Raw genomic sequence first — 56707 nt, forward strand, 5'->3', positions numbered from 1 at the left:
ACGCGGGGCTGGCCGCACCGGCCGCCATCGCCCTGGCCGCCGCCGTCGTGGGAGCGGCCGCGCGGGACGAGGCCGCGCTCACCACCGCGCCCGTGCCCACCGGCGCCGCCCCCGCGGTCCCGCTCGGCCTTCCGGAACCGCAGGACGGCCCACCGACCCTGAGCGCACCCGCACTGAACGAACCCGCACTGAACGAACCCGCACTGAACGAACCCACACTCAACGCACCCGCACTTGACGCACCCACGCTTGACTACGTGCACCCGCGCCGGCGCCGCAGCACCACCGAGCCGCCCGAACCGGCGCCGCAGTCCGCCGAGCCCGCGCAGCCCGGCCGGCCCCCCGCCCCGGTCGCGGGCGACGCGAGCGGCTGGTCCCTGGACGAACGGCTCTACAACCAGGTCTGGGGCATGTTCGAGGACCTGGCCCGGTCGGTGGCCGCCTACCGCAGCGCCTGTGACTTCGCCGAGTCCCGGATGGACCGAGAGCTCGACGAGGCGCTGTCCGACCCCCGCCACCGCCTCGCGGGCTCCGGCAACGCCGCCCGCGACGCGGCCCGCGCCCGCCACGACGAGCTCGTCGCCCAGGCCAAGGCCGTGCTCGACCGGGACCTCACGCAGCTGATCGCCGAGTCCGAGGTGGTCGAGCCCGCGCTGCCGGCCCCGTACGCCCGCTGGGCCAACCCCGTCTGGCACGGGCACGGGGCTCCCGAGGAGGCCCCGATGGCCCTGCGCCTCGGCGACCTGCACCTGCCCGAGCGGCCCGACCTGCGCATCCCCATGCTGGTGCGGGCCCCGCTGGAGCGCGGGCTGTGGATCGACAACGGCCGCACCGGCTCCGAGGCCGCGATGACCATGGACACCGACCGGCTGCGCCGGGCCGCCATGGACATGGCCGTCGCCCACGCGGTCCGGCTGCTCGCGGTCCACCCCGGCGACCGGTTCTCCGTGCACGTCATCGACGCGGCCGGGGCGGGGGCCGCCTCGCTGGCGCCGCTCGTCGCGGCCGGGGTGCTGGCCGGGCCGCCCGCCGCCGGGGCCTCCGGGGTCACCCGGACCCTGGAGGCGCTGACCCGCCGGGTGGACCTCGTACAGATGGCCGTCCGGGCCGGGGCCCCCGAGGACCTGCCGCCCGATGTGGACCTCGCCGATCAGCTGCTGATCGTGCACGACTTCCCGCACGGGTTCGACGACCGGGCCGTCACCCGGTTGCGCTACCTGGCCGACGAGGGTCCGGCGGTCGGCGTACACCTGCTGATGGTGGCGGACCGTGACGAGGCCTCGGCGTACGGGCCGCTGCTGGATCCGCTGTGGCGCTCGCTGATGCGGCTGTCGCCGGTGCCGGACAACCACCTCGCCGATCCGTGGGTCGGCCATGCCTGGACCTTCGAGCCGGACCTGCCGCCGCCGGGCAGCCGGGTCCTGGAACAGACCCTGGAGCGGATCGCCGCCGCCCGGCGCGATGCCCGCCCATGACCTTTCCTTGGCCTTCCCTTTACCTTTGCCTGCTCTGACGGGTACCCTGGGGCACGCGGAGGGGAGTATTCCTGCTTTCCTGCTACGGCGTACCCGTCAATACGGACCAGTCGGTCCCGGGGCGCCGGCCCACGGCCTCCAGGCCGCCCGGGTGGAAGAGACCTCCGGCAGCGATGACGCTGACATGTGTGCTGAGCCATCTGCCGGAGGCGAATAAGCAGTGGATGTTTCGTGGACCCTCTGGGTGCTGACCATTCTCGGTCTGTGCATCCTGATCGGCGCCGATTTCTTCATCGGCCGCAAACCGCACGACGTATCGATCAAGGAAGCGGGCATCTGGACGGTCGTCTGGATCGTGCTCGCCGCACTCTTCGGCCTCGGACTGTGGTTCTTCGGCAACGGCCAGGCCTCGCAGGAGTTCTTCGCGGGCTTCATCACCGAGAAGTCCCTGAGCGTCGACAACCTCTTCGTCTTCGTCCTGATCATGGCGAAGTTCGCGGTGCCCTCCCACCTCCAGCAGCGCGTCCTGCTGGTGGGCGTGCTGATCGCCCTGGTGCTGCGCGCGATCTTCATCGCCGCCGGCGCGGCGATCATCGCCAGCTTCTCGTGGGTCTTCTACATCTTCGGCGCCTTCCTGATCTACACCGCCTGGAAGCTGATCCAGGAGGCGCGCAAGGACGAGGACGAGGAGGAGTTCGAGGAGAACCGCCTCCTCAAGTCCGTCGAGAAGAAGTTCGGCGTCGCCGACAAGTACCACGGCACCAAGCTGTTCATCGAGAACAACAGCAAGCGCGTCCTGACCCCGCTGATGGTCGTCATGCTCGCCATCGGCACCACCGACGTGCTGTTCGCCCTGGACTCGATCCCCGCGATCTTCGGCCTCACCCAGGACCCGTACATCGTGTTCACGGCCAACGCCTTCGCCCTGATGGGTCTGCGCCAGCTGTACTTCCTCATCGGCGGCCTGCTCAAGAAGCTGGTCCACCTCAGCTACGGCCTGTCGATCATCCTCGGCTTCATCGGCGTCAAGCTGGTGCTCCACGCCCTGCACGAGTCCGGGCTGGACGTCCCGGTCGTCTCGATCCCGGTCTCCCTCGGCGTCATCTGCGGTGTCCTCGTGATCACTACGATCACCAGCCTGATCGCCTCGAAGAAGCAGGCGGCCGCCGAGGCCGCCGCCCGCCCGGAGAGCATCGACGCGTAGGAACCATCGGGACCGTAGGGCCCCGAGGGGCTACGCGGGGGCGGCCGCTTCGGCCGCCCCCGTTCCCTTGTCCGCGCCCGCCCGCGCCCGCACGACCGCCGGGTTCGTCTCCGGCAGCAGCGCGAAGCAGACCAGGCTGAGCAGGGCGATCCCGCTCAGGTACACGGCCACGCCCCAGGGCGGACCGGAGCCGCCCGCCAGCGCCGTCGCGACGATCGGGGTCAGCGCCCCGCCCAGCACCCCGCCCAGGTTGTAGCCCACGGCCGCGCCCGTGCAGCGGATCCGCGGGGCGTACAGCTCCGGCACGTAGGCGCCCACCACGGCGAACATCGTCACCATGCCCAGCAGCCCGCCGAGGCAGCCCAGCGTCATCAGCAGCGGGTCCGCCGTCCCCAGCAGCGCGACGAACGGGAACATCCACACCAGGCACATCGCGCTGCCGATCAGGCAGAGCGGCCGCCGGCCGTACCGGTCGCCGAGCACCGCCACCAGCGGGGTCAGCAGGGCCTTCAGCGCGACGGCCGCCATGATGCAGGCCAGCATCACCGTGCGGTCGACCCTCAGGTGCTCGGTGGCGTACGCGAGGGACCAGGTGGTGACCGCGTAGAAGACCGCGTACCCGACGGACAGGGCCCCGCCGGTCAGCAGGACCAGCCGCCAGTGCCCGCGTACGACCTCGGACAGCGGGGCGTCGGAGCGCCGGCCGGTCTCCGCGAGGGCGCGGAACTGCGGGGTCTCCTCCACCGAGCGGCGCAGCCACAGCCCGGCGAGGGCCAGTACGCCCGCCGCCCAGAACGGTACGCGCCAGCCCCAGGACGTGAACTGCGCGTCGGTCAGCGTCGCGGACAGGGTGAGGATCATGCCGTTGGCCAGCAGGAAGCCCACCGGCGGGCCGACCTGCGGGAAGCTCGCCCACAGCCCGCGCCGCTGCTCGGGGGCGTGCTCGGCGGTCAGCAGGACCGCGCCGCCCCATTCACCGCCGAGGCCGAGGCCCTGGAGGAAGCGCAGCACGAGCAGGAGCAGGGGCGCCGCCATGCCGATCGTCGCGTACGTGGGCACGCAGCCGACGGCGACCGTGGCGAGGCCGGTGAGCAGCAGGGAGCCGAGCAGGACCGGGCGCCGGCCGTACCGGTCGCCGATGTGCCCGAAGAGCACCGAGCCCAGGGGACGGGCGAGGAAGCCGATGCCGAAGGTGCCGAAGGCGGCGAGGGTCCCGGCGAGCGGGGAGAAGGACGGGAAGAACAGCGGGCCGAGCACGAGGGCCGCGGCCGTGCCGTAGACGAAGAAGTCGTAGAACTCGATGGCGGTGCCGGCGAGCGAGGCCGTCGCCAGCCGCAGCATCGAGGGCGGGCGGGCGACCGCGCGGCGGGGGAGGGCGGGGGAGGGGTCTTGTTGCATGGTGCAGCAACTACCCCGCCCCACACCCCCAGGACGTGCGTTCGGTCATCTTCGACCGGAAGGAGTGCTTCCTGTCGCGGTGTTGACCGGGACCGCTCCGACCGGCCGCGGACCGGCCGCCTGTTACCAGCCGCGCTCGCGCCACTCGGCCAGGTGCGGCCGCTCGGCGCCGAGCGTGGTGTCGTTGCCGTGTCCCGGGTAGACCCAGGTCTCGTCCGACAGCTGCTCGAAGAGCTTGTGCTGGACGTCGTCGACCAGTTGCTCGAAGGCCTTCGGGTCGCCCCACGTGTTGCCGACGCCGCCGGGGAAGAGGCAGTCGCCGGTGAACACGTGCGCGTGCCCGTGCGGGTCGTCGTAGATCAGGGCGATCGAGCCGGGGGTGTGGCCGACCAGGTGGCGGGCGGTCAGCGTGACCCGTCCGACGGTGACCGTGTCCCCGTCCGCCACCGGCACGTCGGTCGGCACCGGGATGCCCTCGGCGTCGTGGACGCCCGCGTACGTACGGGCGCCGGTCGCCTCGACGACCTCCGCGAGTGCGCCCCAGTGGTCGCCGTGCCGGTGGGTGGTGACGACGGAGGCGATGCCGTCGTCACCGATCAGGTTCAGCAGGGTCTCCGGCTCGGCGGCCGCGTCGATCAGCAGCTGCTCGTCGGTGGCCCGGCAGCGCAGCAGGTACGCGTTGTTGTTCATGGGGCCCACCGCGACCTTGGAAATCATCAGGTCCGGGAGTTCGTGCACGTCGGCCGGACCGCCGACCTTGACTGCTCCGCTGTACGTCATGTCCTGATCCTAGAGCGGGGGGAGCGTCGGGAGGGGGCCGCCGACGACAGTGAGGTGTGCGCCCCCGTCCCCGCGGCCGGCGAGCCAGCCGAGGAGCTCGGCTCCGGTGCCGAGCAGGGTGACCGGGCCGCCCTCGGTGCCGCCCGTGTGCCAGGTGGAGTCGCCGTCGCCTTCGAGGCGGAGCGTCACCGGGGGGACCTCCGGGCGTCCGGACCAGCGGTCGGCGAGGAAGGCGATCTCACGGGCGGTGAAATCCTGCGGGAGGTCGGAGAGCTCGTAGCCGATGTTCAGGTCGACGTGGTGCAGCTCCACCTCGACGAGGCGGCGGAACGGCACGTTCGAAGCCAGGTCGGTGACCCCGTTGCGCAGCTCGACGGTGCGCGACCAGTCCTGGTCCTGCTCGGTCTGCGCCAGGAAGCCGGCGTGGGTCGCGCGCACGTCGGCGAGCTGGACCTCCAGCGGGCGCGGGGCGTCGCGCTCGATGTCGGAGTCGCGGGCCTCGGCGCTCTCGTACATCGGGCGGCCGGCGAAGACGTTGACGAGGGCGTCCGCGTTGCGTGCCAGGTGGGCCAGTACGTGGCCGCGGGTCCAGCCCGGCAGATGTGACTCTTCGGCCAGGGCCGCGTTGTCCAGTTTCGCGAGAGCGGTCAGCATTCGGTCCGTGGCTTCACGTACAGATCGCAGGTCGCGCACATGATCAGTCATGGATCCGAGCCTAGTGCCGCGGACCCTCGGCCACACGAACGGGTGAACCCGTCTGCCGAGTGCCGTAAATCGAATGTGCGTGCTATACGCTCGAAGTCCAAGCTCTTCTCCATCGCAGAGGCGCCCACCCAGCCAGCCGTACGCTGGACAGTCGGGGGCCCCGTGCCCCCGCTCTCTCAAGAAAGGTGCGGACCGGCGTGACCGACCGTCTCATCGTTCGTGGCGCTCGCGAGCACAACCTCAAGAACGTCTCGCTCGACCTGCCCCGCGACTCACTCATCGTCTTCACCGGACTCTCCGGTTCGGGCAAGTCCTCCCTGGCCTTCGACACGATCTTCGCCGAGGGCCAGCGCCGCTACGTCGAGTCGCTCTCGTCGTACGCCCGCCAGTTCCTGGGGCAGATGGACAAGCCCGACGTGGACTTCATCGAGGGGCTCTCGCCGGCCGTCTCGATCGACCAGAAGTCGACCTCGCGCAACCCGCGTTCGACGGTCGGCACCATCACCGAGGTCTACGACTACCTCCGCCTGCTCTTCGCGCGCATCGGCAAGCCCCACTGCCCCGAGTGCCGCCGCCCCATCTCGCGCCAGTCGCCGCAGGCGATCGTCGACAAGGTGCTCGCCCTCCCCGAGGGCAGCCGCTTCCAGGTGCTCTCGCCGCTGGTGCGCGAGCGCAAGGGCGAGTTCGTCGACCTCTTCTCCGACCTCCAGACCAAGGGCTACAGCCGGGCGCGGGTGGACGGGGAGACCATCCAGCTCTCCGAGCCGCCCACGCTGAAGAAGCAGGAGAAGCACACCATCGAGGTGGTCATCGACCGCCTCACCGTCAAGGAGAGCGCCAAGCGCCGGCTCACCGACTCCGTGGAGACCGCCCTCGGCCTCTCCGGCGGCATGGTGATCCTGGACTTCGTCGACCTCGCCGAGGACGACCCCGAGCGTGAGCGGATGTACTCCGAGCACCTCTACTGCCCGTACGACGACCTGTCCTTCGAGGAGCTGGAGCCGCGCTCCTTCTCCTTCAACTCCCCCTTCGGCGCCTGCCCCGAGTGCACCGGCATCGGTACGCGCATGGAGGTGGACCCGGAGCTGATCGTCCCCGACGAGGACAAGTCCCTCGACGAGGGCGCGGTCTCGCCGTGGTCCCTCGGCCACACCAAGGACTACTTCCAGCGGCTGGTCGGCGCGCTCGCCGGGGAGCTGGGCTTCCGTACGGACATCCCGTGGGCCGGGCTGCCGCAGCGGGCGAGGAAGGCCCTGCTGTACGGGCACAAGACGCAGATCGAGGTCCGCTACCGCAACCGGTACGGGCGGGAGCGGGCGTACACGACGGCCTTCGAGGGCGCCGTGCCGTTCGTCAAGCGCCGGCACTCGGAGTCCGAGAGCGATGCCAGCCGCGAGCGCTTCGAGGGCTACATGCGCGAGGTGCCCTGTCCGACCTGTGAGGGCACGCGGCTCAAGCCGATCGTGCTCGCGGTGACGGTGATGGAGAAGTCCATCGCCGAGGTCGCCGCGATGTCGATCAGCGAGTGCGCGGACTTCCTGGGGCGGATGCGGCTCGACGCCCGCGACAAGAAGATCGCCGAGAGGGTCCTGAAGGAGGTCAACGAGCGGCTGCGCTTCCTCGTCGACGTCGGCCTGGACTACCTTTCGCTGAACCGCGCCGCCGGAACCCTGTCGGGCGGCGAGGCCCAGCGCATCCGGCTGGCCACGCAGATCGGCTCCGGTCTCGTGGGCGTGCTGTACGTACTGGACGAGCCCTCCATCGGCCTGCACCAGCGGGACAACCACCGGCTCATCGAGACGCTGGTGCGGCTGCGGGACATGGGCAACACGCTCATCGTGGTCGAGCACGACGAGGACACCATCAAGGTGGCCGACTGGGTCGTGGACATCGGCCCGGGCGCCGGCGAGCACGGCGGCAAGGTCGTGCACAGCGGCTCGCTGAAGGAGCTGCTGAAGAACAACGACTCGATGACCGGGCAGTACCTGTCCGGGAAGCGGTCCATCGCGGTGCCGGACGTCCGCCGGCCTGTGAACGGGGACCGGAAGCTGACCGTCCACGGCGCCAAGGAGAACAACCTGCGGGACATCGACGTGTCCTTCCCGCTGGGCGTGCTCACGGCGGTCACGGGCGTGTCGGGATCGGGCAAGTCGACGCTGGTCAACGACATCCTCTACACGCACCTGGCGCGCGAGCTGAACGGCGCCCGGTCGGTACCGGGACGGCACACGCGGGTGGACGGGGACGACCTCGTCGACAAGGTCGTGCATGTCGACCAGTCGCCGATCGGCCGGACCCCGCGGTCCAACCCGGCGACGTACACGGGCGTCTTCGACCACGTGCGCAGGCTCTTCGCGGAGACGATGGAGGCGAAGGTGCGCGGCTACCTGCCGGGCCGCTTCTCCTTCAACGTGAAGGGCGGCCGGTGCGAGAACTGCTCCGGCGACGGCACGATCAAGATCGAGATGAACTTCCTGCCGGACGTGTACGTCCCGTGCGAGGTCTGCCACGGCGACCGGTACAACCGGGAGACGCTGGAGGTCCACTACAAGGGCAAGTCGATCGCCGAAGTCCTGAACATGCCGATCGAGGAGGCGCTGGACTTCTTCGAGGCGGTGCCGACGATCGCGCGGCACCTGAAGACGCTGAACGAGGTGGGGCTCGGGTACGTCCGGCTCGGCCAGTCGGCGCCGACGCTGTCGGGTGGTGAGGCGCAGCGCGTGAAGCTGGCGTCGGAGCTGCAGAAGCGGTCGACGGGCCGGACGGTGTACGTGCTGGACGAGCCGACGACGGGTCTGCACTTCGAGGACATCTCGAAGCTGATCAAGGTGCTGTCGGGGCTGGTGGACAAGGGGAACTCGGTGATCGTCATCGAGCACAACCTGGACGTCGTCAAGACCGCGGACTGGGTCATCGACATGGGCCCGGAGGGCGGCTACGGGGGCGGCCTGGTGGTGGCCGAGGGCACGCCGGAGCAGATCGCCTCGGTGGGCGCGAGCCACACCGGCAAGTTCCTGCGGGACATCCTGGGGGCGGAGCGGGTCTCGGATGCCGCCTCGCTCGTGGCCCCGCCGAAGAAGGCCGCCGCGAAGCGGACCGCGGCCAAGAAGGCGGCGGCTCCGGCGAAGAAGGCCGCGGCCCCGGCCAAGAAGGCGACGACCCGGGCCCGCAAGGCCTGAGCGCGCAGAGCCGAGCGGAGGAGGGCCCCCGCAGCCGTCCGGCTGCGGGGGCCCTCCTCCGCTTCCGCGCTCCGGTGGGCGGCTCCACCCCCGTGGGGGCCGCCCGCGCAAGGGTCCGCCGGGGTCAGGCCGCCACGCCCACCGCCCGGCCCGCGGTCGACGGGTCCGTCAGCGACACCAGCAGGGCGTCCGCCACGTCGGCGCGGGAGATCGTGCGCGCGTCCGGGACGTTGGCGCCGATGACCCGGCGGTAGCTGCCGGTGCGCGGCTTGTTCAGGAGGCGGGGCGGGCGGATCACCGTCCAGTCGGTGTCGCTCGCGCGGATCGTCGCCTCCATGACGGCCAGGTCCGCGTACAGATCGCGCAGGGCCCGGCGCAGCAGGGGGAGGAAGACCCTCCGGGCCACGAACCCGTCGGTGGCGACGTCCGGGCCGACCGGGGCCGCGCTCACCGCCGCCAGGCGGCTCACGCCGGCCCGGTCCATCGCCGAGACGATGGCCCGCAGCGCCGGCCCGGTGACCGGCGTGAGCCGGGCCTGCTTGTTGCTCGCCGCGCCCAGCGCGGAGATCACCGCCGACCGGCCCGCGAGGACCGGGACCAGGGCGTCCTCGTCCGTCAGATCGCGCACCACGGCCACCACCAGGCGCTCGTGCGCCGGAACGTCCAGCCGGGCGGGGTCGCGGACCACCGCCGTCACCTCGTGGCCCGCGTCGAGGGCCTGCCGTACGACCTCGCGGCCGACACCGCCCGTGGCTCCGAACACCGTCAGTTTCATCGCCGGCTCCCGTCCAAGGGTGGGTGAGTGTTTACTCACCCCTTCCTCCGCTAGGGTGAGTGAATGCTCACCCCGAAGTCAAGCCGGCCCACTCCCGAGCGGCTCCTCGACGCCGCCGAGAAGCTCATGCGCACCATCGGCCTCGCCAACACCACCACCAAGGCCATCGCCCGCGAGGCCGGCTGCTCCGAGGCGGCGCTCTACAAGCACTACGCGAACAAGGAAGAGCTGTTCGTGCGCGTCCTCATGGAGCGCACCCCCAACGCCGGGCCGCTCATGACCGAGCTCGACCGCGACCACGCCGAGCGCTCCGTCGAGGAGGGGCTCGCCTCGATCGCCCGCCACGCCTCGCTCTTCTACGCCGACGCCGTGCCCATGGCCGCCTCGCTCTTCGCCGAGCCCGCCCTGCTGACCCGGCACCGCGAGGGCGTCCAGGAGATCGGCACCGGCCCCCACGTCGTACGCGACGCCCTCACCGGCCGGCTGCGCCGCGAGCTGGAACGGGGGCGGCTGCGCCCCGACGCCGATCCGGAGGCGGCCGCCGCGCTGCTGCTCGGCGCCTGCTTCCAGCGGGCCTTCTTCCTGCACTTCTCCGGCCCCGAAGTGGTGCAACCGGTCGAGGAGTTCGCCCCCGCCGTGGCCCGGACCCTGTGGGCCGCTATCCGCTGAGCTCCGCCGCGTACGGCGGCTCCGCGCCCGCCCGGGTGCAGGTCAGCGCCGCCGCGTGGGCCGCGTAGGACAGGACTCCGGGCCAGTCCACCGGCTCGCCGGCCGGGAGGCCCGACAGGCGGTGCAGCAGGGCCGCGTTGACGGTGTCTCCCGCCCCGATCGTGTCCGCCACCGTGACCCGGCGGGCCGGTACCTCGTACTCCGCACCCTCCCGGGTCCGGACCGCCAGCCCCTGCGCACCCCGGGTGAGCACCACCGCCGAGGGGCCGGCCGCCAGCCAGTCGCCCACCCGCCCGCCCAGCCACCGGGCGTCCTCCTCCGACAGCTTGAGGACGGAGACGTACGGCAGCCAGCCCAGGAACCGGGCCCGGTACGCCGCCCGATCCGTGATCAGCGCCGGACGGATGTTGGGGTCCAGCAGGGTCAGCAGCCCGCGCCCGGACTCCCGGCGCAGCAGGGCCTCGTACGCGCTCGCGCCCGGCTCCAGCGCGAGGGAGCAGGTGCCGAGCGCCAGGGCCCGGGTGCCCGCGGGGAGCGCCCCGGGCAGGGTGAACAGCCGGTCGGCCGTGCCCTCCACGTAGAAGCCGTACGCCGCCGAGCCGTCCGGGGCGATCGAGGGCACGGCGAGTGTGGTGGGCTCCGGCCCGCGCTGCACCAGGGAGAGGTCCACCCCGGCCGCACGCAGCCCGGCGAGCAGGCTCGCGCCGAAGCCGTCCGCCGAGACCCGGGAGCAGAAGGCGACCTCCGCACCGAGCCGGCCCAGCGCCAGCGCGGTGTTGTACGGCCCCCCGCCCGGCCGCGGCACCAGCGCGCCCGGCGGCTGCGCCACGGGCACGAGGTCGATCAGGGCTTCTCCACCGACGACGATCACGCGGGGGAAGGTATCCCATCGGGCGGCGGAACCGGGCAGCGGTATCGTCGGGGGCCCAGCAGAAGCAGCTGAACCAGCAGAAGTCATCAGCACCGCCAGAACCACCAGCACCCACCCCCAGGCCAGGAGAACCGCATGTCCGCGTCGCAGCCCGCCGCCCGCCGTACCGTCCTCAAGGGCGCCGCCGCGATCGTCGGGGCCGTCGGCGGAGGGGCGGCGCTCGCGGCCTGCTCCACCGAGGGCAACAGCGGCTCCGGCTCCGCGGCGGTACCGGCCGCCCCGGTGGAGCTCGGCGCCGCGTCCGAGGTCCCGGTCGGCGGGTCGAAGCTCTTCCGGGAGAAGAAGCTGGTCGTCAGCTGCCCGGCGGAGGGCCAGTACAAGGCGTTCAGCGCCCGGTGCACGCACGCCGGCTGCGTTCTGGACAAGATCGACGACGGCGAGGGCAACTGCCCCTGCCACGGCAGCCGCTTCGACGTGACGACCGGCAAGGTGCTGCGCGGCCCGGCCACCGACCCGCTGCCCGCCGTCCCGGTCAAGGCCGAGGGCGGCAAGCTCATCGCCGGCTGATCCGCCGGACACCCCAGGGGCTACGCCCAGTCCCAGGCGATGCCCAGCAGCCCGCGCCGCACCTCCGGCTCCACCAGGTGCACGGCGCGATGGCGCCCGCTCGGCGTCAGGTCCGCCAGCCCGCTGCGCGGCGCTCCCGGCCCGGAGCGGCTGAACCGCCGGCAGCGCACCGGAAGCGCCGCCTCGTCGAAGCGGACCTGGAGCACGTACTGCCCGCTGCTGTAGCTGAACCCGCGCACGTACTCGGTGCAGCGGCCGCCGGTCCCGTCCTCGAAGCCGTAGCCGAAGACGTACGTGTCCCCGGCGCGCAGCCGGGCGTCGAAGAGCAGCTCGGCGACCAGCACCTCGGCCTGCGGGTGCCAGCGGACGCGTCCGGTCCGGCAGTTCTCCTCCGCGCGTACGCGGACCCTGGCCGGATCGCAGCCGGGATCCCCGTGGTGAACGGCGAGGTACCGGTCGACCCCGTCGCGGTGGGCCCGTACGACGTGCTGCGACTCGCGGCCCAGCAGCTCGCCGCCCGCCCCGATCCGTACCCGCTCGTGGTGGCCGACCGTGTGCAGCCCGCCGTCGGCGGGCAGCTCCATGCCGGCCAGCAGCCCCTCCACTGCTGCGCCGACGCTGATCAGGGCCCGGTACGAGCGGGCCGGCGGGCGGACCGCCTCGGGCCCGGTGCCCTCCGGGGCGGCCAGCAGCCGCAGCAGCGTCCCCTCGGGCAGTTCCAGGATCTGCTCCAGGGCCCGTACGGCCTTCAGGGACTCGGGGCGGCTCGGCCGCCGGGCGCCCTGCTGCCAGTAGCTGAGGCTGGTCACGCCGAGCTTGATGCCACGGGCCGCGAGCCGGTGCTGCACGCGGTGCAGGGGGAGGCCGCGGGCGCTGAGCGCGGCGCGCAGGGCGAGGTGGAAGGGGCCGGCCCGCAGCAGGTGCCCCAGCTCATGCGCGCTCGCCCCTGCGCTCGCCCCTGTGCTCTCCCCGGTCGACCGCATGACGGCTCCTCCTGTGAACATTCACGTGCGGTGGGGCGGGAGAGGTCGCCGGTGACACCCGGGGTCCAGGTGAAAGGACGGCAGTCGTTCACACTGCGGTCCCGCCGTTCACACTGCAATGTCACGGCGTATTGAAGCCTGTTGACCTGATCGCGACAACACCCGGATGCTCCTCAGCAGCGTCCGGACGCGCTCCTCCAACCCCCACCCTCCCCGGCCCCACCGGGGAGATCCCCACACGGGAGGAACGCGATGCGCAACCGAATCCGGCGGCGGCTTTCCCTGGCCGCCGTCCTGACCGCCGTGCTCTTCACCCTGCCCACCGCCGCCGCCACCGCTGCCCCCACGAGCGATGCCGGCACCGAGTCCGCCCTCGCGTACAAGCGCCTGGACATCACCATGCAGGCGCAAGCGAAGACCAACTGGTGCTGGGCCGCGAGCGGCAACACCATCGCGACCTGGTTCGGCCGGAACTACACGCAGAACCAGTTCTGCAACGCCGCCTTCAACCGCCAGCAGGGCTACGACTGCCCCAACGACCAGGCCACCCTCGGCAACGTCCAGACCGCCCTGAACTGGGCCGGCATCAACTCCGGCTCGTACGTGACCGGCTGGCTGCGCTACACCACCGTACAGAGCGAGATCGACGCGAACCGGCCGGTCGAGACCCGGATCCAGTGGTCCAACGGCGGCGGCCACATGCACGTCATCTACGGCTACGACACCGCCAACAGCTGGGTCTACTGGGGCGATCCGTGGCCGTCCAGCGACCGCTACAACTGGGCCTCGCACGCCTGGTACGTGGACAACAGCACCTTCTCCTGGACCCACTCGCTCTACCGGATCGGGGCGTGAGCGCCATGTCCAAGCGTGTTTCCGCCGCGGTCCTCGCCGCGACCGCCGTCGCCCTCGTCGGCGTAGCGGCCCCGCAGGCCGCGGCCGCGCCCGTGCCGCAGCCGCAGTCCGTCACCGCGGAGACGAAGGCCGCGGCCGCGCAGGCGGCCGCCGCCCCCGACACCCTGGCCACGCTGTCCCGCTTCTTCGCCCGGGAGGGCAAGGTCGCACTGAACGCGGCCCGGCCGCAGATCGAGGGTGAGGCGATACCGGTCAGCTACCTGTCCCCGGACTTCGTCGCGGGCAAGGCCGGGGCAGGCGTGGCCCGGCTGGAGTACCTCGCCAGCAGGGCGGTCTCCTCGGACGGGCAGCAGGCCGCGCTGTGGACCGCGCGGACCGAGGCGGGATGGCAGGTCGTGAACATCGCCACCGGCGACGACGAGTTCCGCTACGCGCAGCTCGGCGCCGCGAAACTGCCGGGCGGCACGGTGTTCCGGGAACCGCAGATCGACGCGTGGTACGTGGCCGAGGGGGCCAGGGTGCTGCCGCTGGACGAGGACGCCGAGCGCGCCGTCGGCGAGGGGGGCACCAGCCTCGCCGCGTACCGGTCGCGGGTGGCGCGGGCGTACGGGGACAAGCTGCCGGGATCGGCGTATGCGAAGGGGGGCAAGGCCGGGGGGTACTCGGCGGGCGCCGCCGATGCGGATGCCGATGCGGGTACGCCGGTGGCGGCCGGAGCCGTTGCGGGTGGGCTGGCGCTCGGTGCGCTGGGCGCCTTCGCGGTGCGGCGGTCGCGGCGGGGCCGCGCCACCGCCTGACCGGCCCCGCCCCGTACCAGGGCGGTGGCCCGGGACCCGGACGGCCCGCCGGCCGTCCGGGTCCCGCGCCCCGAGCGCCCGCGGGGCTGGGGTGGGCCCGGTGTACGGGGGTTGTCGGTGGGCGGAAGTAGGGTGGTTGGCATGGCCGACCCTTCCAGCTACCGTCCCGCGCCGGGGCAGATTCCCGACTCCCCGGGGGTCTACCGATTCCGCGACGAGCACCGCCGGGTGATCTACGTCGGGAAGGCCAAGAGCCTGCGCCAGCGGCTGGCCAGCTACTTCCAGGACCTCGCCGGACTGCATCCGCGTACCGCCACCATGGTGACCACCGCCGCCTCCGTCGAGTGGACCGTCGTCTCCACCGAGGTCGAGGCGCTCCAGCTCGAATACTCCTGGATCAAGGAGTACGACCCCCGGTTCAACGTCAAGTACCGGGACGACAAGAGCTACCCCTCCCTCGCGGTGACGATGAACGAGGAGTACCCGAGGGTCCAGGTCATGCGGGGGCCCAAGAAGAAGGGTGTGCGGTACTTCGGGCCTTATGGGCATGCCTGGGCGATTCGCGAGACCGTCGACCTCATGTTGCGGGTGTTCCCCGTGCGGACCTGCTCCGCCGGGGTGTTCAAGCGGTCCGCGCAGATCGGGCGGCCCTGTCTGCTCGGCTACATCGGCAAGTGCTCCGCGCCCTGCGTCGGCCGGGTCACCCCCGATGAGCACCGCGAACTCGCCGAGGACTTCTGCGACTTCATGGCCGGCCGGACCGGTACGTACCTGTCCCGGCTGGAGCGGCAGATGCACGAGGCCGCCGAGGAGATGGAGTACGAGAAGGCAGCCCGGCTGCGCGACGACATAGGAGCGCTGCGCCGGGCCATGGAGAAGAACGCCGTGGTCCTCGCCGATGCCACGGATGCCGACCTCATCGCCGTGGCCGAGGACGAGCTCGAAGCGGCCGTGCAGATCTTCCACGTACGTGGCGGGCGCGTGCGCGGGCAGCGCGGCTGGGTCACCGACAAGGTCGAGGCCGTGGACACCGCCGGACTCGTCGAGCACGCCCTCCAGCAGCTCTACGGGGAGGAGAGCGGCGAGGCCGTCCCCAAGGAGGTGCTGGTTCCGGCCCTCCCCGAGGACGCGCCCGCCCTCGCGGAGTGGCTCGCCGGGCGGCGCGGCTCCCTGGTCAGCCTGCGCATCCCGCAGCGCGGGGACAAGAAGGCCCTGATGGAGACCGTCCACCGCAACGCGCAGCAGTCCCTGGCCCTGCACAAGACCAAGCGCGCCAGCGACCTCACCACCCGCTCCCGGGCCCTGGAGGAGATCGCCGAGGCCCTTGAGCTGGACAGTGCGCCGCTGCGCATCGAGTGCTTCGACATCTCGCACCTCCAGGGCGACGACGTGGTGGCCTCGATGGTCGTCTTCGAGGACGGGCTGGCGCGCAAGGGCGAGTACCGGCGCTTCCAGATCAAGTCGTTCGAGGGGCAGGACGACGTCCGGTCCATGCACGAGGTGGTCTCGCGGCGCTTCCGCCGCTACCTCCAGGAGAAGCTGAAGACCGGGGAGTGGTCCCCGGAGGACGGGGAGGAGGGGGAGAACCCCCTCGCCGGGGAGAACCCCCTCGCCGAGGACGACGGGCGCCCCAAGCGCTTCGCGTACCCGCCGCAGCTCGTCGTGGTCGACGGCGGGCAGCCGCAGGTGGCCGCCGCCAAGCGGGCCCTGGACGAGCTGGGCATCGACGACGTGGCCGTCTGCGGGCTGGCGAAGCGGCTGGAGGAGGTCTGGCTGCCCGGCGAGGACGACCCGGTCGTGCTGCCCCGCACCAGCGAGGGGCTCTACCTGCTCCAGCGGGTGCGTGACGAAGCCCACCGGTTCGCGATCCAGTACCAGCGGAACAAGCGCGGAAAACGGCTCAAGGCGGGCCCGCTCGACGAGGTGCCCGGCCTCGGCGAAAGCCGCAGGCAGGCCCTGGTCAAGCACTTCGGTTCGGTGAAAAAGCTGAGACAGGCGACAATCGACCAGATCTGCGAGGTCCCGGGCATAGGACGCAAGACGGCCGAGACCGTGGCCGCGGCGCTCGCCCGGTCGGTTCCCGCCGGTCCTGCCGTCAACACGGCGACAGGAGAGATCATTGAGGATGAGACCCCGCCCCCGCGGGTGGGGGCACCTCCCAGCGGCAGCTGGGAGACATCGTCCGAACGGGGGACCGAGCAATGACCGAGCGCGAGACCGACCAGACGAACGGCCGGACGGCCGAGCAGACGACCGACCGCACGATCGAGCACGACCGAGACGGAGCACAGGTGAGTACGGGCACGACAGTGGAGCCCGGAGATACCGCCGAGGCGGCCATCCCCGAGCTGGTGATCATCTCCGGCATGTCCGGGGCCGGCCGCAGTACGGCGGCCAAGTGTCTGGAGGACCTCGGCTGGTTCGTCGTCGACAACCTCCCGCCCGCCCTCATCCCCACCATGGTGGAGCTCGGCGCCCGCTCCCAGGGCAACGTGGCGCGCATCGCCGTCGTCGTAGACGTCCGCGGCCGCCAGTTCTTCGACGCCCTGCGCGAGTCCCTCTCCGACCTCGACAGCAAGGGCGTCACCCGGCGCATCGTCTTCCTGGAGTCCTCCGACGACGCGCTGGTCCGCCGCTTCGAGTCGGTCCGCCGCCCGCACCCCCTCCAGGGCGACGGCCGCATCACCGACGGCATCGCCGCCGAGCGCGACCTGCTGCGCGAGCTGCGCGGCGACGCCGACCTGGTCATCGACACCTCCAGCCTGAACGTGCACGAGCTGCGCGCGAAGATGGACGCCCAGTTCGCGGGCGACGAGGAGCCCGAGCTGCGGGCGACCGTCATGTCCTTCGGCTACAAGTACGGCCTCCCCGTCGACGCCGACCTCGTCGTCGACTGCCGCTTCATCCCGAACCCGCACTGGGTGCCCGAGCTGCGGCCCTTCACCGGCCTCAACCCGGAGGTGTCGGGCTACGTGTTCAGCCAGCCCGGCGCCAAGGAGTTCCTCGACCGCTACACCGAGCTGCTCCAGCTCATCGCCACTGGCTACCGCCGGGAGGGCAAGCGGTACGTGACCATCGCGGTCGGCTGCACCGGCGGCAAGCACCGCAGTGTGGCCATGTCCGAGAAGCTCGCTGCCCGCCTCGCCTCCGAGGGAGTCGAGACCGTCGTAGTCCACCGGGACATGGGGCGCGAGTGACCGGACGTACGCTGCGGCTGCGCCGCCTGCGCCGCCTCACCTCGGGGCGGGACGAGGACGGCGCGGGCCGCACCGGGCTGCGCCGCGGCGCAGCCCCCAAGGTGGTCGCGCCCAAGGTCGTCGCCCTCGGCGGCGGCATGGGCCTGTCGGCCTCCCTGGCAGCCCTGCGCCGGATCACCGGTGAGCTCACCGCCGTCGTCACGGTCGCCGACGACGGCGGTTCCAGCGGCCGGCTCCGGGAGGAGCTCGGCGTGCTGCCGCCCGGGGACCTGCGCAAGGCGCTGGCCGCGCTGTGCGGCGACGACGACTGGGGCCAGACCTGGGCCCGCGTCATCCAGCACCGCTTCCAGTCGGCCGGCGCCCTGCACGAGCACGCGGTCGGCAACCTGCTGATCGTCGCCCTGTGGGAACAGCTCGGCGACCCCGTCCAGGCCCTCGACCTGGTCGGGAAGCTGCTGGGGGCGCAGGGCCGGGTGCTGCCGATGTCGGCGGTGCCGCTGGAGCTGCAGGCGCTGGTCCGCGGCCACGATCCCGCCCGCCCGGGCGAGGTCGACACCGTCCGGGGGCAGGCCACGGTGGCCACGACCCCCGGCGAGGTGCTCTCCGTACAGGTCGTGCCCGGGGATCCGCCGGCCGTGCCGGAGGCCGTCGCGGCGGTCCTGGACGCGGACTGGGTGGTGCTCGGTCCGGGGTCCTGGTTCTCGTCCGTGATCCCGCACCTGCTGGTGCCGGAACTGCTCGACGCGCTGATCGAGACCAAGGCCCGCAGGGTCCTCTCGCTGAACCTCGCGCCGCAGCCCGGCGAAACAGAGGGCTTCTCTCCGCAGCGTCATTTGGAGGTTTTGGCCCGACACGCCCCTAAACTCGCCCTGGACGTGGTGCTGGCCGACGAGGCCGCCGTGCCCGACCGCGAGTCCCTCGCCGATGCCGCAAAACGGTTCGGTGCCGCGGTCGAGCTGGCGCCGGTGGCCAGGGAAGACGGCTCTCCGAAGCATGACCCGGAGCTGCTCGCCGCCGCGTACGACCGTATTTTTCGGATGCATGGAAGGATCGGCCCATGGCGATGACGCCAGCGGTGAAGGATGAGATCTCCCGGCTCCCCGTCACCCGGACCTGCTGCAGGAAGGCGGAGGTCTCGGCGATTCTTCGGTTCGCGGGCGGGCTGCACCTGGTGAGCGGGCGGATCGTCATCGAGGCGGAGCTGGACACCGGGATCGCTGCCCGGCGCCTGCGCAAGGACATCCTGGAGATCTTCGGCCATTCCTCGGACCTGGTGGTCATGGCCCCCGGCGGACTGCGCCGCGGCAGCCGGTACGTCGTCCGGGTCGTGGCCGGCGGTGACCAGCTGGCGCGTCAGACGGGCCTCGTGGACGGCCGCGGCCGTCCCATCCGGGGCCTTCCCCCGCAGGTGGTCTCCGGGGCCACCTGTGACGCGGAGGCGGCCTGGCGCGGCGCCTTCCTGGCCCACGGCTCGCTCACCGAGCCGGGCCGGTCCTCCTCCCTGGAGGTGACCTGCCCCGGTCCGGAGGCCGCCCTGGCCCTGGTGGGCGCCGCCCGCCGGCTCTCCATCGCCGCCAAGGCGCGCGAGGTGCGCGGCGTGGACCGGGTCGTGGTCCGCGACGGCGACGCGATCGGCGCCCTGCTGACCCGGCTCGGCGCGCACGAGTCGGTGCTGGCCTGGGAGGAGCGGCGGATGCGGCGCGAGGTGCGCGCCACCGCCAACCGCCTCGCCAACTTCGACGACGCCAACCTGCGCCGCTCGGCGCGGGCCGCGGTGGCCGCCGGCGCCCGGGTCCAGCGCGCGCTGGAGATCCTCGGCGAGGAGGTCCCCGAGCACCTCGCGGCGGCCGGCCGGCTGCGCATGGAGCACAAGCAGGCCTCCCTGGAGGAGCTGGGCGCGCTCGCCGACCCGCCGCTGACGAAGGACGCGGTCGCGGGCCGGATCCGCCGCCTGCTGGCGATGGCCGACAAGCGGGCGCAGGACCTGGGCATCCCGGGCACCGAGTCGAACCTGAGCGAGGACCTGGCCGACAACATGGCGGGCTAGCCGCACCGGGACGAGCCCGCCGGGACGAGCCCGCCGGGACGAGCCGCGCCGAGATGCCTGTCGGTACGCCCGCCCGTCGCCTCGTAGCCCGTATGCCTCGCGCCGTACGTCTCAAAGGGGTCCGCACGTCACACGTGCGGGCCCCTTTGAGACACGCCCCATTGACATGAGCATCGCCTGATCGTGAGCCTGTCGTCCGAACGCTTTCGTGGCAGACGACGCCCAGGGGGGCACATGAGGCACCGCGCGAGATCGATCCTCGCCGCAAGCGCACTCGTCTTGGGAACCACACTGGCCGCCCTTCCGGCGGCCCAAGCCCGGCCCGCGGCAGACGCCTCACCCGGCGCCGACGAGGTCCGGGTCTACGACGCGGACGTCACCAAGGAGCAGGTACCGCTGCTCCTCGCCGCGGGCCAGGACGCCCATGAACTCACCGAGCGCGCCCCGGAGACCGGGACCGCCAAGGTCGAGCTGTTCCTCACCGGCGGCCAGGCCAAGGAGCTCGCGGGCCGGGGCGTCAAGCTCGCCGAGCGCAAGCTCCCGGCGAACACGGCCCGTTCCGAGGCCGTCGGCGACGGGGTCTTCCGCCCGTACAGCGGCAAGGGCGGGCTCCAGGAGGAGATCCTCAAGGCGGCCCAGGCCAACCCCGGCCTCGCCAAGGTGGTCTCCATCGGAAAGACCGTCCAGGGCAAGGACATCCTGGCCCTGAAGGTCACCAAGAACGCCCGCACCACCAAGGACGGCGGCAAGCCGTCCGTGCTCTACATGTCCAACCAGCACGCCCGTGAGTGGATCACCCCCGAGATGACCCGGCGGCTGATGCACCACACCCTCGACAACTACGGCAAGGACCAGCGGATCACCGAGCTGGTGGACTCCACCGAGCTGTGGTTCCTGCTGTCCGCCAACCCGGACGGGTACGACTACACGCACTCCCCGGACGGCGACCGGCTGTGGCGCAAGAACCTGCGCGACAACAACGGCGACGGCAAGATCACCACCGGTGACGGCGTCGACCTCAACCGGAACTTCGCCTACAAGTGGGGCTACGACAACGAGGGTTCCTCGCCGAACCAGTCGAGCGAGACCTACCGCGGCACCAAGCCCTCCTCCGAGCCGGAGACCGTCGCCCTCGACAAGTTCGAGAAGCGCATCGGCTTCAAGTACGCCATCAACTACCACTCCGCCTCCGAGCTGCTGCTCTACGGCGTGGGCTGGCAGGTGGCCACCCCGACCCCGGACGACGTCGCCTACAAGGCGCTCGCCGGCACCCCGGAGAACTCCGCGATCCCGGGCTACTACCCCCAGATCTCCTCCGAGCTCTACACCACCAACGGCGAGGCCGACGGCCACGCCGCCAACGTCAACGGCGTCATGATGTTCACGCCGGAGATGACCACCTGCCAGACGGCCTCCGCGAGCGACCCGAACGACCGGTGGAAGCCCGAGGACTGCCGGTCCGGCTTCAACTTCCCGGACGACGAGAAGCTCATCCAGGCGGAGTTCGCGAAGAACGTCCCCTTCGCCCTCGCCGTCGGCGAGAGCGCCGCCCACCCGGACCAGCCGAAGTCCTCCGTCGGCCTGAGCGCCGCGGACTTCACCCTCGACCCCTTCGCCACCTCCTACGCGGCCAAGGGCGAGGACCAGACGGTCTCCGTCACCGCCCGCAAGGCGCTGAAGGACAAGCAGCTCAAGTTCCGCATCAACGGCGGCCGTACGCACGACGACGGACTGCGGGCCTGGAAGGGCGGCGACGTCTACGGCGGCGACGACAACAACTGGTTCGACGAGTACCGGGCCGAGGTCGATGGCGCCAAGCCGGGTGACAAGGTCGAGGTCTGGTTCACCGGCCGCGACGGCTCCGGCCGGCAGGTCTCCAGCGGGCACTTCACGTACACGGTGGCCGAGCGGCCGCGCGCCGACGTGCTGGTGATCGCCGAGGAGGGGGCGAAGGCCCAGCACGCGCAGGAGTACGTCGACGCCCTGCGCGCCAACGGGAAGTCCGCGGCGGTCTGGGACGTGGCCACGCAGGGCGCCCCGCACCCCCTCGGCGTGCTCTCCCACTTCCGTACGGCCGTCCACTACACCGGAGCCAAGACCCCCGGCGGCGACACCCAGCTCGCCGTGCGGGACTTCCTCAACGAGGGCGGCAAGCTGATCGAGGCCGGCGAGCTCGCGGGCGGCAACGCCCAGGTCGGCCGCGCCGTGACGGACGACTTCAGCCAGTACTACCTCGGCGCTTACAGCCGTACGAGTGCCGGCGGCGCGACCGGCTTCACCGGTACGGGTGCCCTCTCCGGCGCCAAGGGCGGTCTGGGCGACGCGGCGGGCAACCCGTTCAACGCCCCCGGCTCCTACGCGGTCACCTCCGACTCCCTGCCCGCGGCGCAGTTCCCGCAGTTCAAGAGCGCGCAGGCGGGCCAGTACGCCGGGGTCGTGAACCCGTACGCCCCCTACTCCGGCGCGGGGATGGCCGCGGCCACCCACGCGGACGACGAGTGGAAGCGGCTGACCCGCACGGTCGACCTGACCAAGGTCACCGCCGCCGACAAGCCGCAGCTCAAGATGGCCCTCAACTGGAACACCGAGCAGGGCTACGACCACGCGCTCCTGGAGGCCCACACGACCGGGGCCGAGGACTGGACCACGCTGCCCGAGGCGGGCGGCCTGACGGGCAACGCCGTCCCGACGGAGTGCGAGGCCGGGTTCTACGTCAACGGCCACCCGTTCCTGAAGCACTACCTCACCCTCGACAGCGCCGGCTGCACCGCCGGCGGCACCAGCGGCTCGTGGAACAGCTTCACCGGATCCTCCGACGGGTGGAAGCAGGTCACCTTCGACCTGAGCGCGTACGCGGGCAAGACCGTCGAGGTCTCCCTCTCGTACGTCTCGGACGGCGGCGCCGGCGGCCGCGGCCTCTTCGCGGACGACGCGCGCGTCTCCGTCGGCGGAGCCGACCAGGCCGTGGAGGGGTTCGAGACCTCCCTGGGAGCCTGGACCGCCCAGGGCGCACCTGCCGGAAGTCCCGTCGTTCAGGGCGATTGGTCCCGGTCCGGCGAGCTGTTCAAGTCGTACGCCTCGGTCACTACGCGTAACACGGTGCTCCTCGGCTTCGGTCTCGAACACCTGCCGGCGGCGGCGGACCGAGCCGTACTCGTCGGTAAGGCGCTCAGGTCGCTGCACCGCTGATCATTCGAGCCCCCGCCGCTCACCCTGAGTGACGGGGGTCAAAGCCCCCGGGGTCCCGCGCCGAGCGCACGGTACGGGCCCCGGCGGCGGTCTCCCGTGTGGCAGGGGGAGTGTCAGGTCCCGGCCGATGTCACTCAAAAGCTCACGGAGAGGTAGGGTCGTAAGCGGTCGGGGACATCCCATACAGCTCGCCGGCGGGACAGGCCGGCGCACCAACGAGGAGATCGGTTCGTGACGATCCGCGTAGGCATCAATGGTTTTGGCCGAATTGGCCGCAACTACTTCCGGGCGCTCCTTGAGCAGGGAGCGGACATCGAGATCGTCGGTGTCAACGACCTGACTGACAACGCGACCCTGGTGCACCTGCTCAAGTACGACACCATTCTGGGCCGCCTCAAGGCCGAGGTCTCCCACACCGACGACACCATCACGGTCGGCGGCAACACCTTCAAGACGTTCGCCGAGCGTGACCCCGCGAACCTGCCCTGGGGCGAGCTGGGCGCCGACATCGTCATCGAGTCGACCGGCATCTTCACGAAGAAGGCCGACGCCGCCAAGCACATCGCCGCGGGCGCGAAGAAGGTCCTCATCTCGGCTCCGGCCAAGGACGAGGACATCACCATCGTGATGGGCGTCAACCAGGACAAGTACGACGCGGCCAACCACCACGTCATCTCCAACGCCTCCTGCACCACCAACTGCGTGGCGCCGATGGCCAAGGTTCTCGACGAGAACTTCGGCATCGTCAAGGGCATGATGACCACGGTCCACGCGTACACGAACGACCAGCGCATCCTGGACTTCCCGCACTCGGACCTGCGCCGCGCCCGCGCCGCCGCCGAGAACATCATCCCGACCTCGACGGGTGCCGCCAAGGCCACCGCTCTGGTCCTCCCGCAGCTCAAGGGCAAGCTGGACGGCATCGCCATGCGCGTCCCGGTCCCGACCGGCTCGGTCACCGACCTCGTCCTGGAGCTCTCCCGCGAGACCACCAAGGAAGAGATCAACGCCGCCTTCCAGAAGGCCGCCGAGGGCCAGCTCAAGGGCATCCTCGACTACACCGAGGACGCGATCGTCTCCTCCGACATCGTGAACTGGCCGGCTTCCTGCACCTTCGACTCCTCCCTGACCATGGTTCAGGACGGTACGCAGGTCAAGGTCGTCGGCTGGTACGACAACGAGTGGGGCTACTCCAACCGCCTCGTCGACCTGACCGTCTTCGTCGGCGGTCAGCTCTAAGTCTCAGGTAGCAGGGCCAGGAAACAAGATGTGAGGACAGGGTCCGGTCAGCGCGATGGAGCGCTGCACGGGCCCTGTCGTCTGCCTCCACCGATCGGCCCCGCACCGGCAGAACCCGTGTATGGGGATAAGGAGTAGAAACACATGAAGACGATCGACGAACTGCTCGCCGACGGCGTTTCCGGCAAGCGGGTCTTCGTCCGCGCCGATCTCAACGTGCCGCTCGCGGGCGACACGATCACCGACGACGGTCGCATCCGCGCCGTGCAGCCGACCATCGCGAAGCTCGCCGAAGCCGGCGCCCGCGTGATCGTCGCCTCGCACCTGGGCCGCCCCAAGGGCGCCCCGGACCCGGCCTTCTCACTCGCTCCGGCCGCCACGCGACTCGGCGAACTGCTCGGTGCGGACGTCGCGTTCGCCACCGACACCGTCGGTGAATCCGCCAAGGAGACCGTCGCCGCCCTCGCCGACGGCCAGGTCGCCGTCATCGAGAACCTGCGCTTCAACGCCGGTGAGACCGCGAAGGACGACGCCGAGCGCGGCGCCTTCGCGGACCAGCTCGCCGAGCTCGCCGACGTCTACGTCGGCGACGGCTTCGGCGCCGTCCACCGCAAGCACGCCTCGGTCTTCGACCTGCCCGCGCGCCTCCCGCACGCGGCCGGCTACCTGATCGCCACCGAGGTCGGCGTCCTGAAGAAGCTGACCGCCGAGGTCAAGCGCCCGTACGTGGTCGTCCTCGGCGGCGCCAAGGTCTCCGACAAGCTGGCCGTCATCGACCAGCTGCTCGGCAAGGCCGACCGCATCCTCATCGGCGGCGGCATGGCGTACACCTTCCTCTACGCCAAGGGCTACGAGGTCGGCATCTCCCTGCTCCAGAAGGACCAGGTGGACGTCGTCAAGGAGTACATGGAGCGGGCCGAGAAGAGCGGCGTCGAGCTGGTCCTCCCGGTCGACATCCTGGCCTCGGCGGACTTCCCCGACCTCAAGGGCAAGACCCCGGCCGAGTTCATCACCGTCGACGCGGACAAGATCCCCGCCGACAAGGAGGGTCTGGACATCGGTCCCAAGACCCGTGAGCTGTACGCGTCGAAGATCACCGACGCGGAGACCGTCTTCTGGAACGGTCCCGTGGGCGTCTTCGAGCACCCCGACTACGCCGGAGGCACCCGCGCCATCGCGCAGGCCCTCGTCGGCAGCGACGCGTTCACCGTGGTCGGCGGCGGCGACTCCGCCGCGGCCGTGCGCACGCTCGGCTTCGACGAGAACGCATTCGGTCACATCTCGACCGGTGGCGGCGCCTCCCTCGAATACCTCGAGGGCAAGACGCTCCCCGGCCTCGCCGCACTGGAGGTCTGAACCCGTATGACCACGCGTACCCCGCTGATGGCGGGCAACTGGAAGATGAACCTCAACCACCTCGAGGCCATCGCGCACGTCCAGAAGCTCGCCTTCGCGCTCGCCGACAAGGACTACGACGCCGTCGAGGTGGCGGTCCTGCCGCCCTTCGTCGACCTGCGCTCGGTCCAGACCCTGGTAGACGGCGACAAGCTGAAGATCAAGTACGGCGCCCAGGACATCTCGGCGCACGACTCCGGTGCCTACACCGGCGAGATCTCCGGATCGATGCTCGCGAAGCTGAAGTGCACGTACGTGGCCGTCGGCCACAGCGAGCGCCGCCAGTACCACGGCGAGAGCGACGAGCTCTGCAACGCCAAGGTCAAGGCCGCCTACCAGTACGGGATCACCCCGATCCTGTGCGTCGGCGAGGGCCTGGACGTCCGCAAGGCCGGCCAGCAGGTCCCGTACACGCTCGCGCAGGTCGACGGCGGCCTGAAGGACGTTCCGGCCGAGCAGGTCGAGTCCATCGTGATCGCGTACGAGCCCGTCTGGGCGATCGGGACCGGCGAGGTCGCCACCCCCGAGGACGCGCAGGAGGTCTGCGGGGCGATCCGCACCCGCCTCGCCGAGCTGTACTCCCAGGAGCTGGCCGACAAGGTCCGCATCCAGTACGGCGGCTCCGTGAAGTCCGGCAACATCGCGGCGATCATGGCCCAGCCCGACGTCGACGGTGCCCTGATCGGCGGCGCGGCGCTGGACGCGGAGGAATTCGTTAAGATCGTCCGCTTCCGCGACCAGTGACCTGCGTGATCGTCGCAGTGAGTATGCGGTAGGACGGATCCGTCGTACCCTTGCGGGGGCCAGGAGGCTGAACCACCAGCCACTGGCCCCCGCGCACGTCAAGCAGAGCCGGACAGCCAGAAAAGCCAGAAAGTAGGAATCAGCCGTGATTATGGGGTTCTCGATCGCCCTGATCGTCTTCAGCGGCCTGCTGATGCTGCTCGTGCTGATGCACAAGGGCAAGGGCGGCGGCCTTTCCGACATGTTCGGCGGCGGCATGCAGTCGTCCGTCGGCGGCTCCTCGGTCGCGGAGCGCAACCTGGACCGGATCACCGTCGTGGTGGGTCTGCTCTGGTTCGCCTGCATCATGACGCTCGGGATTCTGCTGAAGTAGCGAAGCCGACGGTTCTGGCCACTTCGCCGGACCGGTCGGCTCCACCCCGCCTATCATGAGGACGGCGTCCACGGCCTGGAGTGAGTAACTCCATGTGATGGACGTGCGTTGGGCCTTACGTAGACTGGGGCGCCCGCGGCGGAATCCACTCACGCTTCGCGGCACCATCACGCAGGGAGTTACGACCGTGGCAAGTGGCAACGCGATCCGTGGTAGTCGGGTCGGAGCGGGGCCGATGGGTGAGGCCGAGCGCGGCGAGTCCGCGCCCCGCCTGCGCATCTCCTTCTGGTGCTCGAACGGGCACGAGACGCAGCCGAGCTTCGCCAGCGACGCGCAGGTGCCGGACACCTGGGACTGCCCGCGCTGCGGGTTCCCGGCCGGCCAGGACCGGGACAACCCGCCCGCGCCGCCGCGCACCGAGCCCTACAAGACGCACCTGGCGTACGTGCGGGAGCGGCGGTCGGACGCCGACGGCGAGGCGATCCTCGCCGAGGCGCTCGCCAAGCTCCGCGGCGAGATCTGACGGACGCAAGAGTGACGGTGTGACACCGGGCCCGGCCCGCAGGAGTCTTCTCCAGCGGGCCGGGCCCCTTTGCGTACCCCCGCGCGGAAGGCGCTGTCCGGCACACCCCCCTTTGATCCCTTAAGTTGGTGATCGGCGGGGCACGACAGGACGGAAGAAACGGGTTGATGTCCGAGATGAACGCAGACAGCCGTACGAGGCTCAACCGGACGCCCGAGTGGATGGCACTCGGCAAGCACCGCGAAGAGCTGGGGCAGACGCACCTGCGTGAGCTGTTCGCGGCGGATCCGAACCGGGGAACGGGTTACACGCTGCGGGTCGGGGACCTGTACATCGACTACTCGAAGCACCTGGTGACCGACCAGACGCTGGAGCTGCTGCGCGAACTGGCGGCGGCGACGGGCGTGGCCGAGCTGCGCGAGGCGATGTTCCGCGGCGAGAAGATCAACACGACCGAGGACCGGGCGGTCCTGCACACCGCCCTGCGCGCGCCGAAGGGCGCGGTGGTCGAGGTGGACGGCGAGAACGTCGTCCCCGAGGTGCACGCCGTCCTCGACAAGATGGCGGCCTTCTGCGACCAGGTCCGGTCGGGGGAGTGGACCGGCTTCACCGGCAAGCGCATCAAGAACGTGGTCAACATCGGCATCGGCGGCTCCGACCTGGGCCCGGCGATGGCGTACGAGGCGCTGCGCGCGTTCACCGACCGGGCGCTGACCGTACGGTTCGTGTCCAACGTGGACGGCGCCGACCTGCACGAGGCCGTACGGGACCTGGACCCGGCGCAGACGCTGTTCATCATCGCCTCCAAGACCTTCACCACCATCGAGACCATCACCAACGCCGAGTCGGCGCGGGAGTGGCTGCTGGCGGGTCTGGGCGGTGACACGGCGGCCGTGGCGCGGCACTTCGTGGCGCTGTCGACCAACGAGGAGAAGGTCACCGCGTTCGGCATCGATCCGGCCAACATGTTCGGGTTCTGGGACTGGGTCGGCGGGCGCTACTCCTTCGACTCCGCGATCGGGCTCTCGCTGATGATCGCGATCGGTCCGGACGCCTTCCGGGAGATGCTGGGCGGCTTCCGGACGGTGGACGAGCACTTCCGCACGGCCCCGCCGGAGCAGAACGCGCCGCTCCTGATGGGCCTGTTGGGGATCTGGTACGGGGCCTTCTTCGACGCGCAGTCGCACGCGGTCCTGCCGTACAGCCACTACCTCTCCCGCTTCACCGCGTACCTCCAGCAGCTGGACATGGAGTCCAACGGCAAGTCCGTCGACCGGGACGGCAATCCGGTGGACTGGCAGACCGGTCCGGTGGTGTGGGGCACGCCCGGCACCAACGGGCAGCACGCGTACTACCAGTTGATCCACCAGGGCACGAAGGTGATCCCGGCGGACTTCATCGGCTTCGCCCGGCCCGTCGGCGAACTGCCGCCGACCCTCGCGGACCAGCACGACCTGCTGATGGCGAACTTCTTCGCGCAGACGCAGGCGCTTGCCTTCGGCAAGACACCGGAGGAGGTCCGCGCGGAGGGCGTGGCGGAGCCCCTGGTCCCGCACAAGACCTTCAAGGGGAACCACCCGACCACGACGATCCTGGCGCAGGACCTCACCCCGGCGGTGCTGGGCCAGCTGATCGCGCTGTACGAGCACAAGGTGTTCGTCCAGGGCGCGGTGTGGAACATCGACTCCTTCGACCAGTGGGGCGTGGAGCTCGGCAAGGTCCTCGCGAAGCGGGTCGAGCCGGCGCTGACGGACGGCGCGCAGGTGCCGGGACTGGACGCCTCGTCGAAGGCCCTCGTGGCCACCTACCGGGAGCTGCGCGGCCGCGGCTGAGCCGGACGGCGCACGGATGCGCAGAAGGGCCCGCTCCCGGTTCGGGGGCGGGCCCTTCGCCCGTACGCGTACGGGTATGCGTACGGGCCCGGGTCAGGAGGCGGCCGGCGGGTACAGGCCCGTCGGGAGCTTCGCCGCGGCCGCGCGGTCCAGCAGCCACAGGGTGCGGGAGCGGCCGTACGCCTGCGCGGCGGGGGCCTGGACGGCGCCCGCACCGCCGAGGGCGATGGCCACCGCCCCGGCCTTGTCCTCGCCCGCCGCCAGCAGCCAGACCTCGCGGGCCGCCCGGATGGCCGGGAGGGTCAGGGAGATCCGGGTGGGCGGCGGCTTGGGCGCGCCGTGCACGCCGACGACCGTGCGGTCGGTCTCGCGGGAGGCGGGGTGCTCGGGGAAGAGCGAGGCGATGTGGGTGTCCGGGCCGACGCCCAGCATCAGGACGTCGAAGGTGGGGACCGGCCCGTGGTCCTCGGGCCCGGCGGCCTTCGCCAGCTCGGCCGCGTAGGCGGCGGCCGCGGCGTCCACGTCCGCCCCGTACGGGCCGTCGGAGGCGGGCATCGCGTGCACGCGCGCCGGGTCGACCTGGACGGAGTCCAGGAGGGCCTCACGGGCCTGGGTGTGGTTGCGCTCGGGGTCGTCGGCGGGGACGTAGCGCTCGTCGCCCCACCAGAGGTCGATCCGCGACCAGTCGACGGCGTCCCGGGCCGGGGCCGTGGCCAGCGCGGCGAGGAGGCCGTTGCCGTTGCGGCCGCCGGTGAGGACGACGGAGGCGCTGCCGCGGGCGGCTTGCGCGTCGACGATCTTGGTGATGAGCCGGGCCGCCGCGGCCTGGGCCATCAGCTCCTTGTCCCGGTGGACGACGACCTGGGGAGTCGTCATTCCCATTGCTGCCGCCTTGTCGATTGTGGGTGCGGGTTCCGCTGCGCGGGGCGGGAACAGGCCCCGCCCCGCGCAGCGGGTGCTGGCTACTTGGCCGAGGCCTTCTTCGCGGGCTTCGCCGCGGGCTTCGCGGCCGGGGCCTCGGCCTTGGCCGGAGCGGCCTCGGCCTTGCCCGGAGCGGGCACCGGAGGCGCCGCCGCGGCCAGCTTGGCCACGCCGAACTTCAGCGCGGCCTCGTAGGTGTTGTCCGGGTCCAGCCGGCGCAGTTCCTCCGCCAGGAGCTCGGCCGTGTCCCGGCGCTTGAGCGCCACCGCACGGTCGGGCTGCCCCGGCATGCACAGCGTCGCCAGCGAGCCGTCCGCCCGGTCCAGGACGATGTCCCCGTCCTTGGTCTCCAGCCGGACCGAGGTCAGACCGGGACCGCCCGACGTCGTACGCCGGACGGGCACCTGGAGGCGGTCCGCCAGCCACATGGCCAGCAGCTCGCAGCTCGGGTTCTCCTCCTCGCCCTCGACGACCACCGAGGCGACCTTGACGGCCTGCTGGTCCAGCGCGGCGGCCAGCATCGAGCGCCACGGCGTGATCCGGGTCCAGGACAGGTCCGTGTCACCCGGGGCGTAGGCCGCGGCCCGCTGCCCGAGCCCCTGCTCCGGGTTCTCGCAGGCGTACGTGTCCGAGATCCGGCGCTGCGCGAGCGCACCCAGCGGATCGCCCGCCAGGTCCGACGGGGCACCGTCCGGCCACCAGACCACGACGGGTGCGTCCGGCAGGAGGAGCGGGAGAACCACGGACTGGGCGTGGTCGACCAGTTCACCGTGAAGGCGGAGCACCACCGTCTCACCGGTGCCGGCGTCCGCCCCGACGCGGACTTCCGCGTCGAGACGGGCGTCGCGGCGGCTGCGCGGCGAGCGGCTGACCCGCTTGATGACGACGACGATCCGCGAAGGGTGTTCGTGGGACGCGTCGTTCGCCGACTTGAGCGCGTCGTACGCGTTCTCTTCGTCGGTCACGATCACCAGCGTGAGGACCATGCCGATGGCCGGCGTGCCGATGTCCCGGCGCGCCTGCACCAACGTGGCGTTGATCTTGCTGGAGGTGGTCTCCGTGAGGTCGATCTTCATGGCCGGCGCCAGCTCCGTCCGTCTCGTGCGAGCATCTCGTCCGCCTCGACCGGGCCCCAGGTTCCCGCCGGGTACTGCGCGGGCTTGCCGTGCTTGTCCCAGTACTCCTCGATCGGGTCGAGGATGTTCCAGGACAGCTCGACCTCCTGGTGGCGCGGGAAGAGGTTCGCGTCACCCAGCAGGACGTCGAGGATCAGCCGCTCGTACGCCTCGGGGCTCGACTCCGTGAAGGACTCGCCGTACGCGAAGTCCATCGTCACGTCCCGGACCTCCATGGAGGTGCCCGGAACCTTGGAGCCGAAGCGCACCGTCACGCCCTCGTCCGGCTGGACCCGGATGACCAGGGCGTTCTGCCCCAGCTCCTCGGTCGCGCCCGACTCGAACGGCAGGTACGGGGCCCGCTTGAAGACGACCGCGATCTCGGTCACCCGGCGGCCCAGGCGCTTGCCGGTCCGCAGGTAGAACGGGACGCCCGCCCAGCGGCGGTTGTTGATCTCCAGGCGGATGGCCGCGTAGGTGTCGGTCTTCGACTTGGGGTCGATGCCGTCCTCTTCGAGGTACCCGACGACCTTCTCGCCGCCCTGCCACGCCGCCGAGTACTGGCCGCGCACGGTGTGCTTGCCCAGGTCCTCGGGGAGCTCGACGGCCGTGAGGACCTTGAGCTTCTCCGCCACCAGCGCCTTGGGGTGGAAGGAGCCGGGCTCCTCCATCGCGGTCAGCGCGAGCAGCTGCAGCAGGTGGTTCTGGATGACGTCGCGGGCCGCGCCGATGCCGTCGTAGTACCCGGCCCGGCCGCCGATGCCGATGTCCTCGGCCATGGTGATCTGCACGTGGTCGACGTACGACCGGTTCCAGATCGGCTCGAACATCGTGTTGGCGAAGCGGAGCGCCAGGATGTTCTGGACGGTCTCCTTGCCGAGGTAGTGGTCGATCCGGAAGACCTCGTCCCGCGGGAAGACCTCGTGGACGACCTTGTTGAGCTCCTCGGCGCTCTTCAGGTCGTGCCCGAAGGGCTTCTCGATGACGGCACGCCGCCAGGAGCCCTCCTTCTGCGCCAGCCCGTGGTTCTTGAGCTGCTGGACCACCTTGGGGAAGAACTTCGGCGGCACGGACAGGTAGAAGGCGAAATTGCCGCCCGTGCCCTGTGCCTTGTCCAGGTCGTCGATCGTGGACTTCAGGGTCTCGAACGCCGCGTCGTCGTCGAAATCGCCCTGCACGAAGCGGCAGCCCTGCACCAGCTGCTGCCAGACCTCCTCCCGGAAGGGGGTGCGCGAGTGCTGCTTGACGGCCTCGTACACCTCCTGGGCGAAGTCCTCGTGCTCCCATTCACGGCGGGCGAAGCCGATCAGCGAGAAGCCCGGCGGCAGCAGCCCCCGGTTCGCCAGGTCGTAGATGGCGGGCATCAGCTTCTTGCGCGACAGGTCACCCGTAACGCCGAAAATGACCAGGCCGGACGGCCCCGCGATGCGCGGGAGCCGCCGGTCCTGTGCGTCACGAAGCGGGTTCGCTCCGTTCACAGACAAAGTGTTCAGGCCTCCGTGGGGGCAAGGCGCTCGAGCTCCGCCTCGGTGGACTTCAGCAGGTCGTTCCAGGACGCCTCGAACTTCTCGACGCCCTCGTCTTCGAGCAGCTGCACCACATCGTCGTACGAGATGCCCAGCTTCGCGACCGCGTCGAGCTCGGCGCGGGACTGGTCGTACGTGGCGCGCACGGTGTCACCCGTGATCTCACCGTGGTCGGCGGTGGCCTCCAGGGTGGCCTCCGGCATCGTGTTCACCGTGTTCGGGGCGACGAGGTCGACCACGTACAGGGTGTCCTTGTACGCCGGGTCCTTGACGCCCGTCGAGGCCCACAGCGCACGCTGCTTGTTGGCGCCGAGGCGCTCCAGGGCGTTCCACCGGTCGGAGGAGAACACCTCTTCGTAGGCCTCGTAGGCCAGACGGGCGTTGGCGAGGGCCGCCTTGCCCTTCAGCGCCTTCGCCTCGTCGGTGCCGACGGCGTCCAGGCGCTTGTCGATCTCGCTGTCCACGCGGGACACGAAGAAGGAGGCGACCGAGTGGATCAGCGAGAGGTCCAGGCCCGCGGCCTTGGCCTTCTCCAGACCTGCCAGGTACGCGTCCATGACCTCGCGGTAGCGCTTCAGCGAGAAGATCAGCGTGACGTTGACGCTGATGCCCTTGCCGATGACCTCGGTGATCGCCGGCAGGCCGGCCTTGGTCGCCGGGATCTTGATCAGCGTGTTCGGGCGGTCCACCAGCCACGCGAGCTGCTTGGCCTCGGCGATCGTCGCCGTGGTGTTGTGGGCCAGCCGCGGGTCGACCTCGATGGAGACCCGGCCGTCCTGGCCGTCGGTGCGGTCGTAGACCGGGCGCAGGATGTCGGCGGCGTCGCGGACGTCCGCCGTGGTGATCATGCGGATGGCCTCGTCGACGGTGACCTTGCGGGCGGCGAGGTCGGCGAGCTGCTGCTCGTAGCCGTCGCCGCTGCTGATCGCCTTCTGGAAGATCGACGGGTTGGTGGTGACACCGACCACGTGCGACTGGTCGATGAGCTCGGCCAGGTTGCCGGACGTGATGCGCTTGCGGGACAGGTCGTCCAGCCAGATCGCCACGCCCTCGTCGGAGAGGCGCTTGAGTGCGTCTGTCATGGGAATTGCATCTCCTACTGGTTCGTGTACCGGTGTCAGCGCGCGGCGGCGGTGATGGAGTCCTTGGCGGCGGCGGTGACGGCCTCGGGGGTGAAGCCGAACTCGCGGAAGAGCACCTTGGCGTCGGCGGAGGCGCCGAAGTGCTCCAGCGAGACGATCCGGCCGGCGTCGCCGACGTAGCGGTGCCAGGTCAGGCCGATCCCGGCCTCGACAGCGACGCGCGCCTTGACGGACGGCGGCAGGACACTGTCCTTGTACGCCTGGTCCTGCTCCTCGAACCACTCGACGGACGGCATCGAGACGACGCGGGCCGGGATGCCCTCGGCCTGCAGCGCCTCGCGCGCGGCGACGGCGAGCTGGACCTCGGAGCCGGTGCCGATGAGGACGACCTGGGCGTCGCCACCCTCGGCCTCGAAGAGCACGTACCCGCCCTTGGCGGCGTCCTCGTTGCGCTCGTACGTCGGCACGCCCTGGCGGGTCAGCGCCAGACCGTGCGGGGCGCCCTTGCCGAACACCTTGGTGTGGCGGCGCAGGATCTCGCGCCAGGCGATGACGGTCTCGTTCGCGTCGGCCGGGCGGACCACGTTCAGGCCCGGGATGGCGCGCAGCGAGGCGAGGTGCTCGATCGGCTGGTGCGTCGGGCCGTCCTCGCCGAGGCCGATGGAGTCGTGCGTCCACACGTACGTCACCGGCACGTGCATCAGCGCGGACAGGCGGACGGCGTTGCGCATGTAGTCGGAGAACACCAGGAAGGTGCCGCCGTAGATGCGGGTGTGGCCGTGCAGCGCGATGCCGTTCATGGTCGCGGCCATGGCGTGCTCGCGGATGCCGAAGTGGACGGTGCGGCCGTAGGGGTCGGCCTCCGGCAGCGGGTTGCCCTTCGGGAGGAAGGACGAGTGCTTGTCGATCGTGGTGTTGTTGGAGCCGGCCAGGTCGGCCGAGCCGCCCCACAGCTCCGGGATGACCGAGCCGAGCGCTTCGAGGACCTTGCCGGAGGCCGCGCGGGTGGCGACGCCCTTGCCGGTCTCGAAGTCGGGGAGCTTGTCCTCCCAGCCGGCGGGCAGCTCGTTGGCGTTGATGCGGTCGAACTCGGCGGCGCGCTCCGGGTTGGCGGTGTGCCAGGCGGAGAAGTCCTTCTCCCAGGCGGCCTTGGCCTCGCGGCCGCGGTCCAGCGCCTTGCGGGTGTGCGCGAGGACCTCGGCGGAGACGTCGAAGCTCTTCTCCGGGTCGAAGCCGAGGACGCGCTTGGTGGCGGCGACCTCGTCGTCACCGAGGGCCGAGCCGTGCGAGGCCTCGGTGCCCTGGGCGTGCGGGGCCGGCCAGGCGATGATCGAGCGCATCGCGATGAAGGACGGGCGTCCGGTCTCGGCCTTGGCCGCGGCCAGGGCCTCGAACAGCGCCTTCGGGTCGAGATCGCCGTTCGGCTGCTGAGCGACGCGCTGGACGTGCCAGCCGTAGGCCTCGTACCGCTTGAGGGTGTCCTCCGAGACGGCCGTCTCGGTGTCGCCCTCGATGGAGATGTGGTTGTCGTCCCACAGCAGCACCAGGTTGCCGAGCTTCTGGTGGCCGGCCAGGGCGGACGCCTCGTGGGAGATGCCCTCCTGGAGGCAGCCGTCGCCCGCGATCGCGTAGATCATGTGGTCGAACGGGGAGGTGCCCCGGGCGGCCTCCGGGTCGAACAGGCCGCGCTCGTAGCGGGCGGCCATGGCCATGCCCACCGCGTTGGCGATGCCCTGGCCCAGCGGGCCGGTGGTGGTCTCGACGCCGGTCGTGTGGCCGTACTCCGGGTGGCCGGGGGTCTTGGAGCCCCAGGTGCGGAAGGCTTCGAGGTCGGCGAGCTCCAGGCCGAAGCCGCCGAGGTAGAGCTGGGTGTAAAGGGTGAGGGACGAGTGCCCCGCGGAAAGCACGAAACGGTCGCGGCCCACCCACTCGGGGTCCGCCGGGTCGTGCCGCATCACCTTCTGGAAGAGGGTGTACGCGGCGGGGGCCAGGCTCATCGCCGTACCGGGGTGGCCGTTACCCACCTTCTGGACGGCGTCGGCGGCCAGGATGCGGGCGGTGTCGACGGCCCGCTGGTCGAGATCGGTCCAGTCGAGCTCTGTGGTCGTCGGCTTGGTGCTCACCGTGGGTCAGGGCTCCTCTCCACATGTCTGTTACCCGGTGACGAACGGTGCACCGGCGCGATTCCGAGCCTACCCCCGTGACGGCGTGCAGCTATTCGAGTGCCCGCAGTCCGTCATGACGTCGGCGGCTCCGATCGGACCAACACGAGGCGACCCCCGCGCAGGGCGACGTAAGTGCAACGTCTAGAGTGGCGTGGTACGTGCGAGCCTTCAGCGGACCTTTATGTCCGGAGCTTGCTGGTTTCTCTGTCAGGGGTGTGCGTGACGGCCGTCGAATCCCGTCCAGCGGGGGTGCTCGGGACGAGCCCCGGTCACCGGCCGTTCGGGGCCCGGGTCATGGCTTTCGTGGCTTTGACCAAGCCGCGGATCATCGAACTTCTGCTGATCACCACAGTGCCGGTGATGTTCCTCGCCGAACAGGGCGTGCCGTCACTGTGGCTGGTCCTCGCCACCTGCTTCGGCGGGTACTTGTCCGCGGGCGGCGCCAACGCGCTGAACATGTACATCGACCGCGACATCGACGCGCTGATGGACCGCACCGCGCAGCGGCCGCTGGTGACCGGCATGGTGAGCCCGCGCGAGTGCCTGGCCTTCGGCATCACGCTCGCGGTGGTCTCCACCCTCTTCTTCGGGCTGCTCGTCAACTGGCTGTCGGCCGCGCTCGCGCTCGGGGCGCTCCTCTTCTACGTCGTCGTCTACACGATGCTGCTGAAGCGGCGCACCGCGCAGAACATCGTCTGGGGCGGCATCGCGGGCTGCATGCCGGTGCTCATCGGCTGGTCCGCCGTCAAGAACGAGGTCTCCTGGGCCGCCGTCATCCTCTTCCTCGTCATCTTCTTCTGGACGCCGCCGCACTACTGGCCGCTGTCCATGAAGGTGAAGGAGGACTACGCGCGCGTCGGCGTGCCGATGCTGCCGGTCGTGGCGGGCAACCAGGTCGTGGCGCGCCAGATCGTCATCTACAGCTGGGTGATGGTGGCGGTCTCGCTGCTGCTGACCCCGCTGGGGTACACCGGCTGGTTCTACACCGCGGTCGCGCTGGCGGCCGGCGGCTGGTGGCTGTGGGAGGCGCACGCGCTGCACGCGCGGGCCAAGTCGGGCGTGACGGGCGCGAAGCTCAAGGAGATGCGCCTGTTCCACTGGTCGATCACGTACGTGTCGCTGCTGTTCGTGGCGGTGGCCGTGGACCCCTTCCTCCGCTGACACTTCCTCCGCTCATTACCCGCCGGTAGCATGCTGTCCATGGCAGACACCACGGCGGACACCGCAGACAAGAAGCAGGACCGGAAGGCCGCGAAGCTGGCCCGGCAGATCGGCGCGTTCGCCAAGCACCACGGCGGCGCCGAGGGCCATCTCGCGCACATCGGCCAGGCCGGCACCCGGATCGTCCTCGTCGGCACGGACGGCGGCTGGGGCGATCTGGTGGCCCCGACGCACGAGGTGGCCCGGCTGGCCGCCGAGAAGTCCGGCCTGACCCTCCACGATGAGTTCGACGGCGAGTTCGCCGCCCGTGTCAAGACCGGCCCGTACGAATGGTCGCGGATGGCCGGCATCCAGCTCGGCGGGGCGGCGAACCCGGCGGCCTGATCCCAGAGGTGGCCGCTCGGTCAACAGCACGAGCAACACCTCGCACCCCGCTCACCCGTTAGGACGTGTGGAAGCCCCTTCCTCACGTCCGCAACGGGATGCCCGGATGATCGAAACGCCGCCCTTGGTGGACCAGTACTGCCACGGAGTGCTCCGTACGGAGCTGGGCCTCGGCACCTTCGAGGCCCAGCTGATCCGCTCGGCCGGCCCGCCAGCCGCCGGGACCACCTTCTTCGACACCCAGACCGGTTTCGCGGTGCGCCGCTGGTGCCCGCCGCTGCTCGGGCTGGAGCCGCACTGCGCCCCCGCCCGGTACCTGGCCCGGCGGCGTGAGCTGGGTGTGGTCGAGTCCGGGCGCAGGCTGCTGCGGGGCTCCGGTGTCGCCGCCTATCTGGTCGACACGGGAGTGCCCGGCGACCTCACCGTCCCCAAGGAGCTGGCGATCGCGGGGGACGCCGACGCCTTCGAGGTCGTACGGCTGGAGCTGCTGGCCGAGCAGGTCGCCGACACCTCCGGCACGGTCCCGGCCTTCCTCGCCAACCTCGCCGAGGCCGTCCACCACGCCGCCGCGGCGGCCGTGGCCTTCACCTGCGGTGCGGACGCGGGGTACCCCGCGGTGCTCGGGCGGGATCCCGAGCCGCCCGGTCCGGGGGAGGTGCGGGGGGCGGCCGGCCGGTGGCTGGCGCGGCGCCCCAAGGGCGGGGCCGTACGGGATCCCGTACTCCTGCGGCACCTGCTGTGGAGCGCGGTGGCGACCGGGCTGCCGCTCCAGCTGCACACCGGGGCGGGCGCGGGGGAGCCGGGGCAGCGGCCGGAGCAGGCCGATCCGGCCCTGCTGACGGAGTTCGTACGGGCCACCGCGGGGCTCGGGACCCGGCTGGTGCTGCTCGGCGGATACCCGTACCACCGGCACGCCGCCCAGCTGGCGGCGGCCTTCCCGCACGTCCATGCCGATCTGGGCGCGGCGCTCGGGCAGAGCGGCGCGCGGGCGGCGGGGGTGCTGGCCGAGGTGCTGGAGCTGGCCCCCTTCGGCAAGCTGCTCTTCTCCAGCGGCGGGCGCCGGCTGCCCGAGCTGCACGCGGTGGGCGCCCTGGTGTTCCGGGAGGCGCTGGGCCGGGTGCTGGGCGGCTGGGTCGGTGAGGGCGCCTGGTCCTGGCGGGACGCCGAACGCGTGGCGGCCATGGTCGCGGCGGGCAATGCCCGCCGCGTCTACCGGCTGGACGAGCGAGGGTGAGCGACGCGGGGGCGGGGCCCCGGCGGCTCAGACTGCGGAGAGCTGCGGGTCGGCCTGCGCCGGGATCTCCGCCTGCGTCGCGGGCCGCTCCCGCAGGCTGAGCGCCACGCGGAGCACGGCGATCCACACCAGGCAGGAGCCGAGCATGTGGGCGGCGACCAGGGCCTCGGGCACGTGGGTGAAGTACTGGACGTAGCCGATGCCGCCCTGCGCGAGCAGCACGATCAGCAGGTCACGGGCGCGGGCCCGGGTGTCGATCGGCGCGTCGACCACGCGCAGCACCAGCCACATGGCCACGGCGAGCGCGCAGACCACCCAGGCGGAGACCGCGTGGACGTGGGCGGTGGCCGCCCAGTCGAACGGCATCCGCTTGATCTCGCTGCGGTCGCCCGCGTGCGGACCGGAACCGGTGACCACGGTGCCCGCCGCGATCAGCACCAGGGTGGTCGCGATCAGGGCCCAGGAGAGCTTGCGCACCGGACCGGGGACGCGCGGCCGGGGAGCGGTGTCGCCCTCGCGGGTGCGCTGCCAGGTGACCGTGGTGACCGTGATCAGCGAGGTGGCGAGCAGGAAGTGCCCGGACACGCTGTACGGGTTGAGCCCCGTCAGGACGGTGATGCCGCCGAGGACCGCGTTGCCCATCACGATGAAGAACTGGAGCCAGCCGAGCTTCGTCAGCGACCGGCGCCACGGCGTGGCCGAGCGGGCCGCGATGATGCACCAGCCAACGGCCGCGCAGAGCACGTACGTCAGCATGCGGTTGCCGAACTCGATGGCCCCGTGGAAGCCCTGCTCCTGGGTCACGATCAGGCTGTCGTCCGTGCACTTGGGCCAGGTGTCGCAGCCGAGACCGGAGCCGGTCAGCCGTACCGCGCCGCCGGTGACGACGATGAGCACGCTCATGACGAGCGCGGCGAGGGCGGCCCGCCGGACGATCCGGGGTGACGGGGTCCAGCGGTTGGCGAGGTAAGCGAGAGGGGTCAACACGGCCCTTATCGTACGCGGAGCCTTGTGCAAACTTTCACGAGGGGGTGTCCGCAGGTCCGCCCTGCGCTGTCTCCGGCCCGGCGGCCATGCGGAACCGGGCCCCCGCGGGGTCGCCTTCCTCGTGCCACCAGAGGTGGACGCGCCAAGGGACGCCGTCGCCGGGGTAGTCGGCGGACGCCGCGAACCCGTGTATCAATTCGGCGCCTATGTCCTCTGCTGTCCTGTTTCTTACTTCTGTTCCGCTGTGCCACGGATGTTCCTGTACGTTCCACAGCCCGTCAGGACCGCGCACCTCGAAGCGCCACACCGCGAGCCAGGGCGTGACCTCCAGCATCGTGCGCACCTGTTCGGCGCCGAGGCGCAGCCGGGCGGCGATCTCGGGCTCGGCCACGCCCTGGATCCGGGCCGCCACCACGGCCTGGGGCAGCAGGGGTTCGGGCAGCAGCCCCTGGGCGCGCAGACTCACCAGGGAGTCGAAGGACAGGAAGCGCAGCCGCAGTTCGAGCTGGCGGCCGATGTGGTCGAGGGCCTCCTCCGCCTCCTGGGACTCCTCCGCACCGGGGGCCGCGAGCAGCAGCTGGCGGAAACCGCCCTCCGCGTCCACCGCCCAGGCCACCGCCTCCTCGGCGGAGCCCAGCTCCGCGAGACGGTCCCCGAGGAACACCTTGGCCTGCGCGAGACCGCGCCGGTTGACCGGATCCTGCTGGTCCAGGCCCGCCCACACCTCGACCGCCGCCCGGGTCAGGTCCAGGGCGCGCTCACCCGCCGCCCGCTCCATCGCGCTCGGGCCGGACTCGGACGCCGGGCCCAGCGGGTAGCGGGGCAGCCGCACCTCGTCGCTCAGCGGCCAGGACAGCCAGACCCCCTGGTTGATCAGGCCCCGGGCGTACCAGCGGGCGTACTCCGGGGCGTGCCCGGCCGCCTGCTGCGCATGCCGCAGCCCCTCCTCCACGGCCGAGAGGGCACCGGCCCGGTCACCGCCGGCGAACCGGCGGGCCGCCAGGTCCCCCAGGCGCAGACCGAGCCGCGCCGCGCACTCCGGATCGGTCCGCGCCGGTTCGCGCAGCACGCCGATCAACTCCGTCAGCAGCGCCTCGGCCTCGGCCGGCGCCGCCCGTGCGGCCCCCGACCGGATCCGTGCCCATTGCGCGTCCAGCCGTAGAACGTCTTCCCGCTGCGCCATGTCCGCCCCCCGGCGTCCTGGTGTGCACCGCCCCCGCGGGGCGGCGCCCATCCTCCTGCCAGGCCAACGTCCGGGGGAAGGGATTCACTCCCAGCGGAACAGCTTCGCGGCGGCGCCGAGTCCGAGGACGGCCCAGACGGCGAGCACGGCCACGTCCGCCCACGGCAGCCCGGCGCCGTGCTGGAGCACCTCGCGCAGTCCGTCGGACAGCGCCGAGATCGGCAGCAGCCCCAGTACGGACTGAGCGGCTCCGGGGAACTTCTCCATCGGCACGATCACCCCGCCGCCGACCAGCAGCAGCAGGAACACCAGGTTGGCGGCGGCCAGCGTGGCCTCGGCCTTGAGGGTGCCCGCCATCAGCAGCCCGAGCCCGGAGAAGGCGGCGGTGCCCAGCAGGACGAGCGCGGCGACCGCGAGCGGGTTGCCGTGCGGGGACCAGCCCAGCGCGAAGGCGATCGCCGTCAGCAGCGCGATCTGGAGCACCTCGGTGACCAGCACGGACAGCGTCTTGGAGGCCATCAGCGCCCAGCGCGGCAGCGGCGAGGCGCCGAGCCGCTTGAGCACCCCGTAGCGGCGGTCGAAGCCGGTGGCGATGGCCTGCCCGGTGAAGGCGGTGGACATCACGGCCAGCGCCAGGATGCCGGGCGCGAGGAAGTCGACCGACTTCTGGGCGCCCCCCTCCTGAAGGGGCACGTCGACGATGTCGACGGCGGAGAACAGCACCAGCAGCAGGGTCGGGATGATCACGGTCAGCAGCAGCTGCTCCCCGTTGCGCAGCAGCATCCGGGTTTCCAGCGCCGTCTGCGCCAGGATCATCCGGGACACGGGCGCGGCCCCCGGGGCGGGGGTGAACGTACCGGCGCTCATGCGCGCAGCTCCTTGCCCGTGAGTTCCAGAAAAACGTCTTCGAGGCTGTGCCGCTCCACCGAGAGGCTGCTCGGCATCACCCCGTGCTGGGCGCACCAGGAGGCGACCGTGGCCAGCAGCTGCGGGTCCACGGCGCCGGTGACCCGGTAGACGCCCGCGGTGAGCTCGGCGGCCTCGGTGCCGTCGGGCAGCGCCTTGAGCAGCGAGCCGAGGTCGAGGGCGGGCCGGCCGGTGAAGCGCAGGGTGTTCTCTGCGCCGCCGCGGCACAGCTGCTCGGGGCTGCCGTGGGCGATGACCCGGCCGGAGTCGACGATGGCGACCTCGTCCGCGAGCTGCTCGGCCTCGTCCATGTGGTGCGTGGTGAGGACGACGCAGGCCCCGTCGGCGCGCAGTTCCCGTACGAGGTCCCAGGTCGCCCGGCGGGCCTGCGGGTCGAGCCCCGCGGTCGGCTCGTCCAGGAAGACCAGCTCGGGGCGGCCGACCACGGCCATGGCCAGGGCCAGGCGCTGCTGCTGGCCGCCGGAGAGGCGGCGGTAGGCGGTGCGGCCGCAGCCGCCCAGCCCGAGCCGCTCGACCAGGACGTCCACGTCGAGCGGGTGGGCGTACAGCTTGGCCATGTGGCGCAGCATCTCGACGGCGCGGGCGCCGGAGTAGACCCCGCCGGACTGGAGCATCACGCCGATCCGCGGGCGCAGCGCCTCGGCCTGGGCGACCGGGTCGAGGCCCAGGACGCGGACGGTGCCCGCGTCGGGGCGGCGGTAGCCCTCGCAGGTCTCCACGGTGGTGGTCTTGCCCGCGCCGTTCGGGCCGAGGACTGCGGTGACCGAGGCCTTGCGGACGGTGAGGTCGAGACCGTCCACGGCCGTTTTCGGCCCGTACCGCTTCACCAGTCCGCGGATCTCCACGGCGGGGTCATTGCTCATGCGGGTGAGTCTACGGAGCCGGGAAGGGGGGTCTCGGTCCCGGGGTCGAAGGGTTACGGACCTGCGTATTCATGACTTTTTCAGTCGTGTGGTCCTGGAAGGCTCGGCCGGTTTCAGTGACTTTTTGCGCAACTTGACGGGCACGTTCCCGCAAACGCCGTCGGCGGGGGATTGCAGGTGGGAGCCGTGTACCGGTTCACCGGAGGGCTCGGCGGGATCACGGATCATTCCCGTCCGTTTAACTCTGCGTAGACAAATTAGGTAACCCTTAGTGATAGAGGCCACCAGGAGTGGCGCCGGTCACGGCTTGTCGGGGCTCGACTAATTACGCAACAATGGCGTTGTGAAATACGGCGAACGGATGATCGAGACCCCTCAGGGGGAACTCGCTACCGGGGAGCGGTCAACCCGCAACCGGGTCGCGCGCTCCATCCTGGACCACGGTCCCTCGACCGTCGCCGACCTCGCAGCGCGTCTCGGCCTCACCCAGGCCGCCGTCCGCCGCCACCTCGACACGCTCGTCGCCGACGACGTGGTCGAGCCCCGTGAGCAGCGCGTCTACGGTGCGCGCACCCGGGGCCGGCCCGCCAAGGTCTTCGCGCTGACCGACTGCGGCCGCGACGCGTTCGACCAGTCCTACGACTCGCTCGCCGCGGACGCACTGCGCTGGATCGCGCAGGCCGCCGGCGGGGGCGAGCAGGGAGAGGCGGCCGTCGCCGCCTTCGCCAGGGCACGGATGGACGCACAGGCCGAGACCTACCGGGAAAGCCTGGACGCCGCCGCCCCCGCGGAACGCACCGAGGCCCTTGCCAAGGCGTTGACCGCGGACGGGTACGCTGCTACGGCCAAGAGCGCTCCCGGTCCGCACAGCGGTGAACAGCTCTGCCAGCACCACTGCCCGGTCGCCCATGTCGCCGAGCAGTTCCCGCAGCTCTGCGAGGCGGAGACCGAGGTCTTCTCCCGCCTGCTCGGGACGCATGTGCAGCGCCTCGCCACGATCGCCCACGGCGACGGGGTGTGCACCACCTTCATCCCGCGAGGCGCGGGCACCACACAGAACGACACATCAGCATCTGCAAGTACGGCCGGGAGGAACCCCGCATGACCACGGAGACTGCTCACCCTGAGCTCGATGGCCTGGGCACCTACGAATACGGCTGGGCCGACTCCGACGCGGCCGGCGCCGCTGCGAAGCGTGGCCTGTCGGAGGACGTAGTCCGGGACATCTCGGCGAAGAAGAACGAGCCCGAGTGGATGCTGAAGCTCCGCCTCAAGGGCCTGAAGCTCTTCGGCAAGAAGCCCATGCCGACCTGGGGCTCCGACCTCTCCGGCATCGACTTCAACAACATCAAGTACTTCGTGCGCTCCACCGAGAAGCAGGCCGCTTCCTGGGAGGACCTGCCCGAGGACATCAAGAACACGTACGACAAGCTCGGCATCCCCGAGGCGGAGAAGCAGCGCCTCGTCGCCGGTGTCGCGGCCCAGTACGAGTCCGAGGTCGTCTACCACCAGATCCGCGAGGACCTGGAGGAGCAGGGCGTCATCTTCCTCGACACGGACACCGCGCTCAAGGAGCACCCGGAGCTCTTCCAGGAGTACTTCGGCACGGTCATCCCGGTCGGCGACAACAAGTTCGCGTCGCTGAACACCGCCGTGTGGTCGGGCGGCTCGTTCATCTACGTGCCCAAGGGCGTCAAGGTCGACATCCCGCTCCAGGCCTACTTCCGCATCAACACGGAGAACATGGGCCAGTTCGAGCGGACGCTGATCATCGTCGACGAGGACGCGTACGTCCACTACGTCGAGGGCTGCACCGCCCCGATCTACTCCTCGGACTCGCTGCACAGCGCCGTCGTCGAGATCATCGTGAAGAAGGGCGGCCGCTGCCGCTACACGACGATCCAGAACTGGTCGAACAACGTCTACAACCTGGTCACCAAGCGCGCCGTGGCGTACGAGGGCGCGACCATGGAGTGGGTCGACGGCAACATCGGTTCCAAGGTCACCATGAAGTACCCGGCCGTCTACCTGATGGGCGAGCACGCCAAGGGCGAGACCCTGTCCATCGCCTTCGCGGGCGAGGGCCAGCACCAGGACGCCGGCTCCAAGATGGTCCACATGGCGCCGAACACCTCCTCGAACATCGTCTCCAAGTCGGTGGCGCGAGGCGGCGGCCGCACCTCGTACCGCGGCCTGGTCGAGATCGGCGAGGGCGCCCACGGCTCCAAGTCGAACGTGCTCTGCGACGCGCTCCTGGTCGACACGATCTCCCGCTCGGACACGTACCCGTACGTGGACGTCCGTGAGGACGACGTCTCCATGGGCCACGAGGCCACCGTCTCCAAGGTCTCCGATGACCAGCTCTTCTACCTGATGAGCCGCGGTCTCACGGAGTTCGAGGCCATGGCCATGATCGTGCGCGGCTTCGTCGAGCCCATCGCGCGCGAGCTGCCCATGGAGTACGCGCTGGAGCTCAACCGGCTGATCGAGCTGCAGATGGAGGGCTCGGTCGGTTAGTCCTGACCGACCGTCCCCTCCCGCAGCACATTCTTTAGACGTAGACACGAGAGCGAGCAAGACGACAGCCATGGCTGAGGCTCAGAACATTCCGGCGGGTTCGACCACCGCCGGCGCGATCGCGGTGGCCGCCGAGTCCACCGTCGCCACCCGGATGAGCGCACCCCCGTCCTTCGACGTGGCGGACTTCCCCGTCCCCCACGGCCGCGAGGAGGAGTGGCGGTTCACCCCGCTGGCGCGCCTGCGTGGTCTGCACGACGGCACCGCGGTCGCGAACGGCACGATGAAGGCACAGATCGACGCGCCCGAGGGCGTCACCGTCGAGTCGGTGGAGCGCGACGACGCGCGCATCGGCAAGGCCGGCACCCCGGTGGACCGGATCGCCGCCCAGGCGTTCACGTCCTTCACCAAGGCCACGGTCGTCACCGTGCCCAAGGAGGCCGTCCTGACCGAGCCGGTGCGCGTCTCGCTGCACGGCGAGGGCGGCACGACCTTCGGGCACACCGTCTTCGACGTCCAGGCCTTCGCCGAGGCCGTCATCGTCATCGACCACACCGGTGACGGCGTGCGCGCCGCCAACGTCGACTTCCTCGTCGGCGACGGCGCCAAGCTCACCGTCGTCTCCGTGCAGGACTGGGACGCCACCGCCGTCCACTGCTCCCAGCACAACACGCTGGTCGGCCGCGACGCGACCTTCAAGTCGATCGTGGTCACCTTCGGCGGCGACGTCGTACGCCTGCACCCGCGGATCAGCTACGCGGGCCCCGGCGGCGAGGCCGAGCTCCTCGGCCTGTACTTCACGGACGCCGACCAGCACCAGGAGCACCGCCTCCTGGTCACGCACGACGCCCCGCACTGCAAGTCGCACGTGGTCTACAAGGGCGCGCTGCAGGGCGAGGGCGCCCACGCCGTCTGGATCGGCGACGTCCTCATCGAGAAGAGCGCCGAGGGCACCGACACCTACGAGATGAACCGCAACCTCGTCCTGACGGACGGCGCGCGGGTCGACTCGGTGCCGAACCTGGAGATCGAGACCGGCGAGATCGTCGGCGCCGGCCACGCCTCCGCGACCGGCCGCTTCGACGACGAGCAGCTCTTCTACCTCCAGGCCCGCGGCATCCCGGCCGGCGAGGCCCGGCGCCTGGTCGTGCGCGGCTTCTTCGCCGAGCTCGTCCAGCAGATCGGTGTCGCGGACATCGAGGAGCGCCTGCTCGCCAGGATCGAGACCGAGCTCGAGGCGTCCGTCTGATGACTTACGTCAAGGCCTGTGCGCTGAGCGAGCTGGAGGAGAACACCCCGAAGCGGGTGGAACTCGACGGCACGCCGGTGTCCATCGTCTCCACCGAGGGGGAGGTGTTCGCGATCAACGACGTCTGCTCGCACGCGAACGTCTCGCTCTCGGAGGGCGAGGTCGAAGACTGCATGATCGAGTGCTGGCTGCACGGGTCCTCGTTCGACCTGCGCACCGGCAAGCCGTCCGGTCTGCCCGCGACCCGCCCGGTTCCCGTATACCCCGTAAAGATCGAAGGGGGCGACGTGCTCGTCTCCCTCACCCAGGAGTCCTGAGGTATCCATGGCAACGCTTGAAATCCACGACCTGCACGTCTCCGTCGAGACCGGTGACTCGGCGAGTGGCGCCCGCGAGATCCTCAAGGGTGTCGACCTCACCGTCAAGGCCGGCGAGACGCACGCCATCATGGGTCCGAACGGCTCCGGCAAGTCCACGCTGGCGTACTCGCTCGCGGGTCACCCGAAGTACACCATCACCAGTGGCACCGTGACCCTCGACGGCGAAGACGTCCTGGAGATGTCCGTCGACGAGCGCGCCCGCGCCGGTGTCTTCCTCGCCATGCAGTACCCGGTCGAGGTCCCCGGCGTCTCGGTCTCCAACTTCCTGCGCACGTCGGCCACCGCCATCCGCGGCGAGGCCCCGAAGCTGCGCACCTGGGTGAAGGAGGTCAAGTCCGCGATGGAGCAGCTCCAGATGGACCCGGCCTTCGCCGAGCGCAACGTCAACGAGGGCTTCTCCGGCGGTGAGAAGAAGCGCCACGAGATCCTCCAGCTGGAGCTCCTCAAGCCGAAGATCGCGATCCTCGACGAGACCGACTCCGGCCTCGACGTCGACGCCCTGCGCATCGTCTCCGAGGGCGTCAACCGCGTCCGCGAGACCGGTGAGGTCGGCACCCTGCTGATCACCCACTACACGCGCATCCTGCGCTACATCAAGCCCGACTTCGTGCACGTGTTCGCGAACGGCCGCATCGCCGAGTCCGGTGGCGCCGAGCTGGCGGACCAGCTGGAGGCCGAGGGCTACGACAAGTACGTGAAGGGTGGCGCAACCGCGTGACACAGCTGCCTGGCCTCCTCGACATCGAGGCGATCCGCAAGGACTTCCCCCTTCTGGATCGTGTGGTCCACGACGGGAAGAAGATCGTTTACCTGGACAACGCGGCGACTTCGCAGAAGCCGCGCCAGGTGCTCGACGCGCTGAACGAGTACTACGAGCAGCACAACGCCAACGTCCACCGCGGCGTGCACGTGCTCGCCGAGGAGGCCACGGCGCTGTACGAGGGCGCTCGCGACAAGGTCGCCGCCTTCATCAACGCGCCGAGCCGCAACGAGGTGATCTTCACCAAGAACGCCTCGGAGTCGCTCAACCTGGTCGCGAACATGCTCGGCTGGGCGGACGAGCCCTACCGGGTCGACCGCGAGACCGAGATCGCCATCACGGAGATGGAGCACCACTCCAACATCGTCCCGTGGCAGCTGCTCTCGCAGCGCACCGGCGCGAAGCTGAAGTGGTTCGGCCTCACCGACGACGGCCGGCTCGACCTGTCCGACATCGAAGAGGTCATCACGGAGAAGACGAAGATCGTCTCCTTCACGCTGGTCTCCAACATCATGGGCACGATCAACCCGGTCGAGGCGATCGTCCGGCGCGCGCAGGAGGTCGGCGCGCTGGTGCTGATCGACGCCTCGCAGGCCGCTCCGCACATGCCGCTGGACGTCCAGGCGCTCGGCGCCGACTTCGTGGCCTTCACCGGCCACAAGATGTGCGGCCCGACCGGCATCGGCGTGCTCTGGGGCCGCCAGGAGCTCCTGGAGGACCTGCCTCCGTTCCTCGGCGGCGGCGAGATGATCGAGACCGTGTCGATGCACGCCTCGACGTACGCCCCGGCGCCCCACAAGTTCGAGGCGGGTACGCCCCCGATCGCCCAGGCCGTCGGCCTCGGCGCGGCCGTGGACTACCTCACCGCGATCGGCATGGACAAGATCGCCGCGCACGAGCACGCGATCACCGAGTACGCGGTGAAGCGCCTCCTGGAGGTCCCCGACCTGCGGATCATCGGCCCCACCACGGCCGAGGACCGCGGCGCCGCGATCTCCTTCACGCTCGGTGACATCCACCCCCACGACGTCGGCCAGGTCCTGGACGAGCAGGGCATCGCGGTCCGCGTGGGACACCACTGCGCCCGCCCGGTCTGCCTGCGCTACGGAATTCCCGCGACCACGCGAGCGTCTTTCTACCTGTACTCCTCTCCGGCCGATGTCGACGCGCTGATCGACGGGCTGGAGCACGTACGGAACTTCTTCGGCTGACGAGGGCGACGAGGACGACGCAGTGAAGCTGGATTCGATGTACCAGGAACTGATCCTGGACCACTACAAGCACCCGCACGGGCGTGGCCTGCGCGACGGCGACGCCGAGGTGCACCACGTCAACCCGACGTGCGGCGACGAGATCACGCTGCGCGTGAAGTACGACGGCGAGACGCTCACCGACGTCTCGTACGAGGGCCAGGGCTGCTCCATCAGCCAGGCCAGCGCGTCCGTGCTGAACGAGCTGCTCGTCGGCAAGGAGCTGGCCGAGGCGCAGAAGATCCAGGGCGTGTTCCTGGAGATGATGCAGTCGAAGGGCAAGATCGAGCCCGACGAGGCCATGGAGGAGGTGCTGGAGGACGCGGTCGCGTTCGTCGGCGTCTCCAAGTACCCGGCTCGCGTGAAGTGTGCTCTGCTGAGCTGGATGGCCTGGAAGGACGCGACCGCCCGGGCACTGGGCGACGCCGCGGAGAGGAAGACGGCATGACCGAGAACGCGACGCCCCCCGAGGCGTCGATCAAGCCGGCCACCGAGGAAGAGGTCCGCGAGGCCCTCTACGACGTGGTCGACCCCGAGCTGGGCATCGACGTGGTCAACCTGGGCCTGATCTACGGCATCCACATCGACGACGCGAACATCGCCACCCTCGACATGACGCTGACCTCGGCGGCCTGCCCGCTGACGGACGTCATCGAGGACCAGGCGAAGTCGGCGACGGACGGCATCGTGAGCGAGCTCCGGATCAACTGGGTCTGGATGCCGCCGTGGGGCCCGGACAAGATCACGGACGACGGCCGTGAGCAGCTGCGCGCGCTCGGCTTCAACGTCTGAGCCATCCGTTCCACGAAGGGCCCCCGGCACCGCGCCGGGGGCCCTTCGCGTGTTCCGGGCGCTTCCGGGAGGCCCTCCGTGTTCGTCCGGCGGACGATTGACGTGCACCGGGAGTTGGCCACGGTGGCCGAACCTGCTCGACGGCCGTCACGGCGTGACGTGGTTCGCGCCCGGCTCGACCCATGGGGACGGGACACCGATGAAGAAGCAGCTTGGTATCGCAGGGATCGCGGCGCTGGTCGTCGCCGGGACGGTCACGGTCGCGCCGGCCCAGGCGGTGACGTACGGGACGCCGACCATCAGCCTGTCCGCTTCGTACCTGTCCGGGGCCGTCGGCGCGGTCGGCGACCCCGTGGTCGACGTGACCGTGGGGCAGAGCGGCGCCGACGTGTCCGCGCTGACGGTCAGCGCGTCCGCGTCGAGCAAGGCCTCGGTCGCCGGGACCGGCGACGTGACCGTCACCGGGACCGGGGCGGTGCGCCGGCTGGCCGTCGCCGCGCGCGGCCGCGGCTACACCAGCCTCACCGTCAAGGTGGCGGGGCTGGGCGGCAAGAGTGTCACCAAGACCCTGTCGTACGCCGCCTCCTCCGCCGTGCAGAATCCGGCCGACGCCCGTTACTTCAGCGGCGCCTCCGACTCCTCGGCCGCCGTGGACGTCGGCGGCGGCTACACCGTCGTCGCCGACGACGAGAACAACGTGCTGCGCCTGTACGACCGTTCCCGCTCGGCGGCCCCGGTCCGCACCTGGGACTTCAGCTCGCAGCTCGGTGTCACCAAGGAGGTGGACATCGAGGGGGCGACCCTGATCGGGAACACCATCTACTGGACGGGCTCGCTCGGCAACAACAAGGACGGCGAGTACAAGGCGCCCCGGAACACGGTGTTCACCACCACCGTGAACGGCTCCGGGTCGGGTACGCAGCTCGCGTACGGGCGCTCGTACAAGAAGCTCCGCGACGACCTGGTGGCCTGGGACACGGCGAACGGGAACCGCTACGGCTTCGCGGCCGGCACGGCCGCCGGTGAGGCGCCCAAGCAGATCGACGGCTTCAACGTGGAGGGGCTGGAGTTCGCGCCGGGCTCGACCACCACCGCCTACCTGGGCTTCCGGGCCCCGCTGGCCCCGGCGGTGCCGGGCGGCAAGGCGCTGGTCGTGCCGGTGACCAACTTCGACAAGGTGCTCTCCAGCGGCTCCAAGGCCACCTTCGGGGCGGGCATCGAGCTCGACCTCGGCGGCCTCGCCATCCGCGACATCCGCAAGAACGCGGCGAACCAGTACCTGATCCTGGCCGGCTCCTGGGCCGCGGACGACAACTCGGACCCGTACGCGCTCTACCAGTGGGACGGCGTCGCCGGCCACGCCCCGGTCAAGCGGGCCGACCTGCCGACGACGGACCCGGGCGGCTGGGAGGCCATCGTGGACGTACCGGACCTGTCGGCGCCGGGTGCGCGGGTCCAGCTGATCACGGACAGCGGCTCGGCCGACCTGTACGGGGACGGCACCGAGGCCAAGGACTTGACGCACGCGGAATGGAAGAAGTCCCGCGCGGCCTGGTTCACCCTGAACTGACGCCCGCGCCGGCGTCGCGGACGGCGGTCAGCGCCGCCGCGACGCCGGCCTCGATGTCCTGGATCGGGTAGAACACCTCGCGCACCATGCGCCCCCGGTCCACCACCAGCGTCAACCGCTTCAGCCGGCTCACCCCCGCGGCCCGGAACGTCGGCAGCCGCAGCGCCGCCGTCAGCGACAGCTCCGCGTCCGAGAGCAGCGGGAACCGCAGCCCCTCCGCCTCCGCGAACTCCCGCTGCTCATCCGGCCGCTGGGTCGACACCCCGTGCACCGTCGCCCCGGCCGCCGTGAACTCCGCCAGCTGGTCCCGGTACGTACACGACTCGAACGTGCAGCCCCTGGCCCCCGGGATCCCCGCCCATCCCGGCGGGTAGGCCCCGGCCCGGGCGTACGCGCCGGGGAAGCAGTACAGGACCGTGAACGGCGTGTCCGCCACCGGATCCCGGAGCTCCCCGAACCGGTCCGGCAGCACCAGCTCCGGCAGCCGCGTGCCGCGCAGCGCGTGCACCCGTTCCGCCTCCCGCGAGGACTCCTGCGTCGTCGCCGTCATCTCACCCTCCCCCAGGACCCAGGTGTCTCCCCAGTCCTGGAGGGCCACCAGGACCGGCAGCAGCCCCCGCCCGCGCGGGGTCAGCCGGTACTCGTGCCGCACCGGGCGTTCCTGGTACGGCTCGCGCGTCAGCACCCCGGCTTCGACCAGCAGTTTCAGCCGCTCGGCCAGTACCTTCCGGGACACCCCCAGCTCGCGCTGGAACGCGTCGAAGCGGTGCACGCCGCGCGCGGCGTCGCGCACGATCAGCAGCGTCCACCAGTCGCCCACCACGTCGAGGGCCTGGGCGATGGCGCAGTCCGCGTCGTCGAGGTGCGTGCGCTGGGCCATGGGCACTCCTTTGTCCGTTGACCCAAGGCTGTCATGCTGACATAGTCCGTTCCCAAAGGAAACTCACTGCGATTCGGGGGAGTGGGCGGGCGTGGGCGCAGGCAGGGGCAGGGGCAAGGACGTGGGCAGGAGTGGCGGGGGCGGCCTGGGCGCGGGCATGGTGCAGGGCTTCAAGGACGTGCCCCGAGTGGTGTGGCTGCTGGCGGCCGGGGTGTTCGTCAACGCCGTCGTCAGCTTCACCTTCGTCTTCGTCTTCCTGTACCTGACCGGCCCGCGCGGCCTCGGCGCCGCCCAGGCGGGCCTGGTCACCGGCATCGGCGGCATCGGCCTCGTCGCCGGGAACTTCACCGGCGGCTGGTACGGGGACCGCTTCGGCCACCGCCGCGTGCTGCTCGCCGCGTCCACCGCCGGCGGCCTCGCCCTGATGTCCTTCCCGCTGCTGCCCACCGCCGGGCTGTACGCGGCCCTGCCGCTGGCCCAGTACGCCTCCGGCGTGGTCCGGGCCGCCAACTCCGCGCTGGTCGCCGTCACCGTCCCCGAGGGGGCCCGCCGACAGGCCTTCGCCGTCGTCCGCTGCGTCTCCAACGGCGGCTTCACCCTCGGCCCGCCCCTCGGAGCCCTGCTCGCGACCGGGCTCTCGTACGACTGGCTCTTCGTCGCCGACGGCCTCGGGACCCTCTTCTTCGCCCTCTGGACCGCGCGGGTCGTCCCGGCCCGCGGGGCCTCCCGCAGCGCCTCCCGCCCTGGCGCCGCGGCCCCGGACGGGGGTCTGGGCCGCGGCGTGTGGGAGGAGCTGCGGGCCCGGCCCGCCGTACTCGTCCTGCTCGGCGCGATCCTGGTGACCGACCTCGTCTACCGCCAGCAGTACTCGGCCTTCCCCGTCTACCTCGCCGACCACGGCCTCGACGTCCGCGCCTTCGGCCTGGTCATCGCCCTCAACGGGGGCGTCATCCTGCTGCTGGAGCTCCCGGCCGCCGTCGCGCTGCGCGCCCGACCGCCGCTGCCCGTCATCGGCACCGGAATCGTGCTCGTCGGGGCCGGGTACGCGGCGCTGCTGGCCGGCGTGGGAGTCGCCAGTGCCGTGGCGATGATGGTGCTGCTCAGCCTCGGGGAGATCCTGTACAAGACCACCGCCACCGCGTACGTCGCCGACCAGGCGCCCGCGCACGCCATCGGGCGGTTCCAGAGCCTGTACGCGGGAATCTCGGTCAGCGGCGTCGTCCTCGGGCCGCCGCTGGGCGGAGCCCTGTACGCGGCCGCCCCCGGGCTGCTGTGGCCGCTGTGCGCGGCGCTGGCGGCGGGCGCGGGCGGGGCGGTGCTGTACGCGTCACGGCGCGAGGCGCGGCGCGCCGAGCCGGGTGGGGTGCGACACGCGGCGCGACCGGCACATGAGACCGGTTCGCAACCTCGGGCCGTCGCCGGTTAGGTTTCGGGCATGACTGCTACGCGTACCACCGGCGCCGTCGCCGCCGGACTTGCCACCATCGCCTCCGACGGCACCGTCCTCGACACCTGGTTCCCCGCCCCCGAGCTGGTCGCCGAGCCCGGCCCGGCCGGCACCGAGCGCCTCACCGCCGATCAGGCCGTGCAGCTCCTGGGGGCCGCCGCGGCCAAGGCGATCCGCCTGGACGCCGTCCGCGACGTCGAGGTCGTAGCCGTCCGTACCGTGATCTCCTCCCTGGAGGACAAGCCGCTGGACGCGCACGACGCGTACCTGCGCCTGCACCTGCTCAGCCACCGCCTGGTCAAGCCGCACGGCCAGAGCCTGGACGGCGTCTTCGGGCTGCTGGCCAATGTCGCCTGGACCTCGCTGGGCCCCGTCGCCGTGGACCAGGTGGAGGCCGTACGGCTGAACGCGCGCGCCGAGGGCCTGTACCTCCAGGTCACCTCGATCGACAAGTTCCCGCGGATGACGGACTACGTCGCCCCCAAGGGCGTGCGCATCGCCGACGCGGACCGGGTCCGCCTGGGCGCGCACCTCGCCGAGGGCACCACCGTCATGCACGAGGGCTTCGTCAACTTCAACGCCGGCACCCTCGGCACCTCCATGATCGAGGGCCGCATCTCGGCGGGCGTCGTGGTCGGCGACGGCTCCGACATCGGCGGCGGCGCGTCGACGATGGGCACCCTCTCGGGCGGCGGCAAGCAGATCATCTCGATCGGCGAGCGCTGCCTGATCGGCGCCGAGGCGGGCGTGGGCATCGCGCTGGGCGACGAGTGCATCGTCGAGGCCGGCCTGTACGTGACCGCGGGCACCCGCGTCACCCTCCCGGACGGCCAGATCGTCAAGGCCCTGGAGCTCTCGGGCGCGAGCAACATCCTCTTCCGCCGCAACTCGGTCACGGGCACGGTCGAAGCCCGCCCGAACAACGCGGTCTGGGGCGGCCTGAACGAGGTCCTCCACTCCCACAACTGACGCCCCGGGCCCCGGCCCCGGCGGCCCCGGTACGGCCACGACGCCCTCATCACCCCGGCGAGGGGCGGTGAGGGCGTCGCGTATCTTCCGGCTCCTGAACGTCCTCCCGCCCCGAGCGCGGGAGGACGTGGGAGTTCAGTGGAGGGGGATGGTGCGGATCAGGCCGGCGAAGGCCTCTTCCTCCGCCTCGGTCAGCTCGACCGACTCCATCGGGTGCGTGGCGGCGCTGCGCTGGGCCGGGATGACCGCGATGCCCTCGTACGCGCCTGGCTCCGGGTGGTGGAAGCGGGCGTCCCACAGCATGTGCCCGAGGCCGAGCACCCACACGAGGGCGGCCACGATCAGGACGGCCAGGCCGACTTCCTGGGCGAGGGAGATGGAGGGGAACACGCGGTCCTCCGGGGGATACGGGGGGACATGGCCGAGCGTGGGGCCACTCAACACCACAACCCGGGTCGAATGGGTGGTGATGTGGCGAGCGTCACGCCAGGGGCGAAAGTCCTGACTTCTCCCCAGGTGTCCTCCGGCGCCTCCCCTCAGTGCGCCAGGCTCACGCCGGCAGGGCCAGTACGACGGGCAGGTCCTCACGGGTGCCAGTACGGAAGATCGTGGCCGGAAGTGTGGCAGGGCCCCCGGAGTGGACGGTGTCCGGGGGCCCTGCCGGTCAGGGGCGCACCGCGGTTACGGGCGGAAGCGCAGCACCTGCGGGTCGTGGTCGCTGTTCTGCGCCGAGAACTCCGCGTTGATGTGCACGCTGTCGTACGTGAAGTTCTTGATCGCCGGGCTGGTCAGGATCTGGTCCAGCACCTGCGCGTTGCCCTGGTACACGTACGAGTAGCGCTCCGCCTTCGGCAGCGACTTGATCGCCGAGTACAGCGCCCCGCCGTCCTCCAGCGCCTGCGCGGTCGCCGAGAACTCGAAGTCGTTGATGTCGCCGACGGCGAGGACGCTCGCGTGCTTGTCGGCCGCCAGGAGCTGCTTGACGAAGCCGTTCACGGCCTGCGCCTGGAGCAGCCGCTTGGCCTCCGAGGACCGCACCGGCGGCTGGTGGACCGAGGTCAGGCCCTCGTCGCCGCCCTTGGAGCCGAAGTGGTTGGCGATCACGAAGACCGTCTTGCCCTTGAAGACGAACTCGCCGGCCAGCGGCTTGCGGCTGTCGGCCCACGCCGGGTTCGCGGGGTCGATCCGGCCGGGGGAGTGGGTCAGGGCGGCCTTGCCGTCCACCTGCGTCACGCCGGTCGGGGTCACCGAGTCGCCCGCCGCGCGGTCCGTGAAGGAGACGCGGGCGGGGTTGAACAGGAACACCTGGCGGATGTTGCCGCCGGGCTCGCCACCGTCCTTGTCGTTCTCCGGGTTGATGGTGCGCCACTGGTACGCCGGGCCGCCGGCCGCCGCGATCGCCGCCGTGAACTTCGTCAGCGTCTGCTCCGCGGACACCGTGCCGTCGTTCTTGGCGCCGTTGTCGTCCTGGATCTCCTCCAGGGCCAGGATGTCGGGCGAGGCGAGGTTCGCGACGACGGCCTTCGCCAGGTTGTCGAACTTCTCCTGCGGGTCGCTCGGGTCGAGGTTCTCCACGTTGTACGTGGCCACCGCGAGCTCGTTCGCCGCCTGCGCCTTGGTCTTCTCGGGGGCGAGGGTGCCCGCCTTGACCGTGCCGAGGGCGCGGGCCACCAGGGTGTAGCCGCCGAACTGGTTGAAGTCCAGCGGGCCCTCGGTGGTGCCGGTCAGCTTGTCGCCGACGTTGGCCACCGGGAAGGGCTGCTGCGCGAGGGGGGCCAGCTGCTGGATCTGCAGGCGGCCGGTGTTCTGGGACTCGTACGAGCCGTACAGCGTGCCGCCGCGCTTGGCGGTGTTCTCCCAGCCCTTCACCGTGACCCACAGCTCCGAGTGCGGGTCGGTGGCGCCGACCACCCGCGAGGTGCCGATCTTCACGTTCATGCCCTCGAGGGACTCGTAGAAGTCCAGGGCGTAGCGCGAGGGCTCCAGGGTCAGGCCGTTGATGCTGCCGGCGGCGGCCGGGTCGCCCGCCGGGGCGTACTCGGCGGGCACGTTGTACTCGTTGATCGCGGTGGCCTCGGGCAGCGCGTTGCCCGAGGAGACCACGGTCACGGCCGGCTTGGAGATCTGGGTGACCGACTGGTTGCCGGAGGAGACGCCGCCGGGAATGTACTCGCCGACCAGGCCGGAGACCTTGACCGCGTCGCCGACGGCGACGGTCGGGACGGAGCTGGTGAAGACGAAGACGCCCTCGCTGGTCGCGTCGTTGTCGTCGGCGTCCGGGTCCTGCATCCAGAAGCCGCGCGAGCCGTACGTGCGCACGCCCGTCACGATGCCGGTGACATCGGCGACCTGCTTGCCGTTGAGCGGCGATATGCGGGTGGTGCCCTGGATGTCGTGGATGTGTATCGGCTCGGCGGACGCGGTGCCTTCGGCCGCGTCGGCGGTGCCCGCCAGCAGACCGGTGGCCAGGGCGGTGGCGACGAGTGCCGAGACGGCGGCGGAACGGGGATGCGAGGAGCGCATGGTCAAGAACTCCGGTGTGTGGAAG

At 71.1% G+C, this 56707-nt stretch carries 50 protein-coding genes (1 of these 50 cut by a window edge); 32 read left to right on the forward strand and 18 right to left on the reverse strand.

Annotated features, from left to right (window positions below; genetic code table 11):
* On the forward strand, positions 1-1475 hold the 3' portion of the coding sequence (locus tag ACIQU4_RS24960) for a TerD family protein (RefSeq protein WP_403734662.1). It extends 481 nt beyond the left edge of the window; the window shows 1475 of its 1956 coding nt (coding positions 482-1956); its start codon lies beyond the left edge, outside the window; it ends in the stop codon at positions 1473-1475.
* Between the two features lie 220 nt (positions 1476-1695).
* Positions 1696-2679 carry a TerC/Alx family metal homeostasis membrane protein gene (locus ACIQU4_RS24965; protein WP_403734665.1) on the forward strand — a complete coding sequence of 328 codons (984 nt, stop codon included), beginning with the start codon at positions 1696-1698 and terminating at the stop codon, positions 2677-2679.
* Positions 2680-2709: 30 nt separating this feature from the next.
* On the opposite strand, the gene ACIQU4_RS24970 is transcribed toward ACIQU4_RS24965, so the two are convergent.
* The 3 genes from ACIQU4_RS24970 to ACIQU4_RS24980 all read right to left on the reverse strand — a co-directional run bounded on the left by ACIQU4_RS24970 (position 2710) and on the right by ACIQU4_RS24980 (position 5562).
* Entirely contained in the window at positions 2710-4077 is a 1368-nt protein-coding gene (locus ACIQU4_RS24970; protein ID WP_403734668.1) for an MFS transporter, read from the reverse strand.
* A gap of 123 nt (positions 4078-4200) precedes the next feature.
* Positions 4201-4857 carry an MBL fold metallo-hydrolase gene (locus ACIQU4_RS24975; RefSeq protein WP_403734671.1) on the reverse strand — a complete coding sequence of 219 codons (657 nt, stop codon included), beginning with the start codon at positions 4855-4857 and terminating at the stop codon, positions 4201-4203.
* Between the two features lie 9 nt (positions 4858-4866).
* Positions 4867-5562 carry a maleylpyruvate isomerase family mycothiol-dependent enzyme gene (locus tag ACIQU4_RS24980; protein WP_403734674.1) on the reverse strand — a complete coding sequence of 232 codons (696 nt, stop codon included), beginning with the start codon at positions 5560-5562 and terminating at the stop codon, positions 4867-4869.
* 197 nt (positions 5563-5759) lie between these two features.
* Here ACIQU4_RS24980 and uvrA point away from each other — a divergent pair, with 197 nt between their 5' ends.
* Positions 5760-8741, forward strand: coding sequence for an excinuclease ABC subunit UvrA (gene uvrA, locus ACIQU4_RS24985; protein ID WP_403734676.1), 2982 nt, complete (start codon positions 5760-5762; stop codon positions 8739-8741).
* A 124-nt stretch (positions 8742-8865) separates the two neighbouring features.
* Here the strand turns inward: uvrA and ACIQU4_RS24990 are convergent, their stop codons facing one another.
* Positions 8866-9516: an NAD(P)-dependent oxidoreductase gene (locus ACIQU4_RS24990; RefSeq protein WP_403734679.1), complete on the reverse strand. Its 651-nt coding sequence runs from the start codon at positions 9514-9516 to the stop codon at positions 8866-8868.
* A 63-nt stretch (positions 9517-9579) separates the two neighbouring features.
* Between ACIQU4_RS24990 and ACIQU4_RS24995 the strand changes: the two genes are divergently transcribed.
* On the forward strand, positions 9580-10185 hold the full coding sequence (locus ACIQU4_RS24995; protein WP_403734682.1) for a TetR/AcrR family transcriptional regulator: 606 nt from the start codon (positions 9580-9582) through the stop codon (positions 10183-10185).
* Here ACIQU4_RS24995 and ACIQU4_RS25000 read toward each other — a convergent pair.
* Positions 10175-11056: a carbohydrate kinase gene (locus ACIQU4_RS25000; RefSeq protein ID WP_403734684.1), complete on the reverse strand. Its 882-nt coding sequence runs from the start codon at positions 11054-11056 to the stop codon at positions 10175-10177. The two genes, ACIQU4_RS24995 and ACIQU4_RS25000, sit on opposite strands and share 11 nt — an antisense overlap.
* 135 nt (positions 11057-11191) lie before the next feature.
* Here ACIQU4_RS25000 and ACIQU4_RS25005 point away from each other — a divergent pair, with 135 nt between their 5' ends.
* Positions 11192-11623 (forward strand): Rieske (2Fe-2S) protein, encoded by a 432-nt coding sequence (locus tag ACIQU4_RS25005; RefSeq protein ID WP_403734687.1) that lies wholly within the window; start codon positions 11192-11194, stop codon positions 11621-11623.
* Between the two features lie 20 nt (positions 11624-11643).
* Here ACIQU4_RS25005 and ACIQU4_RS25010 read toward each other — a convergent pair whose 3' ends face one another.
* A complete protein-coding gene (locus ACIQU4_RS25010; protein ID WP_403734689.1) occupies positions 11644-12606 on the reverse strand; it encodes a hypothetical protein in 963 nt (320 codons plus the stop codon).
* 252 nt (positions 12607-12858) lie between these two features.
* Here ACIQU4_RS25010 and ACIQU4_RS25015 point away from each other — a divergent pair, with 252 nt between their 5' ends.
* The 13 genes from ACIQU4_RS25015 to pgi all read left to right on the forward strand — a co-directional run bounded on the left by ACIQU4_RS25015 (position 12859) and on the right by pgi (position 28797).
* Positions 12859-13461, forward strand: a complete 603-nt coding sequence (locus ACIQU4_RS25015; protein ID WP_403734692.1) for a papain-like cysteine protease family protein — start codon at positions 12859-12861, stop codon at positions 13459-13461.
* Positions 13458-14258, forward strand: coding sequence for a hypothetical protein (locus tag ACIQU4_RS25020; RefSeq protein ID WP_403734696.1), 801 nt, complete (start codon positions 13458-13460; stop codon positions 14256-14258). Before ACIQU4_RS25015 ends, ACIQU4_RS25020 begins: the two co-directional genes overlap by 4 nt.
* A 141-nt stretch (positions 14259-14399) precedes the next feature.
* Positions 14400-16463, forward strand: a complete 2064-nt coding sequence (gene uvrC / locus ACIQU4_RS25025) for an excinuclease ABC subunit UvrC (RefSeq protein ID WP_403734699.1) — start codon at positions 14400-14402, stop codon at positions 16461-16463.
* Positions 16460-17455: an RNase adapter RapZ gene (rapZ, locus tag ACIQU4_RS25030; protein WP_403734702.1), complete on the forward strand. Its 996-nt coding sequence runs from the start codon at positions 16460-16462 to the stop codon at positions 17453-17455. The genes uvrC and rapZ overlap by 4 nt, the downstream gene beginning before the upstream one ends.
* On the forward strand, positions 17452-18522 hold the full coding sequence (gene yvcK, locus ACIQU4_RS25035) for a uridine diphosphate-N-acetylglucosamine-binding protein YvcK (RefSeq protein ID WP_366102487.1): 1071 nt from the start codon (positions 17452-17454) through the stop codon (positions 18520-18522). Before rapZ ends, yvcK begins: the two co-directional genes overlap by 4 nt.
* A complete protein-coding gene (gene whiA / locus ACIQU4_RS25040; RefSeq protein WP_030160342.1) occupies positions 18513-19502 on the forward strand; it encodes a DNA-binding protein WhiA in 990 nt (329 codons plus the stop codon). The genes yvcK and whiA overlap by 10 nt, the downstream gene beginning before the upstream one ends.
* Positions 19503-19736: 234 nt before the next feature.
* Positions 19737-22691 carry a M14 family zinc carboxypeptidase gene (locus ACIQU4_RS25045; protein WP_403734706.1) on the forward strand — a complete coding sequence of 985 codons (2955 nt, stop codon included), beginning with the start codon at positions 19737-19739 and terminating at the stop codon, positions 22689-22691.
* A 231-nt stretch (positions 22692-22922) separates the two neighbouring features.
* Entirely contained in the window at positions 22923-23930 is a 1008-nt protein-coding gene (gene gap, locus ACIQU4_RS25050) for a type I glyceraldehyde-3-phosphate dehydrogenase (RefSeq protein ID WP_030160344.1), read from the forward strand.
* Positions 23931-24074: 144 nt separating this feature from the next.
* Positions 24075-25286 (forward strand): phosphoglycerate kinase, encoded by a 1212-nt coding sequence (locus ACIQU4_RS25055; RefSeq protein WP_403734710.1) that lies wholly within the window; start codon positions 24075-24077, stop codon positions 25284-25286.
* A gap of 6 nt (positions 25287-25292) precedes the next feature.
* A complete protein-coding gene (tpiA, locus tag ACIQU4_RS25060; protein ID WP_403734712.1) occupies positions 25293-26069 on the forward strand; it encodes a triose-phosphate isomerase in 777 nt (258 codons plus the stop codon).
* Positions 26070-26220: 151 nt separating this feature from the next.
* A complete protein-coding gene (secG, locus tag ACIQU4_RS25065) occupies positions 26221-26442 on the forward strand; it encodes a preprotein translocase subunit SecG (RefSeq protein WP_266668175.1) in 222 nt (73 codons plus the stop codon).
* Between the two features lie 187 nt (positions 26443-26629).
* On the forward strand, positions 26630-26965 hold the full coding sequence (locus tag ACIQU4_RS25070) for an RNA polymerase-binding protein RbpA (protein ID WP_010352468.1): 336 nt from the start codon (positions 26630-26632) through the stop codon (positions 26963-26965).
* Between the two features lie 176 nt (positions 26966-27141).
* Complete coding sequence (gene pgi, locus ACIQU4_RS25075) at positions 27142-28797, forward strand: glucose-6-phosphate isomerase (protein WP_403734961.1); 1656 nt, start codon at positions 27142-27144, stop codon at positions 28795-28797.
* 93 nt (positions 28798-28890) lie between these two features.
* Here pgi and pgl read toward each other — a convergent pair whose 3' ends face one another.
* From pgl to tkt, 5 genes are all read right to left on the reverse strand, one after another.
* A complete protein-coding gene (gene pgl, locus ACIQU4_RS25080) occupies positions 28891-29673 on the reverse strand; it encodes a 6-phosphogluconolactonase (protein ID WP_403734964.1) in 783 nt (260 codons plus the stop codon).
* 86 nt (positions 29674-29759) lie between these two features.
* Entirely contained in the window at positions 29760-30794 is a 1035-nt protein-coding gene (gene opcA, locus ACIQU4_RS25085) for a glucose-6-phosphate dehydrogenase assembly protein OpcA (RefSeq protein ID WP_403734715.1), read from the reverse strand.
* Entirely contained in the window at positions 30791-32317 is a 1527-nt protein-coding gene (zwf, locus tag ACIQU4_RS25090) for a glucose-6-phosphate dehydrogenase (protein ID WP_328925079.1), read from the reverse strand. Before zwf ends, opcA begins: the two co-directional genes overlap by 4 nt.
* 5 nt (positions 32318-32322) lie before the next feature.
* Entirely contained in the window at positions 32323-33441 is a 1119-nt protein-coding gene (gene tal / locus ACIQU4_RS25095; RefSeq protein WP_403734718.1) for a transaldolase, read from the reverse strand.
* A gap of 35 nt (positions 33442-33476) precedes the next feature.
* Positions 33477-35564: a transketolase gene (gene tkt, locus ACIQU4_RS25100; protein ID WP_403734721.1), complete on the reverse strand. Its 2088-nt coding sequence runs from the start codon at positions 35562-35564 to the stop codon at positions 33477-33479.
* Between the two features lie 255 nt (positions 35565-35819).
* Here tkt and ACIQU4_RS25105 point away from each other — a divergent pair, with 255 nt between their 5' ends.
* From ACIQU4_RS25105 to ACIQU4_RS25115, 3 genes are all read left to right on the forward strand, one after another.
* Positions 35820-36767 carry a heme o synthase gene (locus ACIQU4_RS25105; protein WP_403734967.1) on the forward strand — a complete coding sequence of 316 codons (948 nt, stop codon included), beginning with the start codon at positions 35820-35822 and terminating at the stop codon, positions 36765-36767.
* A 39-nt stretch (positions 36768-36806) separates the two neighbouring features.
* A complete protein-coding gene (locus ACIQU4_RS25110) occupies positions 36807-37151 on the forward strand; it encodes a hypothetical protein (protein ID WP_403734724.1) in 345 nt (114 codons plus the stop codon).
* Positions 37152-37257: 106 nt separating this feature from the next.
* Positions 37258-38385 (forward strand): amidohydrolase family protein, encoded by a 1128-nt coding sequence (locus tag ACIQU4_RS25115; protein WP_403734726.1) that lies wholly within the window; start codon positions 37258-37260, stop codon positions 38383-38385.
* 27 nt (positions 38386-38412) lie between these two features.
* Here ACIQU4_RS25115 and ACIQU4_RS25120 read toward each other — a convergent pair whose 3' ends face one another.
* The 4 genes from ACIQU4_RS25120 to ACIQU4_RS25135 all read right to left on the reverse strand — a co-directional run bounded on the left by ACIQU4_RS25120 (position 38413) and on the right by ACIQU4_RS25135 (position 42345).
* The gene (locus ACIQU4_RS25120) at positions 38413-39381 is read right to left on the reverse strand and encodes a heme A synthase (RefSeq protein ID WP_403734969.1); all 969 of its coding nucleotides are present in this window, start codon (positions 39379-39381) and stop codon (positions 38413-38415) included.
* Between the two features lie 25 nt (positions 39382-39406).
* Positions 39407-40555, reverse strand: coding sequence for a hypothetical protein (locus ACIQU4_RS25125; RefSeq protein ID WP_403734729.1), 1149 nt, complete (start codon positions 40553-40555; stop codon positions 39407-39409).
* An 84-nt stretch (positions 40556-40639) separates the two neighbouring features.
* Positions 40640-41422 carry an ABC transporter permease gene (locus ACIQU4_RS25130; RefSeq protein WP_403734732.1) on the reverse strand — a complete coding sequence of 261 codons (783 nt, stop codon included), beginning with the start codon at positions 41420-41422 and terminating at the stop codon, positions 40640-40642.
* Entirely contained in the window at positions 41419-42345 is a 927-nt protein-coding gene (locus tag ACIQU4_RS25135) for an ABC transporter ATP-binding protein (RefSeq protein WP_403734735.1), read from the reverse strand. The genes ACIQU4_RS25130 and ACIQU4_RS25135 overlap by 4 nt, the downstream gene beginning before the upstream one ends.
* 361 nt (positions 42346-42706) lie before the next feature.
* On the opposite strand from ACIQU4_RS25135, the gene ACIQU4_RS25140 reads away from it, so the two are divergent.
* The 9 genes from ACIQU4_RS25140 (at position 42707) to ACIQU4_RS25180 (ending at position 50863) form a co-directional block, all read left to right on the forward strand.
* Positions 42707-43450, forward strand: a complete 744-nt coding sequence (locus ACIQU4_RS25140) for a metalloregulator ArsR/SmtB family transcription factor (RefSeq protein ID WP_030160379.1) — start codon at positions 42707-42709, stop codon at positions 43448-43450.
* Positions 43447-44862, forward strand: a complete 1416-nt coding sequence (gene sufB, locus ACIQU4_RS25145; protein ID WP_403734740.1) for a Fe-S cluster assembly protein SufB — start codon at positions 43447-43449, stop codon at positions 44860-44862. Before ACIQU4_RS25140 ends, sufB begins: the two co-directional genes overlap by 4 nt.
* A gap of 70 nt (positions 44863-44932) precedes the next feature.
* Positions 44933-46111: a Fe-S cluster assembly protein SufD gene (gene sufD, locus ACIQU4_RS25150; protein ID WP_403734743.1), complete on the forward strand. Its 1179-nt coding sequence runs from the start codon at positions 44933-44935 to the stop codon at positions 46109-46111.
* Positions 46111-46428: a bifunctional 3-phenylpropionate/cinnamic acid dioxygenase ferredoxin subunit gene (locus tag ACIQU4_RS25155; RefSeq protein ID WP_403734745.1), complete on the forward strand. Its 318-nt coding sequence runs from the start codon at positions 46111-46113 to the stop codon at positions 46426-46428. The genes sufD and ACIQU4_RS25155 overlap by 1 nt, the downstream gene beginning before the upstream one ends.
* 7 nt (positions 46429-46435) lie before the next feature.
* On the forward strand, positions 46436-47209 hold the full coding sequence (gene sufC / locus ACIQU4_RS25160) for a Fe-S cluster assembly ATPase SufC (protein WP_030160387.1): 774 nt from the start codon (positions 46436-46438) through the stop codon (positions 47207-47209).
* A complete protein-coding gene (locus tag ACIQU4_RS25165; protein WP_403734748.1) occupies positions 47206-48462 on the forward strand; it encodes a cysteine desulfurase in 1257 nt (418 codons plus the stop codon). The genes sufC and ACIQU4_RS25165 overlap by 4 nt, the downstream gene beginning before the upstream one ends.
* 22 nt (positions 48463-48484) lie before the next feature.
* Positions 48485-48949, forward strand: a complete 465-nt coding sequence (sufU, locus tag ACIQU4_RS25170) for a Fe-S cluster assembly sulfur transfer protein SufU (RefSeq protein ID WP_403734751.1) — start codon at positions 48485-48487, stop codon at positions 48947-48949.
* Positions 48946-49293: a metal-sulfur cluster assembly factor gene (locus ACIQU4_RS25175; RefSeq protein WP_385187655.1), complete on the forward strand. Its 348-nt coding sequence runs from the start codon at positions 48946-48948 to the stop codon at positions 49291-49293. Before sufU ends, ACIQU4_RS25175 begins: the two co-directional genes overlap by 4 nt.
* 199 nt (positions 49294-49492) lie before the next feature.
* Positions 49493-50863 (forward strand): DUF3616 domain-containing protein, encoded by a 1371-nt coding sequence (locus tag ACIQU4_RS25180; protein WP_403734755.1) that lies wholly within the window; start codon positions 49493-49495, stop codon positions 50861-50863.
* Here the strand turns inward: ACIQU4_RS25180 and ACIQU4_RS25185 are convergent.
* A complete protein-coding gene (locus ACIQU4_RS25185; RefSeq protein ID WP_403734758.1) occupies positions 50850-51743 on the reverse strand; it encodes a winged helix-turn-helix transcriptional regulator in 894 nt (297 codons plus the stop codon). The two genes, ACIQU4_RS25180 and ACIQU4_RS25185, sit on opposite strands and share 14 nt — an antisense overlap.
* Positions 51744-51900: 157 nt before the next feature.
* On the opposite strand from ACIQU4_RS25185, the gene ACIQU4_RS25190 reads away from it, so the two are divergent.
* Both ACIQU4_RS25190 and dapD read left to right on the forward strand, forming a co-directional pair.
* Complete coding sequence (locus ACIQU4_RS25190) at positions 51901-53169, forward strand: MFS transporter (protein WP_403734973.1); 1269 nt, start codon at positions 51901-51903, stop codon at positions 53167-53169.
* 9 nt (positions 53170-53178) lie between these two features.
* Positions 53179-54159, forward strand: a complete 981-nt coding sequence (dapD, locus tag ACIQU4_RS25195) for a 2,3,4,5-tetrahydropyridine-2,6-dicarboxylate N-succinyltransferase (protein WP_030859004.1) — start codon at positions 53179-53181, stop codon at positions 54157-54159.
* A 135-nt stretch (positions 54160-54294) separates the two neighbouring features.
* On the opposite strand, the gene ACIQU4_RS25200 is transcribed toward dapD, so the two are convergent.
* Together ACIQU4_RS25200 and ACIQU4_RS25205 are read right to left on the reverse strand one after the other, a co-directional pair.
* Positions 54295-54549, reverse strand: a complete 255-nt coding sequence (locus tag ACIQU4_RS25200; RefSeq protein WP_403734761.1) for a hypothetical protein — start codon at positions 54547-54549, stop codon at positions 54295-54297.
* A gap of 291 nt (positions 54550-54840) precedes the next feature.
* Entirely contained in the window at positions 54841-56682 is a 1842-nt protein-coding gene (locus ACIQU4_RS25205; protein ID WP_403734976.1) for an endonuclease/exonuclease/phosphatase family protein, read from the reverse strand.
* Between the last annotated feature and the right edge of the window lie 25 nt (positions 56683-56707).

This window comes from Streptomyces sp. NPDC090741 (assembly GCF_044769045.1).
In the GTDB taxonomy this organism is placed as follows: Bacteria; Actinomycetota; Actinomycetes; order Streptomycetales; family Streptomycetaceae; genus Streptomyces.

What these genes read in the sequence shown, in the direction of transcription:
- ACIQU4_RS24970 (WP_403734668.1), bottom strand. Translation starts at nt 4,077, where the DNA reads ATGCAACAAGACCCCTCCCCCGCCCTCCCCCGCCGCGCGGTCGCCCGC.
- ACIQU4_RS24975 (WP_403734671.1), bottom strand. Translation starts at nt 4,857, where the DNA reads ATGACGTACAGCGGAGCAGTCAAGGTCGGCGGTCCGGCCGACGTGCAC.
- ACIQU4_RS24980 (WP_403734674.1), bottom strand. Translation starts at nt 5,562, where the DNA reads ATGACTGATCATGTGCGCGACCTGCGATCTGTACGTGAAGCCACGGAC.
- ACIQU4_RS24990 (WP_403734679.1), bottom strand. Translation starts at nt 9,516, where the DNA reads ATGAAACTGACGGTGTTCGGAGCCACGGGCGGTGTCGGCCGCGAGGTC.
- ACIQU4_RS24995 (WP_403734682.1), top strand. Translation starts at nt 9,580, where the DNA reads ATGCTCACCCCGAAGTCAAGCCGGCCCACTCCCGAGCGGCTCCTCGAC.
- ACIQU4_RS25005 (WP_403734687.1), top strand. Translation starts at nt 11,192, where the DNA reads ATGTCCGCGTCGCAGCCCGCCGCCCGCCGTACCGTCCTCAAGGGCGCC.
- ACIQU4_RS25010 (WP_403734689.1), bottom strand. Translation starts at nt 12,606, where the DNA reads ATGCGGTCGACCGGGGAGAGCACAGGGGCGAGCGCAGGGGCGAGCGCG.
- ACIQU4_RS25015 (WP_403734692.1), top strand. Translation starts at nt 12,859, where the DNA reads ATGCGCAACCGAATCCGGCGGCGGCTTTCCCTGGCCGCCGTCCTGACC.
- uvrC (WP_403734699.1), top strand. Translation starts at nt 14,400, where the DNA reads ATGGCCGACCCTTCCAGCTACCGTCCCGCGCCGGGGCAGATTCCCGAC.
- rapZ (WP_403734702.1), top strand. Translation starts at nt 16,460, where the DNA reads ATGACCGAGCGCGAGACCGACCAGACGAACGGCCGGACGGCCGAGCAG.
- whiA (WP_030160342.1), top strand. Translation starts at nt 18,513, where the DNA reads ATGGCGATGACGCCAGCGGTGAAGGATGAGATCTCCCGGCTCCCCGTC.
- ACIQU4_RS25045 (WP_403734706.1), top strand. Translation starts at nt 19,737, where the DNA reads ATGAGGCACCGCGCGAGATCGATCCTCGCCGCAAGCGCACTCGTCTTG.
- ACIQU4_RS25055 (WP_403734710.1), top strand. Translation starts at nt 24,075, where the DNA reads ATGAAGACGATCGACGAACTGCTCGCCGACGGCGTTTCCGGCAAGCGG.
- tpiA (WP_403734712.1), top strand. Translation starts at nt 25,293, where the DNA reads ATGACCACGCGTACCCCGCTGATGGCGGGCAACTGGAAGATGAACCTC.
- secG (WP_266668175.1), top strand. Translation starts at nt 26,221, where the DNA reads ATGGGGTTCTCGATCGCCCTGATCGTCTTCAGCGGCCTGCTGATGCTG.
- pgi (WP_403734961.1), top strand. Translation starts at nt 27,142, where the DNA reads ATGAACGCAGACAGCCGTACGAGGCTCAACCGGACGCCCGAGTGGATG.
- pgl (WP_403734964.1), bottom strand. Translation starts at nt 29,673, where the DNA reads ATGACGACTCCCCAGGTCGTCGTCCACCGGGACAAGGAGCTGATGGCC.
- opcA (WP_403734715.1), bottom strand. Translation starts at nt 30,794, where the DNA reads ATGAAGATCGACCTCACGGAGACCACCTCCAGCAAGATCAACGCCACG.
- tal (WP_403734718.1), bottom strand. Translation starts at nt 33,441, where the DNA reads ATGACAGACGCACTCAAGCGCCTCTCCGACGAGGGCGTGGCGATCTGG.
- ACIQU4_RS25110 (WP_403734724.1), top strand. Translation starts at nt 36,807, where the DNA reads ATGGCAGACACCACGGCGGACACCGCAGACAAGAAGCAGGACCGGAAG.
- ACIQU4_RS25115 (WP_403734726.1), top strand. Translation starts at nt 37,258, where the DNA reads ATGATCGAAACGCCGCCCTTGGTGGACCAGTACTGCCACGGAGTGCTC.
- ACIQU4_RS25125 (WP_403734729.1), bottom strand. Translation starts at nt 40,555, where the DNA reads ATGGCGCAGCGGGAAGACGTTCTACGGCTGGACGCGCAATGGGCACGG.
- ACIQU4_RS25130 (WP_403734732.1), bottom strand. Translation starts at nt 41,422, where the DNA reads ATGAGCGCCGGTACGTTCACCCCCGCCCCGGGGGCCGCGCCCGTGTCC.
- ACIQU4_RS25135 (WP_403734735.1), bottom strand. Translation starts at nt 42,345, where the DNA reads ATGAGCAATGACCCCGCCGTGGAGATCCGCGGACTGGTGAAGCGGTAC.
- ACIQU4_RS25140 (WP_030160379.1), top strand. Translation starts at nt 42,707, where the DNA reads ATGATCGAGACCCCTCAGGGGGAACTCGCTACCGGGGAGCGGTCAACC.
- sufB (WP_403734740.1), top strand. Translation starts at nt 43,447, where the DNA reads ATGACCACGGAGACTGCTCACCCTGAGCTCGATGGCCTGGGCACCTAC.
- sufD (WP_403734743.1), top strand. Translation starts at nt 44,933, where the DNA reads ATGGCTGAGGCTCAGAACATTCCGGCGGGTTCGACCACCGCCGGCGCG.
- ACIQU4_RS25155 (WP_403734745.1), top strand. Translation starts at nt 46,111, where the DNA reads ATGACTTACGTCAAGGCCTGTGCGCTGAGCGAGCTGGAGGAGAACACC.
- sufC (WP_030160387.1), top strand. Translation starts at nt 46,436, where the DNA reads ATGGCAACGCTTGAAATCCACGACCTGCACGTCTCCGTCGAGACCGGT.
- ACIQU4_RS25175 (WP_385187655.1), top strand. Translation starts at nt 48,946, where the DNA reads ATGACCGAGAACGCGACGCCCCCCGAGGCGTCGATCAAGCCGGCCACC.
- ACIQU4_RS25180 (WP_403734755.1), top strand. Translation starts at nt 49,493, where the DNA reads ATGAAGAAGCAGCTTGGTATCGCAGGGATCGCGGCGCTGGTCGTCGCC.
- ACIQU4_RS25185 (WP_403734758.1), bottom strand. Translation starts at nt 51,743, where the DNA reads ATGGCCCAGCGCACGCACCTCGACGACGCGGACTGCGCCATCGCCCAG.
- ACIQU4_RS25190 (WP_403734973.1), top strand. Translation starts at nt 51,901, where the DNA reads ATGGTGCAGGGCTTCAAGGACGTGCCCCGAGTGGTGTGGCTGCTGGCG.
- dapD (WP_030859004.1), top strand. Translation starts at nt 53,179, where the DNA reads ATGACTGCTACGCGTACCACCGGCGCCGTCGCCGCCGGACTTGCCACC.
- ACIQU4_RS25205 (WP_403734976.1), bottom strand. Translation starts at nt 56,682, where the DNA reads ATGCGCTCCTCGCATCCCCGTTCCGCCGCCGTCTCGGCACTCGTCGCC.